This is a genomic window from Tatumella sp. UBA2305 (assembly GCF_002345795.1).
GTDB lineage: Bacteria > Pseudomonadota > Gammaproteobacteria > Enterobacterales > Enterobacteriaceae > Tatumella > Tatumella morbirosei.
In genome coordinates this window covers 57672-115342 of record NZ_DDVT01000012.1, presented here as the reverse complement: position 1 = coordinate 115342, position 57671 = coordinate 57672, and the positions used below count along the sequence as shown (strand labels likewise).

The following is a 57671-nucleotide window of genomic DNA, read 5'->3' as shown; positions in this document are numbered from 1 at the left end:
TCAACGGCGGCACTTTTTCCGTTCACCATGATCATGGCTTTAGTACTGAGTTTCATTCCTCTGTTCCTGAAAAAACAAGCCAGTTAACCGAATTTATAGCATAAAAAGGCCGGTGACCGCAGTGCAGAAATGCAGAAAAAAGAAAACCCGCCAGGGGGGCCAGGCGGGCAAATGAGGTGGATTCTGAGGTAATCAGAGAATCTTTATCCTTCGTTATAATGTGCTAATTCTAACCACTGTAATGACGGATAACTGTGATCAGATTCTAAATAGCAAAACTTAGGCCTGAACTACTGAAGTATGCGGGGCCTGAGTGGTGGCTCCGTCCGGCAGATTACGTAACAACAGGGCGTAATCAAGACAGATATCTGCAGGTACCCGCATCCAGACTTTGTGACCATCGCCCGGGGCAACCTCTGTTGGTTGATTTTTGCTGTTCAGCAACTCGTCCAGTGTGAAAGTAAGATTACCTGCAGGAGTCATGATTTCCAGACTATCATTCAGCAAAAATTTGTTTTTAACCGCGACTTCCACATAGTCGTCCCGCCGTTGACCGGTAAATTCCCCGACAAACTGTTGGCTAACTGATACAGAGTATCCTTGCTGGTAATTCTGGTAGCTGTCATGCGTATGCCGGCGTAAAAAACCTTCGGTATAACCGCGATGAGCCAGTCCTTCCAGGGTATCCAACAGCGAGGGGTCGAAGGGTTTACCTGCAGCAGTGTCGTCAATTGCTTTACGATAGACCTGCGCCGTACGGGCACAGTAATAAAACGATTTGGTGCGCCCTTCGATTTTAAGCGAATGAACGCCCATCTGGCTCAGACGTTCCACATGAGCGACAGCTCGCAGATCTTTGGAGTTCATAATGTAAGTGCCATGTTCATCTTCAAAAGCACTCATTGGCTCTTCGGGCCGCATCTTCTCGGTGATCAGGAACACTTTATCCGTGGCTGGGCCGATACCCAGAGACGGTTCAACCTGCTGTACCGGGATGGGCTTAAATTTTTCAACAATATTACCGATATTATCTTCTTTTCCTTCCTGAACCTGATAATCCCAGCGACAGGCGTTGGTGCAGGTACCCTGATTAGGGTCACGTTTATTCAGATAGCCGGAAAGCAGACAACGGCCAGAATAGGCCATGCACAGTGCGCCATGGACAAAGACTTCCAGTTCCATCTCCGGCACCTGACGGCGGATTTCTTCGATTTCTTCCAGAGATAACTCGCGTGACAAAATGACCCGACTCAGTCCCATCTGCTGCCAGAATTTCACCGTGGCCCAGTTAACGGCATTTGCCTGCACCGAGAGATGAATATCCATTTCCGGGAAGGCCTCGCGGACCAGCATAATCAGCCCGGGATCAGACATAATCAAGGCATCAGGCTGCATATCCACGACCGGTTGCAGGTCACGGATAAAGGTTTTGAGTTTGGCATTGTGCGGGGCGATATTCACGACCACATAAAACTTTTTCCCCAGGGCATGAGCCTCCTGAATACCTTGTCGCAGATTCTCATGGCTGAATTCATTATTACGTACCCGCAGACTGTAACGTGGTTGTCCGGCATAGACCGCATCGGCACCATAAGCAAAGGCATAGCGCATATTTTTCAGGGTGCCGGCAGGGGAAAGTAGTTCAGGCTTAAACATGGTCATTCTCGTTTCTGATATCAGGTCAGGACACCCGCAGGGTGTTGTCAGAGCCGAAAAATTCGACCCTACAAAAAGAAGGGGAATTGTAGAGGGGCAGTACCGGGATGTAAATCATTTCTGTTAGCAATGCGCTAGTCAGTGCAGTCGGCTTTTGTGAGTATCCCAGCGATACCCAATCCCATAAACCGCGCGAATAAAAGTTTGTTCACTGTCCATATTTTCCAGTTTGCGGCGCAGGTTTTTAATGTGGCTGTCGATAGTTCTGTCGGTCACCACCCGGTAATCGTCATACAACAGGTTCAGCAATTGTTCCCGGGTAAAGACTTTTCCGGGCTCCTGGGACAACGTTTTCAGCAATCTGAATTCTGCCGGGGTCAGTTCTATCGGCTGGTTATCCCAGCTCACCTGAAAACGCCCGGTATCAATGTCCAGACCAGGAATATCTTCAGTCTGTGCCTCATCCCGGCGTACCAGACAGCGGCGAAGAATGATTTTTACACGGGCTACCACCTCACGCGGACTAAAGGGTTTACAGACGTAGTCATCGGCACCTATTTCCAGTCCTAGCAGGCGATCGATCTCTTCACTACGGGCAGTCAGCATAATCACCGGCAGATCGGAAAACTGACGTAATTCGCGGCAAATACTCAATCCGTCTTTACCGGGCAACATCAAATCAAGGATCATCAGGTCAGGCGGTAATTCCCTGACTTGTTGAATAACTTCGTCCCCCCGTGAAACCACCCTCACCTGATAGCCGGCGGCTTCCAGATAATCTACCAGCAGTTGTGCCAGTTTGGGCTCATCTTCTACTACCATAATCCTTGCTGAAAGTTTTTCTTCAGTCATGAGTCCGGCCTGTCACTATTGAAAGGAAGTTTTACTTTGATAGTAACACCTCCTGCGGGGGAGTGCTGACAGCTAATTTCGCCCTGATGAGCATCAGTGATGGCACGGCAAATGGCCAGACCCAGCCCGGAGCCTCCACTGGCACGGTTTCTGGAGTTCTCGGCACGGTAGAATCTGTCAAAGATATGCTGCTGTTGCTCACGGGTCAGCCCGGGGGCGCTGTCAGAGAATTCCAGGTACCAGCCATTCGCTTGTGCTGACAGGGTCACCCTCAACTCTCCCGGAGCATGGGTGTAGCGCAGGCTATTCTCCAACAGGTTATGACATAACTGGTTAAGCCGGTTAAAATCGCCATAAATCGGTGCCTTCGGCGGACAGTGGCAGCTCAGGGTGATCCCTGCGGCCATGAAACGTTGCTGAAAAGCGGTGGTCACCTGGCTGAGCAGTTCACTTAAGTCGCAGTTCATCATCTGATAACGTAATGCTCCGGAATCTGACAGCGCCAGTTGATGCAGGTCATCGACCATTTTTTTCAGGATCATCACTTCACTTTGCAATGACTGCAGAGCTTCGGGGGTGACACGTCGGACCCCGTCCTGTATTGCCTCCAGCTCGCCCTGCAGTATGGCTAAAGGGGTACGCAATTCATGGGAAATATCCGCGATAAATGCGCGACGATTGGTTTCCGTTTTTTCCAGAGACTCTGCCAGTTGGTTAAAATCCCGGGCTAACTGGCCAAGTTCGTCCTGACTGGTCACTTCCACCCGGGTCGTCAGTTTTCCGGCAGCCAACTGATGCGTGCCATCCACCAGTCGTTTCACGGGAGCCAGTAAGCCTCGTGCCAGAAACCAGGTCACAATGGCAGCCAGCAGGGTGGTCAGTCCGACGATGACCCAACTGGCTCTTTTCTGCTGATGATCAAAATTGATATCGGTGCTGCGGGTCAGCTGTTCCGGGGGGGAACCTAACACCCAGCCAACAGTTTTGCCATCGGTCGTGATAATCGGGTGTTCGACGCGTTCGTACGGCAGGCTCTCCCGGGGGCCTATCAGTACCCGATAGCGGAGATCGACTATCCAGAACGGAGTTCGCCAGCCGGGGCGTGGATAGTTAGCTTGTTGCTGATTTTGTTCCAGTGAACGTAACAGGGAGTAGATTATCCGGTTGTTGTTTCTCAGGAAGGTCCAGTCGCCGTGTTGCTGATACTGCTCGGCCAGAGCATCACTAAGCAGGTTCAGCCGTTGTTCATTACTCTCGCGAATATAGTCAACAAACCCATGTTCGAAACTGATTCTGACAGCCCAGTGCATGGTGACCAGCACCAGCAGACAGGTGCCAAAGATAGTCACAAACAGTTTGCTGCCGATATTAAAGGTCCAGCGGCTTTTCATCGGCGATGACCTGTTTTCTTTAACAGACTATTGCGGCTGAGATCCTCCGGGATAAACCAAAACACGCCGATCGGTAGCCAGAGGAAAATACCGATTGCCAGCCAGAGATAGCTAAAGGTGTGGATGAGTGTTTCGGTATCCATTAACTGTTGATGGCTAAAAGCCCCCATAGCGAGGCCGGCCAGGGTAACCCCGGTACTCATCGCCAGTTGCATCACCATCGACAACAGGCTGTTACCCGAAGAGGCCAGAGTATCCGGCAACTCTTTCAGTGTCAGGGTATTCATGGTCGTGAAGCGGACAGAATTGACCCCGCCAAGAATAAACAGGACCCCGGGAAGAGCATAGATCAGATCGAATTTCATCAGCACCGGTAGCGTCAGAACAATCAGGCCAAGTAACAGGGTCGAGCTGATCAGCGCCATCCGGTAGCCTGTCTGATTCACCAGTCTGACGACGACCCGTTTGATAAGCATGCTGCCGGCAACCATCGGCAGCATCATCAGTCCTGCATGAAACGGACTTAAACCCAGCGCCAGCTGAAGAAACAGTGGCATGGTAAAGGGCAACATACCACTGCCGGTCCTGGCCACCATACTGCCAATCAGCCCGATACGAAACACGTGATTCTTAAATAAGTCCGGGTTAAACAGGGCGTTTTCACGTCGCCTGGCATACAAGGGATACAGAGCCAGACAACCAATACCGCTGCTCAGGAGCACGGCCAGCAACAAGGTATGGCTGGATGCCCACTGATGGCTTTCCAGTGCCAGGGTAAGCGCAGCCATGGCGATAGCCAGCATCAGAAATCCCGGGAAATCAAAACGACGGCCCGGCAGACTGTAGTTGGGCAGCAATTTCAGAGTAGCAATGGTACCCACAATACCTACCGGCAGGTTGATCAGAAAGATCCAATGCCAGCTGGCGTATTCAACCAGCAGTCCGCCGACGGTGGGGCCTGCCATCGGTCCGAGTTGTCCGGGCAGGGTGACAAAAGCCATTGCCGCCATATATTCGGAACGTGGCACAATTTTCATCACGGTCAGACGGCCCACCGGTACCATCATGGCGCCGCCAATCCCCTGCAGCACCCGCGATAAAATCAGTTGATCAAGGTTACCTGAAATTGCACAGCACAAGGAACCGAGAGTGAACAGCACAATGGCACTACAAAAGACATTTCTTACCCCAAAGCGGTCTGCCAGCCAGCCACTGAGCGGCAGCATTACGGCAACAGTCAATACATACGAGACAACGACCATATGCATATTCAGCGGGCTATTATTCAACGCTTTGGCCATAGAGGGCAGGGCAGTATTCACAATCGTGGTATCCAGCGACTGCATAAAAAATCCGAAAGCGACTATCCACAATTGCCAGCGAACCGAAGTGGCTGGAGGTGCGTTGTTTTTATTGGTCATAAAACAAGGTCCTGTGGCCCGGATTTACGTTTCCTGAGTTTATCCATCATCAGGAACACGACCGGGGTCGTATACAGGGTGAGTAACTGGCTGATGATAAGGCCTCCGGCAATCGAAATGCCCAGTGGTTGTCGCAGTTCGGCGCCATCCCCGTAACTCATTACCAGCGGCAGTGCACCGAATAGTGCGGCCAAAGTGGTCATCAGTATAGGACGGAACCTGAGCAGACAGGCCTGGTATATGGCTTCACGTGGAGTCAGCCTGGCTTCCCTCTCCGCGACCAGCGCGAAATCTACTAACATGATGGCATTCTTTTTTACAATGCCAATCAGCAGCAGAATCCCCAGCATAGCTATCAGGCTGAAGGGGGTATCGAAAATCCGTAATGCCACCAAAGCACCGACACCGGCGGGGGGCAGGGTCGAGAGAATAGTCACCGGATGGATATAACTCTCATACAGCATTCCTAATACAATATAGACCGCCGCAATGGCCCCGACAATTAGCCACAACTGGCTCGACTGTGACTGACGGAATAGTTTGGCATCGCCGGCAAATTCACCCCGGACACTGGCCGGCACACCCAGACGAACCATGGTGGTTTCAATCGCCGAAGAAGCCTGTGACAAAGCTATTCCATCCGCCAGATTAAAGGAGAGGGTCGCGGCTGCTGACAATCCCTGGTGGTTAACTGATATCGGGGTGTTGGCGGATTCCCAGTGGGCTATCTGTGACAGAGGAATCGATTTGCCTTCCTTATTGATCAGGTACATTTGTGACAGTGCCGTGGCATCACGGGTATAACGGGGGTCAACTTCCATCACGACCCGATACTGATTCAGCGGCCGGTAGATAGTCGATATTTGCCGCTGGCCGAACGCATCATTCAGCAGGGCATTGGCCTGCGCTACACTGATCCCCAGTTTTGCCATTGCAGCACGGTCATAGACCAGTTGCAGCTCCTCACCATTGTCTTCCTGATCTGAACTGACATCGGTGAGTTGCGGTAACTGGCGAAATGCTTTCAGGATCACCGGTGACCACTGGCGCAGTGCCTGCAGATCATCGGAAAGCAGGCTGAACTGATAGCTGGCATTGGATTCCCGACCTCCGGTACGGATATCCTGAACCGGACTCAAATAAAGCCGGGCGCCGGGTTCTTTCGACAGAGCCTTACGTAACCGGTCAATGACCTGTCTGGCGCTGACATCGCGTTCAGACAGCGGCTTAAGCGAGATATACATAGAACCGCTGTTAGTCCGCATTCCCCCCGTAAAGCCGGTCACATTATCGACTGCCGGATCGGCGCTGACAATTCGCATGAAATCTTCCAGCTTACCGCGCATTGCCTGAAATGAAATGCTCTGATCCGCGGAGATACTGCCGGAAATCCGCCCGGTATCCTGCTCTGGCAAAAAGGTTTTAGGAATAGTCACGAACAGCAGAATATTGAGCGCCAGAGTGGCCAGCAATACGCACAGTGTCAGTTTCGGATAGTGTAAAACGCGGTGTAGCGAACGGGCATATCCAGCCTGCAAAAGGTCCGTGGTCCGACGAAAAATACTCCGCCTTACCGGTGTCTGGTGACCTGTCACCCGTAACAACCTGGCGCACATCATTGGTGTCAGTGTCAGAGAAATAAATAATGAAATAACAATGGCGACCGACAGAGTCATCGCGAATTCTGAAAAGAAACGGCCAATCAGCCCCCCGAGCATCATCAGGGGTATAAAAACCGCGACCAGTGACAGACTCATCGCAATCACCGTAAACCCGACTTCCCGCATACCGGTCACTGCGGCTTTAAATGGCTTCATGCCGGCTTCGATATGTCGCGAAATATTTTCGAGTACCACAATAGCGTCATCGACCACAAATCCGGTGGCTATCGTCAGGGCCATCAACGACAGATTGTTCAGACTAAAGCCACACAGATACATAGCGGCAAAGCTCCCCACCAGCGATACCGGAACGACTACCGCCGGAATCAGGGTGGCCCTGGCCGATCCCAGGAAAAAGAATACCACCAGAATCACCAGTGCCACAGCAATTAGCAGAGACTGTTCGACTTCACTGAGAGAAGCCCGGATCGTCGGTGACCTGTCCTGAGCGATGCTTAGATGTATGGCTGTCGGGATCTCCTTCCGGAGTTCGGGAAGCCGCTCACGTATCCGGTCAACGGTCGAAATCACATTGGCGTCAGCAGTTTTTCGGACCATCATAAGGATGGCCGGTTTACCGTTACTGAGACCGGCGTTCCGGCTATCCTGAACATCATCGGTAAGGGTGGCAACATCACTCAGCCTGACCACACCACCGTCTTTATGGTGGATAATCAGGGGCCGGTACCGGGCAGCGTTATTCAGAGCATCATTGGTGGACAGTTGCCAGCGTTGATCTCCTTCATCAATGGCACCCAGAGGCCGTCTCTGATTTGCATTACTGATGGCGGTGCGTACCTGTTCGAGTGATACCCCCTGATTAAACAGTTGCTGCGGGTCAACATCGATCCGCACGGCCGGCAGCGATCCTCCGCCAATAGTGACATCACCCACCCCCTCAATCTGAGATATCGACTGCGCCAGCCGGGTAGTGGCGTAGTCATATAACTGCCCCCGTGAGTAAGTCTCTGAGGTTAGTGTCAGAATCATCACCGGTGCATCCGAAGGATTCGCTTTACGGTAAGTCGGACGTGAAGGCATGCCCGTCGGGAGCAGACTTTGTGCGGCATTCAGTGCCGCCTGAACATCACGGGCAGCACCATTGATGTCACGGTCCAGATCAAAGATCAGAATTATGCGGGTATTACTCAGTGAACTGTACGATGTCATCTCACTGATACCGGCAATCCTGCCGAGCGAACGTTCCAGCGGAGTGGCTATGGACGCAGCCATGGTTTCGGCTGAAGCTCCGGGCATACTGGCAGAGATGACTACTGCCGGAAAATCGACCTGCGGCAGCGCGGCCACCGGTAATAAGCGGAAACCCAGAATACCTGCCAGGAGTATGGCAGTCGCCACCAGCAGGGTAGCGACGGGGCGATAGATGAATACTGCCAGAAACCTCACGGTAACGACTCCGGCGACGACGGATGAGTTTGGTGGGGTTTCAGCCGACGGCTCAGCCTGTCAAACAGCAGATAAATGACGGGGGTGGTAAACAGGGTAAGAACCTGGCTGACGATCAGCCCCCCGGCCATGGCAACGCCCAGCGGCCGACGTAACTCAGCCCCCACACCAAAGCTTAGCATTAAAGGCAGAGCACCTAGCAGGGCCGCCATGGTGGTCATCAGTATCGGCCTGAAACGCAACAGGCAGGCCTGATAAATGGCTTCCTGTGGAGTGACGCCCTGTTCACGTTCTGCGGAGAGCGCGAAATCGATCATCATGATGGCATTTTTCTTGACGATACCAATCAGCAGGATAATTCCAATAATAGCGATGATATCCAGTTCATGGCCGGAGACCATCAGTGCCAGTAGCGCTCCGACACCGGCGGTAGGCAAGGTTGAGAGAATAGTGACCGGATGAATAAAACTTTCATAAAGAATACCCAACACAATGTACATCGCCACAATGGAGGCGATAACCAGCCAGACAGTACCCGAAAGCGCAGCCTGAAAGGCCAGGGTACTCCCCTGAAAGTGGGTCAACATATCTGAGGGTAAATTCAGCTGGTTTTCTATGTGGGTTATGGCATTCACCGCTTCTCCGAGAGAATAGCCTTCGGCGACGTCAAAGGATATTGTCGCTGCAGGAAACTGATCGAGATGGTTAATTGCCAGCAAAGCATGGCGCTGTTCTACCCGGGCAATTGAGGTTAGCGGTATCGTGCCGCCATCGCTATTGGTTAGCCGGATATTGCGGAGTGCCTGTAATCCCGGATCCATCCTTGTCTGTTGTGACAGCACCACGCGGTACTGGCTGGACTGGGTATAAATAGTGGAAATCAGTCTCTGACCAAAAGCGTCATACAGTGCATTATCAATATCCGCCATGGTAATCCCCAGCCTGCTGGCGGTATCGCGGTCAACGCGGATAAAGGCCTCATTCCCCTGATCCTGCCAGTTGCTGCTGACTTCACGCAGTTGTGGGGCCTGTCGTAATTCTCCCAGAAGTTTAGGTATCCACCCGGCCAGAGACTCCTGAGAAGGGGACTGCAGGGTAAACTGATAAGGCGTGCGGCTGGCTTCGGTATCGATAGTCAGATCCTGAACTGCCTGCATCCATAAACTGACACCAGGCAGACCACTGACTGATTGTTGTAACCGTTGTTCAATTTGCGGAATGCGATCATTCCGTTCTGAGAGCGGTTTCAGGGTAATCTGCAACCGTGCGTTATTCAGCGATGGGTTCGTCCCGTCGATGCCGACAAAGGCACTGACGTTGGCCACATCCGGATCTTTTTGCAGGATATCCGTCACTTCACGGGTGCGTCGGGTCATGCTGGTCCACGAGACATTTTGCGGGCCCTGAACGCTGGCGAGAATCAGCCCGTTATCCTGTTGTGGGAAAAATCCTTTCGGAATAAAAACCCAGAGTACAATGGTCAGGACCAACGTGCCGATAGCGACGCCTAAGGTTAGCCATGGGTGATTCAGCACCCGACTGAGTAAACGGCCATAACCGTCAATCACTCGCTCAAATATCCGTTCACAGGCCAGTGAAAAGCGGTTTTGTTGATGCAGCGTGCCATTTTTCAGCATACGTGCGCACATCATTGGGGTCAGGGTCAGCGAGACGACGGCGGAGATCAGGATAGAAACAGCCAGCGTGACAGCAAACTCCCTGAATAACCGGCCAACCACATCGCCCATAAACAGCAAGGGGATTAGCACGGCAATCAGGGAAATCGTCAGTGAGATAATGGTAAAACCGATTTCACCCGCACCCCGAAGCGCGGCCTGTAACGGGGGAACGCCTTTCTCGATATGTCGGGAGATATTTTCAATCACCACTATCGCATCATCCACCACAAAACCGGTGGCAATGGTCAGGGCCATCAGTGTCAGATTATTAACCGAGAATCCCAGCAGATACATCGCTGCAAAGGTGCCAATCAGCGAGAGCGGTACGGCCACTGCGGGAATGATGGTGGCCGGAATATTTCGCAGGAACAGATAAATAATCATGACCACCAGTGCAATCGCCAACAGTAATTCAAACCGGGTGTCACTGACGGAGGCGCGGATATTCATGGTCCGGTCACTGATCAGTTCCAGTTTCACTGAGGCCGGCAGGTTACTTTTTAGGGTGGGTAGCAGGGAGCGAATATTATCGGCCGTATCAATGATGTTCGCGCCAGGCTGACGCAGAACATTCAGGATAATGGCTGCCTGTCCGTTACTCCAGGCCCCCAGCCACTGGTTCTCAGCAGCCTGAGTGACTGTGGCTACATCTCCCAGCCTGACCGGAGCATTATTCCGGTAGCTGATGATTAACTGACGATAGTCTTCGGCGCTTTGCAGCTGATCATTGGCTGATAAAGTAATGGCCCGTTCAGGCCCATCAAGACTGCCCTTAGCGGTGTTAACATTACCATTATCGATAGCGGTACGAACATCCTCACTGGTAAGTCCTAATGCGGCCAGTGCCTGTGCATTGAGATCCACCCGCACCGACGGCCGTTGTCCGCCAGCGAGGGTCACCAGTCCCACACCGCTAACCTGGGAAATTTTCTGCGAAATCCGGGTTTCCACCAGATCCTGTACCCGGGTGAGTGGCAGACTCGAGGTGGTTACTGCCAGTGTCATAATTGGCGGGTCAGCCGGATTGACTTTGTTATAGACGGGGGGATTCGGTAAATCATCAGGCAGGTAGCTCATCGCGGCATTAATCGCCGCCTGAACCTCCTGTTCGGCAATATCCAGCGGCAGTGTTAGCTGAAATTGCAGAGTGATGACCGAAGCTCCGCCGGAACTGCCGGATGACATCTGTTTAAGACCCGACATTTGCCCAAACTGGCGTTCAAGTGGGGCTGTCACCGCGGATGTCATGACTTCCGGGCTGGCGCCGGGATATTGGGTCACGACCTGTATCGTTGGGTAATCCACCTCGGGTAATGCAGATACCGGCAGAAAACGGTAGCCGAGAATCCCGGCCAGTACGATAGCCACCATCAGTAAGGTGGTGGTGACCGGCCTCAGGATGAACTGGCGGGAAGGTCCGCCGGAAGAGCTGTCCGGCAGCAGGTTCATTGGTCTGTTCCTCCGGCATCGCTGTCAGCTACTGCCGCAGAGCCCTGGACGATATTCACCGCAGAGCCTTCGGTTAGCCTGTCAATACCGTCGGTGATCACTCTGTCTCCGGCACTCAGCCCGGCGGTGACGACCACCTGCTGGTTCTGCTGCAGACCTACCGACACCTGTTTTCTGCTGACGGTATTCTGCTGACTGACAATCCAGACAAAATTGCCTTCGTTATTCATCTGCAGTGCTGAGACCGGCATCAGCAGGGCATCTGTCAGAGTACTGACCCGCAGATGGAGGTTGACGAACTGATTAGGAAACAGCCGGTCATCCTGGTTGGCAAATCTTGCCTTAATCTTAAGCGTACCCGTGGTACTGTCTATCTGATTATCCAGACTGAGTAAGCTACCCTCTGCCAGTTTATGGTTGTCACTGCGATCCCAGGCCTCAGCCAGCAGCGGTTGGCCTTGCTTCATCGCGCCGACAACCTGTTCAATAGCGGCCTCGGGGACGGTAAAAATCACATCAATCGGGTGCGTTCGGGTGATAACCACAATCCCGGTGGTATCCCCGGCAGTGATGTAGTTACCCGCATCCACCTGCCTGAACCCGACACGACCAGCGATCGGCGCGGTGATCCGGCTATAGGTCAGATTGAGCTGAGCATTATCCACGGCAGCCTGGTCACTCTTTACCGTTCCTTCACTTTCACGGACCAGTGCCTGCTGGTTGTCCAGATCCTGCTGAGAGACCAGTTTGGTGGTGGCGAGTTTCTGATAGCGACGCAGATCATTGCGGCTATTGTTAAGTGTTGCCTGATCTTTGGCCAGTTGCCCCTGAGCCTGTAACAGCGCGACATTAAAGGGACGCGGATCAATTTCTGCCAGTAACTGACCGGCAGTCACGCTATCTCCTTCCCGAAAGTGTAACGCCATGAGTTGCCCGTCAACACGGCTGCGAACGGTCACAATGGCTGAGGCCGTTACTGTGCCCAGGGCGGTGATATATTGCGGCACTGTTTCCCGGCGAACCGTGGCAATCTGTACCGGAACCGCCGGGTCATGGCTGGCAGAGCTCAGGCCCAGAGCCGGACTGGCAGAAGAGGGCCTGGTGTTTTTGGCATGCCAAAAATGGATGGTGGCTAACGCCAGCACAATGACGATCAGTAAAAAAAGCACCACCGTGGACACCCGAAGTTTTGCTTTCATGCTCTGCTATGCTCTCCTGCATCTGAACCGACGTTTTTCCACACTCTGACCCAACAGTATAACCTTAAGTTCCGGCAAAAATTGGAGGAAATATGGATATCGGTACAGGGAGGCCCTGAACGGCAGTTCAGGCGGTCAGACAGGGAGAAATGACGCCCCTTAACGGGGCGCAGCGGCTAGCGGAACAGTGTTGCCGCCCAGCGGGCCAGTCCGAGAGTGACGGACCCAAAATCATCCCCGCTGGCGATTGGTGTGCCGGGTAAAACTCTGGCAATCTCATCACGCAGCAATGGTGAGCGGGCACTGCCTCCGGTGAGATATATGACTTCCGGTTTGCAGTCAGCAGTGGCCATGACGGCTGTAATTTGCTGGATCATCTTGTCGAGTGGCTGGCTGATGGCTTCATTCAATTGTCTGACGTTTAGCGTGGTTTCCAGGCCCTGGTCGAGATAATGCAACGGTATGGTGGTCATCTCACTGTCAGACAGACGTATTTTGCTCTCTTCGGCACTGCGTACTAACTGATAGCTTTGTTTGTGGCGCCAGACATTAAACAACCGACGTACCAAATCACTCTGATGTGCCTCTTTGACCATTTGTTGCAATAATTTGCCGCACTCTGTGGAATAAAACTGGCTTTGAGCATTAACGTCATTAATGGCTACCGCATTCCACCATGGCAGGGTAGGTAAACCGGTACCTTTGAGTGTGATGCCTCCCTGGCCCAGCAATGGCATCAGCGTTTTAAATGCCAGCATAATATCCAGGTCATTTCCACCAACCCGACAACCACTGTGACCCAGCAGGCTGTCCACTCTATCGACCTTATCACGCCATTGCGGTCCCATCAGCAGCAGTGAGCAGTCCGTGGTTCCTCCACCGATATCGACGACCAGTACCCGGGTTTCATCGCTGAGTGTCGCTTCGAACTCCAGTCCTGCGGCCACGGGTTCGTACTGAAATTCAACTTCGCGAAATCCGGCACGCTGTGCAGCACGTAACAGAATATTTTGAGCCTGGTGGTTCGCTTCCTCACCGCCGGTCCCCTGGAAATTGACCGGACGGCCAATCACAGTATGAGTTATCGGGGTATTCGTCTGTTGCTCGGCCTGCTGGCGAATGTGCAGCATCATCGCACACACCAGATCCTCAAAAAACGCAATTTGCTGAGATTTAAGGCCAGAGGCACCCAGAAAAGACTTGGGAGATTTTACAAACCAGGTATCTTCCGGGTCAGCAATATAGTTCTCCAGTGCCTGAAGTCCGAAACTAACGCTATCGGCAGTGACCCGAATATCTTCTTCACGATTCAGGCGTAATGCATATTGCAACAATGCCGTGTTTTCCGGGGTAGGAAACCCGACCTCGTGACAGCGGTATAGCCATTCGCTGGGCACAGTACGCAGCGGTGCTGAGATCATTGAGGGGAGCAGTGGCGAGCCTTTTTCCAGCAATAACTGGCGGAAAATGCCTTCCTGTTCTGTGGCTACAGAACAGTTCGCGGTACCGTAATCAAAACCAATAAACATGGCTGTCGCCCCCTGAACACAGAAAAAAGGGGGCGACTTTACCCTGTAAAACGACAGGCGTAAATGGTCAGCGGTTAATTTGCTGAATGGAGTTTTAGTAACTCTGTGCGGGTAAAGGGTTTTTCGATTCCGGCCAGTCTGGCCGAGAGTTTAGCCAGAAACTGTTGAGTGGTAGCGGGTTGACCATGAAACATAATCCACACCGGCAGAACCAAAAATATAGCCAGTTGCAGCACAGAAATTGCTTTCAGTTCCGTGCGACGCTGAATAAACAGATAGAGTGAACTCAGCCCCAGCCCCAGGATAGCGCCACTCACGACTTCACTCGGGGAGTGAGCATGCAATTGCAGCCGCGAGAAACCTATAGCTAACGGCAGCACATAGCCGGTGATCATTAGCAGGCGACGCCATAAGATTGGACGCTGTGCCGATATCATCCACATTAATACCGGCCAGAAAGTCGAGGACATGGTGGTATGTCCGCTGAAACCAGTGAAGTTGTAAGTTCTGCTGCCAATAAAAAAACCCAGGAACAAAATTTTTGAAATACTCACTATCATACCGGCAGTGCCGAAGGTGACTAACCAGCCAAAAGCGGTTTGCCAGCGTCCGCTTTTCCAGAAAACAAACACAGCAATCAGCACAGCGGTAGGTAGCAGCAGCATGCTGTCACCCAGGTAAGTCAAATTTTTCCAGTACATGTTTTTCCTGGTAGGGTCTGCCCGTAAAGATGGCACAGGCCAGATGATTAATCAGTAATCAGGTTTAAGAGTGGCCGCAGAGTATATAGCGTAATAGCAAAACCGGCTATGGGGGTGAGTCTGAAGATTAGTGATGCATTTTTCTGGCATCAGGGGCACGAAGTCCCTATAATCGCCGGCGTAAACCCTCTCAATTTGCCCGTACAATCTGTTAATTTTCAGAAACTACCGGCTTCAGTTTCAGGTCTCAAAAAAGTATGACTGACACGTCCCATCAGTGCGTAATCGTGGGCATTGCCGGAGCTTCGGCATCCGGTAAAAGTTTGATTGCCAGCACTCTCTACCGTGAAATTCGTGACCAGGTGGGTGACGAGCATATCGGAGTTATCCCGGAAGATTGTTATTACCGGGATCAAAGCCACCTCACCATGGAAGAGAGGATTAAAACCAATTATGACCATCCAAATGCGATGGACCATGATTTGTTACTGACTCATTTGCAGGCGATTAAAGCCGGGCATGCGATAGACCTCCCGGTTTACAGCTATTCTGAACATACACGGATGAAAGAAACGATTAAGCTGTTGCCGAAGAAAGTCATCATCCTGGAAGGCATCCTGCTACTGACGGATGCCCGGTTGCGTGAAGAAATGAGTTTCTCCATTTTCGTGGATACGCCGCTGGATATTTGTCTGATGCGCAGAATGAAGCGGGATGTGAATGAACGCGGCAGGTCAATGGATTCGGTGATGACTCAGTATCAGAAAACTGTCCGGCCCATGTTCCTGCAATTTATTGAACCCTCGAAACAATATGCCGACATCATTGTTCCTCGCGGTGGGAAAAACCGGATTGCTATCGATATACTTAAAGCAAAAATCAATCAGTTTTTTGAATAATGATGGCAGGGAAGATTCATCTTCCTCCCCCTGAGCAGAGTTATGGAGAGATCAGCATGAGATTGTGTGACCGCGATATCGAAGTCTGGCTGGACACTGGCAGGCTTGAAATTTTACCCCGTCCGCCTGTAGAACGTATCAGTGGTGCTACAGTGGATGTGCGGCTGGGTAACAAATTTCGAACCTTCCGTGGGCATACGGCTGCGTTTATTGACCTTAGCGGTCCGAAAGATGAAGTCAGCGCAGCCCTTGACCGCGTGATGAGCGACGAAATAATCCTGCCGGAAGGTGATGCCTTTTTTCTTCATCCCGGAGAACTGGCTCTGGCAGTCACCCTGGAATCAGTGACATTACCGGATGATTTAGTGGGTTGGCTGGATGGTCGTTCATCACTGGCACGGCTTGGACTGATGGTTCACGTGACCGCGCACCGCATCGATCCTGGCTGGAAAGGGCGGATAGTGCTGGAGTTCTATAATTCAGGTAAATTGCCATTAGCGCTTCGACCGGGTATGTTGATAGGAGCATTGAGTTTCGAACCTTTGTCCGGCCCGGCCCTGCGGCCCTACAACCGCAGAGAAGATGCAAAATATCGTGATCAACAGGGTGCAGTAGCCAGCAGGATCGATAAAGACTAAAAAATCACACCGGGGATGGTATGAGAAGATTGATAACCACATTGGCGATTTTACTGGTGGTCGTTGTCGCGGGAATGACGGCACTGGTTATGCTGGTGAATCCGAACCAGTTTCGCGGATATATGGCACAGGAAGTCGCTAAACGCAGTGGTTATCAGTTAAAAATCTCTGGTGATTTACGCTGGCACGTCTGGCCACGGCTGAGCATTCTGAGTGAGCAGGTCTCTCTGACCGCACCTGGCGCCACTGACCCTGCAGTAAGTGCCGAAAATATGCGACTGGACGTTGAATTATTGCCGTTACTGTCCCATCAGCTTAAGGTAAGTCAGGTTTTACTGAAGAATGCCGTCATCCGTGATCTTCCAACCACTACCCGCGAACATCAACAAGGTGAGCCTTTAGCTCCGCCAGAAAGCCCTGCTTTTGGATCCTTTGGACGTGGCTGGAGTTTTAACATTGCGCGACTCAATATTGCTGACAGTCTGTTTATCTGGCAGGACGCTCATGGTAATCAGATTAACTTCCGTGATGTCAATCTTTCCATCTATCAGCCACAATACAAGCAAGGTAGCTTTGAGTTCAGTGGCAGAGTTTCCCGTAATCAGCAAAATCTGGCACTGGATGTGAGGGGGGCTCTGGATGCGACTCAGTACCCTCATCAACTGGGGTTACAGGTTTCCCGTGCCAGCTATAAGATTTCCGGCGTTGATCTCCCAACTGATGGAATCAACGGACAGGCTTCGTTTAATGCTGTCTGGAAGCCCTCCGGCAACCAGTTCGATGTGACCGGGTTATTACTCGGGGCCAATAACAGTGATTTTTCGGGTGAACTTCACGGTCATTTACTCCCCGCACCAGCCTTGCAGTTGCGTCTGAACTCGAAGACTGCCGATTTCGACCAGTTACTGACCTCCGCCAGAGCGTCAGGCGGCCATGTAGTCCGGCCGGCGGTCAGAGCACCGGTTATCGCCGATACCGATAGCCAACCGTTACAGGAAGCCTGGCTGCGTGATGCGATGATGGATATCAGCATCCATGCGGATAGCGCGGTCTGGCGTGGCTTACAGCTCAAACAGTTACAACTAAGCGCAACCAATGCTCAGGGATTAATGACCATCAATACCCTCACCGGTGAGTTGGGTAATGGTCACTTCTCTCTGCCCGGGCAGATCGATCTGCGTTCTGAGGCTGCACAGGTGGTTTTCGCTCCGGATTTACAGAATATTCAGATTCAGCCTGCGCTGGCATTCCTGCAACTTCCACAGGCGCTTCGGGGTGAACTGACCATGAAAGGCCAGTTCAGTGGGCAAGGGTTAAGTAACCAGGATATCCTTAACCAGTGGCATGGACAGGCAGATTTGAGTGTATCTCAACTGGATACTGCCCCGTTTAATTTGCGGCAAATGGTGAGTGATGCAGTGGCAAGAACCAGCGATCGGGTGCATTCTGACAACCTAATAAAAGCCGGGGTCCCACCGCTAAAAGGTAATATCCGCCTGGTCCCGGGCAATCTGACCCTCTCTCAGTTGCAGGGCGAAAACAGTGATATGAAACTGAGTGGCCAGGGCAATATTGACTTCGCCCACCGGACGATGGATGTGACTTTCGGACTGATGATGAAGGACTGGAAAGGTGACGACAAGCTGGTTAAGTTACTCTCTGAAGAGGCGGTGCCGGTACGTTTTTATGGTCCGTGGAGCAAGCTACAATATTCGTTACCCGTGAGTCAGTTACTGAACGGTAACCTGCGTAATGAAATAAAAAAACGGATTAATCAGTGGGTCGACCATAACAGCAAACCCGGCAGGGATAAATAACCGCAATCTGAATGAGACCAGGCATATGAATCTGCGTTTTGATCATGCTGGCGGGGTATAATGTGCCTATCTTCGGATTGCGAGAATCCCCCCAAACTCTTTAGTCCCTACGGTTAAAGCTGGCATTGACCTGTTAATCAGCCAATAATCCTGACTGATTCACGGCTGCCATCAGCCCCGGCAAATAGCGGAATAGCAGACAACCACCCAATGAAATCCATGCCAGCGAGAGTGCAGTCACGACGGGATTTAAGAAGATACTGATGCAGATTAACGTGTGTTATCGCACATAATCGGGGCATTAACTTTTACTCAAGAAATGGAATGTTTATGACTAAATTAAAAGCTGTCATTCCGGTTGCCGGATTAGGTATGCACATGTTACCGGCCACCAAAGCAATTCCGAAAGAGATGTTGCCGGTAGTTGATAAGCCAATGATTCAGTATATCGTTGATGAATGTGCCACCGCTGGAATCAAAGAAATTGTGCTGGTTACCCATGCCTCGAAAAATGCGGTAGAGAACCATTTCGATACGACCTATGAACTCGAAGCATTACTGGAACAGCGTGTTAAACGTCAGTTACTCAAAGAAGTTCAGTCCATCTGTCCACCTGGTGTGACTATCATGAATGTTCGCCAGCCTCAGCCTCTGGGTCTGGGGCATGCAGTACTTTGCGCCCGGCCTATGATTGGAGATAATCCATTTGTGGTGGTTTTACCGGATATTATTCTGGACGGTTATACGGCAGATCATTTGCGCTATAACCTGGCAGCGATGATTTCCCGCTTCGAATCTACTGGTAACAGTCAGGTTTTATGCCAGCATATGCCCGCCGAAGAACTATCCGAATATTCAATTATTACCACCCGTGAACCACTGAATAGTCCTGGTGATATCAGCGAAATTGACTTATTCGTCGAAAAACCTGAAGAGGTTCCGGAGATTGAATCTGATCTGGCGGCCGCAGGCCGTTATGTACTGTCTGCCGGCATCTGGCAGGAACTGGAAAAGACTGAACCCGGAGCCTGGGGAAGAATTCAGCTGACAGACGCGATTGCCAGTCTGAAACAGAAAGAAACGGTTGAAGCGACTCTGTTAAGCGGTGTGGATTATAACTGTGGACGCAAACTGGGGTACATGCAGGCATTTGTCAGCTATGGATTACGTAATCCTTCTCAGGGCCGGGAGTTCCGTGACAGTATCAGGAAAATCATTTCTAAATAATTGAATAACCGTTATTTCAAATCATAAAAACACGGAGTCAGATATGTCAGTTTTAGTCACAGGTGGCGCAGGTTATATCGGTTCTCATACGGTGTTAGCCCTGCTGGAGCGTGGTGACGAGGTCGTAGTACTGGATAATCTTTGTAATGCTTCTGAAGAATCCCTGCGCCGTGTTGCTCAACTAGCTGCAAAACCAGCCGTTTTTGTTGAGGGAGATGTCCGTGACCGCCAGTGTCTGCAGAAATTATTTGCAGAACATTCGATCACAGAAGTGATTCATTTCGCTGCCCTGAAAGCAGTAGGCGAATCGACACGGATGCCACTGGAATATTATGATAATAATGTCTCAGGCACGGTAGTATTGTTGGAAGAGATGCGTAATGCCGGCGTTATGAACTTTATTTTTAGTTCATCGGCGACGGTTTATGGTGAAAATGCGCCGGTCCCGTATGTTGAAACGTCCCCGATTGGTGGTACTACCAGCCCTTACGGTACCTCTAAGGTAATGATCGAACAGGTCCTGCAGGATTTTTCTAAAGCAGACTCTGATTTTAATACCATTGCTCTGCGGTATTTCAATCCTGTTGGTGCGCATCCTTCAGGGGAAATTGGCGAGGATCCGGCGGGTATCCCTAACAACCTGTTGCCTTATATCGCGCAGGTCGCTATTGGCAAACTAGATCAGTTAGGGGTTTTTGGTGATGATTACGACACCCCGGATGGTACCTGCCAACGTGATTATATCCATGTGGTTGACCTGGCAGAAGGTCACCTGAAAGCCCTTGATCATCTGAAAAACACGAAGGGATATCGTGCTTACAACCTGGGTGCAGGTAAAGGTTATTCAGTGCTGGAAATGATTAAGGCGTTTGAAAAAGCCTGTGGTAAGCCGGTTCCTTATGCTATTAAACCGCGTCGCAGTGGTGATTTACCCGCCTTTTGGGCCGATCCTTCACTGGCAGAACGTGAACTGGGTTGGAAAGTTTCCCGCGGCCTGGATGAAATGATGCAGGATACCTGGAACTGGCAAAGCCAAAATCCACAAGGCTATCGTTAACCCCCGAATAACAGCTTCACTGTCGGCAGGAATTGACTGCCGGCAGTGATTCATGATGAACAATCCCGTCGGTTAATTCTGTCTCTTTCTTTAAGTGTTAAGCGTTGTTATCTGTAATTATACATGCACCGCACCTCCAGCAGCCTCCTGCTGATAATATCCCTGCACCATTCCTGAGAATAATCTGTCGTCATTGCTATTGAGTTGAACACAGCGGGGAGGATTCAGAAAATCATAGTGGCTCATTACACTGCTTACCTGATAGTTCATCACAGTTTGTTGTTTACCGACCTGAAGGATGAGAAGAAATTAGCAGACAGTGGGAGTTAAGCCAAATAAATATCTCTGGCGATGTAATATATCGCCATATGCGCTTATTCATAGACCGTTGTCTTTAACTTAAATTCTGTGTAACTATAATTTTTGATTATTATTCATCAGTAAATTTTGATGGATGTTTATTGCTGTTCGTGTTTTCATTTTCCGGTGTTTTCAAACTGGAATCAGGTGTTGCGCTTAATTTGACAATGTCGTTAAATTAATCCGGCCCTGAGTGTGCAGCCTGGTAGCAGAATGGGAAGTTGCCTGGGGTTGTTTATTATTAAACGAATAATATTAACTGGCAGATGATTTATGCGTTATGGTCGTTCCGGATTGGGTGGGGAAATGGGAAGTAAAGCAGGTTATTTAATTGAGTTACTCTATGTTATGACGGCTAAAGAATTAAAGGTTCGTTATAAAAGCAGCTTTTTGGGGTATCTTTGGTCAATAGCCAACCCGATGCTGTTTGCTTTGATTTATTACTTTATTTTTAAAATAATTATGCGTGTAAATATACAAGATTATACCTTATTCATTATTACCGGGTTGTTTCCATGGCAATGGTTTTCTACGTCATTAAATAATTCTTTATTTTCGTTTCTCTCTAATTCACAGATCATAAAAAAAACTGTATTCCCACGTTCTGTCATTCCATTAAGCAATGTAATGATGGAAGGCATACATTTTGTGTGTACCTTACCTGTAATTATTGTTTTTATGCTGATATATCAGAGGCATCCTTCAGTTATCTGGTTATATGGCGTGCCGGCAGTGATGTTAGCTCAGATTCTGTTCACATTTGGCTGTGCGCTTATTTTCTCGTCAGTTAATTTGTTTTTTCGCGATACAGAGAGATTTGTGACGCTCGGTATCATGCTAATGTTCTATTGTACTCCGATTCTCTACACGGCAGATATGATACCGGAAAAATATAGATGGTTAATCATATTCAATCCACTGGCGGATATGATTATATGCTGGCGTGATTTGTTAATGGAGAATCAGTTGAACTATCCTCTGTTGGCAAAGTTTTATCTTTTTTCGGCTGGAGTATTACTGGCAGGTGTCATAGTGTTTAATAAACTTAAATATCGTTTTGCAGAGATTTTATAATGGACGTTGTGATTAGGTTTGATAAAGTAACCAAATCCTTTCCTCTCTATCATCATATCGGGTCCGGAGTCAAAGATCTGTTACTACACCCTCGTCGTGCGTTTTCATTATTGCGAGGTAAACAATATCTGGCGATTGAGGATGTTACTTTCACAATTTACAAAGGAGAGGCAGTCGCTTTAATTGGTGCCAATGGCGCAGGTAAAAGTACTTCCCTCAGTTTACTGACAGGAGTGATAAAACCTACTGCGGGCCACATCACGGTTCAGGGGCGTATTGCTTCCATGCTGGAATTAGGCGGGGGGTTTCATCCGGAATTGACAGGTCGTGAGAATATTATCCTGAATGCTACGCTGACAGGGCTTCGCCGGAAAGAGATTCTTGAGAAAATGCCTGATATCATTGCATTCTCTGAGCTGGGAGACTTTATTGATGAACCTATCAGAGTTTATTCCAGTGGGATGATGGCCAGGTTAGGTTTTTCGGTGATTAGTCAGGTGGAGCCTGATGTTCTCATCATTGATGAAGTGCTGGCGGTAGGGGATGCTGCTTTTCAACAAAAGTGTCTGGCGACCATCAATGCTTTTAAACGCAGAGGTGTGACTATCTTATTTGTCAGTCATAATATGTCTGATGTGCGGGAGGTATGCGATAAGGTGATTTGGATTGAAGATCATCGTTTACGAGACATCGGTCACCCGGACGATATCATCTGTAAATATCATCAGTTAATGTTAGAAAAGCAGCTACAGGGTTCTGCTTAACAGTTGAATTATTTTTAAGCCTCTATGCACAAATAAGCGAGATATTACCGACTACTCTGCCGCAGGCCGAAAAACAAGAATGAAATCCATCAGTATTTTTTTGTTTGTGCCAATGTCTGCATTGTATTTATTTGATAGTGTCACGGAGTAACATATTATCCATATTTATGTATATTTTTTTAGTGAAAGTGTTTAATTTTTATGTTTTTTTAAATAGGCAGTTACTCATTATCATAGAGGGTTTGTAATCTTTTGCTGTCGGTTTTTGGTCTTTAATTTCTGTTTTGCGGGTTGGGAAATTGAACGCAGGGGTTAAGTCATTTTTTTAAATGGTATAATAAAAATAATGAGTCATGCTTTTTGATGATGATTCATTTCTCACTGTGCTATCCGGTAGTGCATAAATGAAATTAATTAAATAACCAAGACGTTCGTCATGGTGATTATATTTAAGAAGTAAAAGGTTTATGTGATTTTCATGGCTATCCTATGAGGCTTTTGTTTCAGAAATGGCGATGATATTTTAGTCGATTTCTGAGGTGCGAAATTTTGGAAAAAAATCTATTTTTCACACCTTTAAAATCTGGTCCTCCCAATAATTATGAATATTACCCAAGCGCCTGAGTGAAAGAGTTTGTGATCTTGCTTAAATCAATGATTATTCATTGTTGTTAAAGGGGTATTTGTTTTTTATCCTACTCGTAGAGCCCTGGGGCTTTCTTTGATATCATTTTGATATATATCAATCTCCGGGCTGAAAATTAAGAATATTTCCATCTCAGATGCTAGCCTTATAATTTACTGACAAGTTTATCTGTCTGATATCTTAAATAAACCTTAACATTTTTTGAAATTAAAGAGTCCGAATCTGGCAGAGAATACTCAAGGCGGTTGTGTGACAGATTCATGGTGGTTAAATGCGGGCTGGTGCCTGACAATAATAAAGAGGTCTCACAAATGTTGCTTCCCGTAATAATGGCAGGGGGTACCGGAAGCCGTTTATGGCCTCTGTCGCGAGAGTTGTATCCTAAACAATTTTTAAGTTTGCATGGCGAATCTTCGATGTTACAGGAGACGCTGCAACGACTCTCAGGGACTGATAATCTTGACCCTCTGATCATCTGTAGTGAGGAACACCGTTTTCTGGTTGCAGAGCAGTTATGCCAGATGAAAATATTCTCACATAATATCATCCTTGAACCCGTAGGACGGAATACTGCTCCGGCAATTGCTCTGGCGGCTCTGGATGTTATCACCCGCAATGAAGATCCTGTTTTACTGGTACTTGCCGCTGATCACGTCATCGAAGATACCAGCGTTTTTCATCAGGCGATTGTTTCAGCTACTTCATATGCGCAGAACGGTCAACTGGTGACTTTCGGCATTGTGCCTACAGGTCCTGAAACTGGCTATGGCTACATCCACCGGGGCGGAAGAATTTGTGATAACCCTGATGCCCCGTTCACTGTACAACGATTTGTTGAGAAACCCGATCTCGCTACCGCGCAGCAGTATCTGAGCTCAGGAGATTATTACTGGAACAGCGGCATGTTTATGTTCAGGGCCAGCCGTTATCTCCAGGAGCTTGAAAAATTCCGACCAGATATTTTGGATGCCTGTCGTAAAGCCATAGCAGGGAGTTCTGTCAGAGATAATTTTATCAGCATTGACGAACATGAGTTTACCGACTGTCCTGACGAATCGATAGATTATGCGGTCATGGAAAAAACAGATTCAGCGGTAGTTGTCCCGTTGGATGCTGGCTGGAGTGATGTTGGCTCGTGGGCGGCATTATGGGAAGTTAATAATAAAGATTCGTCAGGTAACGCTCTGAAGGGTGATACCTTTTTGTATCACACCCACAATTGTTATATCAATAGTGAAGACCAACTGGTTGCAGCCATTGGCGTTGATAACCTGGTTATTGTGAACACCAAAGATGCCGTGTTGGTCGCGCACAAAGATCAGGTTCAGGATGTCAAACGGGTTGTTGAGTACCTTAAGCAGGAGTGTCGGAGCGAGTATCGCCGGCATAGGGAAACGTACTGGCCCTGGGGTCGTTGTGACCTTGTCGTCAATACTCCGCGGTTCAATGTTAACCGAATTACCATTAAACCCGGTGAGCGATTTGACTTACAGATGCATTTTCATCGTACTGAACACTGGGTCATTTTATCAGGAACGGCAAAAGTTACGATACAAGACCGAACCCTGCTCCTGACTGAAAACCAGTCAACCTTTATTCCCATTGGGCATGAGCATACCCTGGAAAACCCCGGGAAAATCCCGGTCGAATTACTGGAGATTCAGTCAGGCTCCTACCTGGGTGACGATGATTTAATCAAAATTAAATAGCAATTTACCGAGGAAAAGGATGTCCCTCATGACAGAGTCATTACCGTGTTTTAAAACCTACGATATCCGTGGTGTTCTGGGTGAACAGCTTAATGAGGATATTGTCTACAGGATTGGCAGGGCATACGCTCAGTTTCTGCGACCTGAGTCCGTGGTGGTGGGGGGTGATAACCGGCTCAGCAGCGAAACCCTCAAGCAGGCATTGGTTAAGGGTTTGCGTGATGCGGGGACCCATGTCTTCGATATTGGTTTAAGTGGAACAGAAGAGGTCTATTTTGCCACTTTTCATCTCGGGGTAGAGGGCGGAATTCAGATTACAGCCAGCCATAATCCTATAAATTACAATGGGATGAAGCTGGTTGGTCAGGGGGCTTGTCCGATCAGTGGAGATAACGGACTGAACGACATCCGCAAAATCGCAGAACTTAATCAGTTCCCACCCACAGACGAATCTCAGCGGGGATTTTATCAGAAAATTTCTGTTTCAAAGCAATACACCGATCATTTACTCAGTTATGTCGACCTGAAAAACTTTTCACGGCCACTGACACTGGTCATTAATTCAGGTAATGGCTCTGCCGGTCATGTTATTGATGATATCGAAAAACGGTTTCAGGCAGCGCAGTTACCTATCAAAATTATTAAAGTACACCATCCACCGGACGGCACTTTTCCTCATGGCATCCCTAATCCTTTGTTGCCAGAGTATCGTCAGGATACTGCTGAAGCGGTGAGAAATCATCACGCGGATTTAGGGATTGCGTTTGACGGAGATTTCGATCGCTGCTTTATTTTTGATGAACAGGGTGAGTTTATTGAAGGCTACTATATCGTGGGGTTACTCGCAGCGTCATTTCTTAAAAAATCACCAGGTGCAAAAATTATCCATGATCCGCGTTTGACGTGGAATACGCTGGACATCGTGCGTGAAAGTGGTGGGATACCGGTAATGTCTAAGACCGGACATGCGTATATCAAACAAGCCATGCGTGATGAAAATGCAGTCTATGGCGGGGAAATGAGTGCTCATCATTACTTTCGTGATTTTGCTTATTGTGACAGTGGAATGATTCCCTGGTTGCTGGTGACAGAATTGCTGAATATTGAGAATAAATCGATTCATCAGTTAGTCGGTGAGCGTCAGCAGGCGTTTCCTTCTTCAGGTGAGATAAACAGCACTCTGACCAATGCACAGGCTGCGATCAGCCGGGTTCTGGAGCACTATTCTGCGGATGCTGTGCGGGTAGATTATATCGACGGTATAAGTGTTGAATATCCAGAGTGGCGATTTAATTTACGCAGTTCTAATACCGAACCGGTAGTCAGACTGAATGTCGAATCTAAATCTGATCCAGAGTTAATGAAAATAAAAACATCGGAGTTACTGAAGTTGTTGAGAGAGGATCACTTTTGAATACAATGCTGGCGGCAATATATCGCTATCGCGGCTTTATTATTGACAGCGTTAAACGAGATTTTCAGTCCCGTTATCAGACCAGTTTCCTGGGAGCAGCCTGGCTGATTCTTCAGCCAGTCGCCATGATTTCGGTTTATACACTGATTTTTTCAGAGTTGATGCGGGCCAGATTGTCAGGAATGGACACTCCATTTGCCTATAGTATCTACCTCTGTTCCGGAGTTCTGACATGGGGGCTGTTTACAGAAACGCTCAATAATCTGGTTAATCTGTTTCTGACGAATGCCAATATCCTGAAGAAACTCAGTTTTCCGAGAATTTGCCTGCCGATCATTATTACCATCTCGGCCTTTATCAATTTCATGATTATTTTCGGCCTGTTTACTTTGTTCCTGATTGTGACTAAAAACTTTCCCGGAATGGTCTACCTCACTATCATCCCTGTATTGTTAATTCAGACAATTTTCACGGTGGGGCTGGGGATTATTCTCGGGGTATTGAATGTTTTTGTGCGCGATGTTGGGCAATTTATCAATATCCTGCTGCAATTCTGGTTCTGGTTTACCCCTATCGTCTATATTGCTAAGACTCTTCCGGAATGGGTTACCCACTTGCTGGTCTGGAATCCGATGGCAACTATTATCGGTGCCTGTCAGAAAATCATGCTCTATCACCAGCAGCCGGACTGGATGTCATTGTTACCTGTTACGCTGATCGCACTGGTTTTGTTTTTCTTTGCATGGCGCCTGTTTAAAAAGCATTCTGCCGATATCGTGGACGAGATTTGATGATGAGTATCAGAGTTCAGAATGTCGGCAAGGCATACAAATATTATTCCTCGAAATGGAACCGTGTGCTGGAAAAATTGTTGCCCGGCAGCAAAGCCCGGCATGAGAAGAAATGGGTACTGAATAATATCAGTTTTACCATTCAGCCCGGAGAGTCAGTGGGAGTGGTGGGGGTCAACGGGGCCGGCAAGAGTACCTTACTGAAACTCCTTACGGGGACCACCCAGCCGACCCGAGGTTCGATAGAAACCGATGGCCGGGTTGCTGCGCTTCTTGAACTCGGCATGGGCTTTCATCCGGATTTTACTGGCCGTCAGAACGTTCATATGTCTGGTCTGATGATGGGGCTGAGTCGTGAAGAGATTGACCGACTGATGCCCGGGATCGAATCTTTTGCGGATATTGGTGATTATATTGAACAACCGGTACGCATCTATTCCAGTGGGATGCAAATGCGTCTGGCATTTGCAGTGGCTACAGCGTCACGTCCGGATATCCTGATTGTTGATGAAGCTTTGTCTGTAGGTGATTCCCGGTTTCAGGCCAAATGCTATGCCAGGATTGCACAGTTTAAACAGCAGGGAACCACGCTGTTGCTGGTTTCACACAGTGCCGGTGATATCGTCAAGCATTGTGACCGCGTTATTTTCCTTAAAAACGGTAATATCCATCTGGATGGGGCAGCGCGCGATGTCACCAACCATTATCTGGATGAATTATTTGGTAAAAATGATACGTTACCGGTGCCTTCACAGCATTCCCCTGGCGAAACTGACGCTGTACTCTCCTTGTCAGACACCCGGGATATTTATCACACCCGGCCTGGCTATCGACCGGAAGAATATCGGTGGGGGCAGGGCGGTGCGAAAATTATTGATTTTAATATTGTCAGCCAGCAACAAAATTATCCTTCTTCCCTGACCAGTAATGAGCAAGTCGATTTTCAGATAAAGGTGTTGTTTGAGTACGACTTCGATTCTGTCGTGCCCGGCATCCTGCTGAAAACGCTGGAAGGGTTATTCCTTTATGGTACTAACTCTTTTCTGTCGTCTGAAGGCAGGGAAAATATAGTGGTATCACGCGGGGATGTCAGAGTCTTTCAGTTCAGTTTCCCGATGAATCTAAACAGTGGTGACTATCTGCTGTCATTTGGTATCTCCGCCGGCAGACCCGAGACAGAGCTCACGCCACTTGACCGTCGCTATGACTCCGTCATTTTACATGTTGCAAAAAACATGGATTTTTGGGGGGTGGTCGATCTTAAATCCGGCTTTAAAAGTTACCAATGAACCAGAGATGATCCACAACTATGAAGAAAAAAATTGAACAATTGGTATCTGAACTTCCCGAAATTTATCAGACTATTTTTGGACATCCGCAATGGAATTCTGATGCGGCCCGCGACTGTAATCAGCGGTTGTTACTTATAAAGCAGTACTATGATCAGTTGTCGGAAGCCTTAGGCAGACCCTTACGGGTTTTGGATTTAGGTTGTGCCCAGGGTTTTTTCAGCCTCAGCCTGGCAGGCTACGGCGCGACGGTAAAAGGAATCGATTTTCAACAGCAAAATATCGATGCCTGTCAGGCGCTGGCTGAAGAAAATCCAGCGTTTGATATCTCTTTTGAGAACGGCAGAGTTGAAGATGTCGTCAGCTGTCTGGAAAAAGATCAGTATGATCTGGTCATAGGTTTAAGTGTCTTCCATCATATTGTTCATCTCCACGGCGCTGAACAGGTCAAAGCATGGTTATCCCATCTGGCAGATTGCACGCAGATTGTCATTCTTGAACTGGCGCTGCAACAGGAACCGCTATACTGGGGCGTTTCTCAGCCAACGGATCCCCGGGAACTGATCAATAACTGTGCTTTTTATTATCAGACGGGGAGTTTCAACACCCATCTCTCTGATATTTATCGTCCGATGTATCTGGTCAGTAACCATTGGATAATGCTGCCAGGTTTCTGCCGGAAATTCGGTGACTGGACTGATCAGCCCTACCGCGGTGCGGGCCTGGCTCATAAAAAAAGTCGCCGCTATTATTATGGTGACGATTTTATCTGCAAATTATTTGCTCATGGCCCGGTAGAAGTAGAGTTAACGGTTGATGAACGTGAGCGCAACAGTAAAGAGATTGCGGACGAAGCCGCTTTTCTTTCTAAGCCACCTGCAGGATTTCCGGTACCAGAATTGCTGGCCAACGGGAGTGACAGCGACATTAGCTGGCTGGTCATGGAAAAATTACCTGGCCGACTGCTCAGTGACCTGCTGGCCGACGGACAACCAGTAGATGCCGGGAAGCTGCTGTCGGATATACTGGAACAACTGGTTAATCTGGAAAAAGAGCATCTGTATCATGATGATATCAGAACCTGGAATATCCTGGTCGATGAAAATAGTCAGGCCAGACTCATCGATTTTGGCTCAATAAGTTCTGTTCGCAGGGACTGCAGCTGGCCGGACAATTTGTTTCTGTCATTTTTTATATTTGTGAACGAAATTTTTGGTCTGAACGGCAATTTTCTCGGATTCTGGCGTTCAGCACCCTCGCACCCTTTCCGGTTAAATTCCCCCTGGTCCGGCTGGTTGTATGCTTTCTGGCAACATCCGGTGGATCAATGGTCTTATCATCTGCTGAAACAACTATTTGACAACAGAGACAGCTTACCGGAACCGGACCGCAGCCTGACGGCCACTGAGTTATGGGGCACCGCCCAGGAAACGGTACTGCTGGAAATGCAGACCAGGGTCCGTCAGTTAACTGAGCAGAGAGCAGAACATGAACCGGGTGCAGAAGATCCAAATCTGCGCTTAATCCGCCTCGAAGCGGCATTTGATGATTTAGCACTGCAACATAAGCAGTTGGCGGAACAGACTCTGGCAGTGGAACACGCGGCAGAACTCGCTGCTGAACCGGTACACACTGAAGTGCCAGCAGATGTGGCAGAGTTGCTATTGCAGCTTGAGCAAAGTCGCCGTGAGCTGAACCGGTATCAGCAGGAGAATCAACAGTTACAGCAGGAAATAGAGAAGATTCATCGCAGTCGCTCCTGGAAACTGACCCGCCCTTATCGCTATGCAGGATTACAGGTGATTTTGCTTAAGCAATACGGTGTAAAACAGCGTTGTAAGCATCTGGCGAAAAGAGTACTGAGTCTGGCAATCTGTTTTTTCAGACGCCATCCGGCACTTAAACAGCAGGTGGTAAAACTGTTGTATAAGACCGGTTTGTACCATAAAGCCTTCAAACTTTACCAGCGGATGAGTCCGTTGCATCAGGCAAACATCCAGGCGGAATCGCAAAGCCAGTCGGAAACAGAAAAGCAGATAGCAAACCCTGATTTGTTGCCATCGGAAGTTAATGATCTTTTTCACAGGTTAACAAAAAGAAAATAAGGGGATGGCCTTGCATATTTTGATCGACGTACAGGGATATCAGTCGGAAAGTAAATCCCGGGGTATCGGCCGTAGTACTCTGGCAATGAGTCGTGCCATTATTAAAAATGCCGGTGAACACCGGGTCAGCATCCTGATTAATGGTATGTATCCGGTTGACAGTATCATCAGTGTTAAACTGGCATATCAGGATATTTTGCCTGAAGAAGAGATGTTTGTTTTTTCTGCGGCGACGCCCACGGACTACTGCAACATTGATAATCATCCCCGCGTGCAGGCAGCCGAAGCAGCAAGGGACATTGCGATAGCGAATATCTCCCCGGATATTGTCTACGTCATCAGTTTCTTTGAAGGGCATGGTGATAACTATACAGTTTCGGTGCCCGGCGATGCAGTGCCCTGGAAAACGGTCTGCGTCTGTCATGATCTGATCCCGCTGCTGAATAAAGAACGCTATCTGGGCGATCCGAATTTCCGGGAATTCTACATGGGCAAGCTGGAGGCTTATCAACGCTCTGACGCTATCTTTGCCATTTCAGAATCCGCAGCCAACGAAATTTTGGAATATACCACTATTCCGCGAGAGAAGATCGTTAATATCTCTTCAGCGGTGGGCGAGGAATTCACCGTTAATCGCTATTCAGAGTCCGATGTTGCCGAACTGAAAAATAAATTCGGACTGCCGGAAAAATATATTCTGACCCTGGCTATGATTGAACCACGTAAGAATGTCGAAGCGCTAATCCATGCTTACAGTCAGTTACCCAAAGGTCTGCAACAACAGTATCCCCTGGTGTTAGCGTATAAAGTCAGCCCGGAAGATCTTGAGCGGATTATGTTACTGGCAGAAAGCTATGGTTTATCGCGTTCACAGTTGATCTTCACAGGTTTTCTTAGCGATAACGATCTGATTGCTTTTTATAACCTGTGCACTCTGTTTGTTTTCCCGTCGTTGCATGAGGGGTTCGGTCTTCCTCCGCTGGAAGCGATGAGTTGTGGGGCTGCAACACTGTGTTCCAATGTCACCAGCCTGCCTGAGGTGGTCGGCTGGAATGAGGCAATGTTTGATCCGCGCAATACGGAAGAGATTTGCCGAGTGATGCAACGTGCGCTGACTGATAACACGTTTTTCAGAGAGCTGAAGCAACATGCAGTGACTCAGGCGGCGAAGTTTTCCTGGGATAATACTGCCAGACGGGCGCTGGAGGGATTTTTGCGGCTGACTGAGGTCCCGGTTAACCAACCCTTGTCTTTTGAGGCTATCGCTGAACAACGTTTCCACACTTTACAGCAGATGACAGGACTTTCAGAAGCCGACTATCTGCTGCTGGCCTGGGCTGTGGCAGGTAACTGTTTTAAAAACCACCGGCGTAAACTGCTGTTGGATATCTCTGTGTTGGTGAAACATGATGCTAAAACGGGCATCCAGCGGGTATCACGTAGCATCCTGAGTGAGTTACTCAGGTCGGGTGTCGACGACTATCTCGTAACTGCAGTCTATTACACGCCGGGAGAATGCTATCGCTATGCTAACCATTACCTGGATACACATTTTGGCGGAAGCCGTGGTGAGGATTCCCCGGTACTGTTCACCAAAGGCGATATTTTGCTGGCAACGGATTTAACCGCTCACCTGTTCCCGGAAATTAATCCACAGATCGGCAGGTTACGCAAAGCCGGAGCTGCCGCCTGTTTTGTGGTGCATGACATTCTTCCGCTCAGACGGCCTGAGTGGAGTATTGAGGGGGTTCAGCGGGAATTTCCTGTCTGGTTATCCTCGCTGGTCGCCCATGCAGACCGGTTAATCTGTGTGTCGGCCAGTGTGGCAGCTGATGTTCGTTTGTGGGTCTCAGAGAATAAACTCCGGGTTAAGCCAAATCCATTGCTAAAAATCAGTCATTTCCACCTGGGAGCGGATATCGAGTCAAGCGTACCCAGTCTTGGGATGCCGGCAGATGCCGGTGAGCTACTCAGCAAAATGGCCGAACAACCTTCATTTATGATGGTCGGGACGCTGGAACCACGTAAAGGCCATGCGCAGGTACTGGCGGCATTTGAAGCTCTGTGGTCCGAAGGTAAGGACTACAATTTGTTTATCGTCGGCAAACAGGGCTGGAATGTCGATGATTTAAGTGAACGGATGCGTAACCATCCACGGCTGGAAAAACAACTTTTCTGGTTGCATGATATCAGCGATGAGTTCCTTTCCGAACTCTATCATCACTCCAGTGCATTACTGTTCGCTTCACTCGGCGAAGGATTTGGTCTGCCATTAATTGAAGCAGCGCAAAAGAAACTGCCGGTCATCATACGCGATATTCCGGTTTTCCGTGAAATCGCCGGCGACCATGCCTGCTATTTTTCCGGGGAATCCCCCCGGGAATTAAAGCAGGTGCTGGAGCAATGGCTGGTTGCGTTTGAGAAAGGGGAACATCTCAAATCAGAGAATATGCACTGGCTGACATGGAAGCAAAGTGCCGAATTTCTGCTTGAAAATCTGCCGCTTCACCGGCAGAAAAGCTCCCGGTAACGCCAGAAGGAAAGCATCATCCCAGGGAGGGATTATCAAACTTATGAAAATAATATTCTCTACCGAATCGATTAAATACCCGCTGACAGGCATTGGTCGTTATGCCTGGGAACTGGCAACACGTCTACGCGATTCCCCCGAAGTTGACAGCATACGCTATTTTCACGGCACATGTTTTATCCGTGATTTGCCTGAAATTGTTCCCGGTCAGGATAATAAGTCATCGCGACACCTGCCGTTGGTCGCCTGGGCCCGAAGTAATCCACTGGCTATAGAAACCTGGCGCTTCCTGCATCCCCGACGACAGGCCAGGGCGTTGCGCAATACTGAAGATGCTGTCTATCATGGCCCGAATTTTTACCTGCCGCACAACATCGGCCGAAGTGTCGCTACCTTCCATGATATTTCTATTTTTACCTGTCCCTGGTTTCATCCTAAAGATCGGGTCAGGTTTATGGAAAAGTCCCTCAGGGAAAGTCTGAACACCGCCAGTTTATTACTCACTGTTTCAGATTTCTCGCGTGACGAAATTATTAAAACCTGTGGTTATCCGGGGGACAGAATTATCGTGACACCACTGGCCTGTAATCAGGATTATTACCCCCGCAGTGAAGCAGAATGCCTGCCGGTATTAACTAAGTATCAGCTACCCTGGCAGCGATTTGGGTTGTATATCGGCACGATGGAGCCACGAAAAAATATCAAAGGTATTTTGCAGGCCTATGAACGTTTACCGGCAGATCTGCGTAGACAGTATCCGATGATTTTCAGCGGTTACCGGGGCTGGGAAGATTCTGAGGTATGGACGTTGGTTGACAGAGGAACCCGTGAAGGATGGATTCATTATTTAGGTTATGTTCCGGAACAGGATTTGCCATTTCTTTATTCTGCCGCGGCTACTTTTATCTACCCTTCACATTACGAAGGTTTTGGGTTGCCGGTGCTGGAAGCGATGTCTTGTGGAACGCCGGTGGTGACCTCCTCAACCACGTCGTTACCTGAAGTGGCTGGTGATGCTGCTCTGATGAGCCACCCAAAGGATGTCGTGATGTTAAGTCAGCTTATTCAACGCAGTTTTATGGATACAAAGTGGCGGGGAGAGGCAACCCGTGCCGGTTTGTCCAGGGCCAGAAATTTTTCATGGCAACGCTGCACTGAACAGACTATCGCTGCTTACCAGTTAATCTGAGGGGGGGAGTTGAGAATTTTACATGTTTACAAAACATACTACCCGGACTCTTATGGCGGCATTGAACAGGTGATTTATCAGCTGTGTCACGGATGTGTTAAAAGAGGTATTGAATCAGATGTCTTTACCTTTAGTCAGCAGACCCCTGCGGGTCAGAAATTGTGGGATGACCATAAAGTTATTTATAACAGAACCAGATTAGAAATTGCCTCCACCCCGTTTTCTTTGCAGGCGTTTGCTGAATTCAACAAGATAAAAAATGATTACGACATTATAAATTATCATTTTCCCTTTCCGTTTATGGATGTTATGCATCTGACTGGTCGTCCGGATGCAAAAACGGTGGTCACTTATCATTCTGATATTATCAAGCAAAAGACTTTACTATGGTTTTATCAACCTGTTCAGGACCGGTTTCTGAAAAGCGTGGACAGTATTATTGCTTCATCTCCTAACTATCTGGCAACCAGTACGATTTTGCAGCGATTTAAAGATAAAACCAGCATTATTCCGTTTGGATTAAAACCGGCGCGGATATCGGCAAACAACGATCGTCGGAACTATTGGCGACAGAAAATTGGTGGCCGGTTTTTTTTATTCGTCGGAGCATTTCGCTACTATAAAGGGCTGAATATTCTGCTCGAAGCTGCTGCCCGCAGCGGGTTACCGGTGGTGATTGCAGGAGGTGGACCAATGAAAGCAGACCTCGAGCAACAAGCGAAGTCGTCAAACGCCAGTAATATTTGCTTTGCCGGGATGGTGAATGATGAAGATAAAAATATTCTTTATGAACTGTGTTACGGAGTCGTTTTCCCATCGCATCTGCGGTCCGAAGCTTTTGGCGTTAGCCTGCTGGAAGGTGCTCAGTTCGGCCGTCCGTTGATTTCCTGTGAAATAGGGACGGGAACATCGTATATCAATATTCATCACGAAACCGGGCTGGTGATTGCCCCGGGAGACAGTCACGCACTGGCTGAGGCTATGAAGAACTTATGGGATAACCCTGAGACGGCTCGTCGTTATGGCGAAAATGCCGGCAAATGGTTTGCGGAAAGCTTCACTTCAGCAAAAATGATTGATCACTATATCGACCATTATCAGCAGTTGCTCAGTCAAAGGTCAAATCAGGCTTTTTAGGGTAAGTACCATTACCTTTTGCTATGTTTCCGGAATGTTGCATATCTGTAAGTTGTCGTTATGTGCGTTTCCATCACCAGGCATTACGCCTGGTGTCACGTCTTTCGTTACACTGTGATTATCATGAGTCACTGGGTAGTTAATGTTGTTAAAGCCAGAGGAAATCAGCCATCGCGATGATCATCGCAGTAGTTTATCGGACAGGCGGGTCGGATTGATACCGGCTAATTTTCCTGCTGCAGTAAAAGCAATGCATTTATGCCTCCTCTTTACTCATAGTAAGAGTTACTATAGATTCATTGTTAATGATTATAATTATGATTAACTTGCGTAGTGTAGGTCCCTGACAGGAGTAGATAATGTCCAAGCAACAGATCGGCGTAGTAGGTATGGCAGTTATGGGTCGTAACCTGGCTCTGAATATCGAAAGCCGCGGTTATACTGTGTCTATTTTTAACCGTTCACGTGAAAAAACGGATGAAGTAATTGCTGAAAATTCGGGCAAAAAACTGGCACCTTACTACAGTGTCGAAGAGTTTGTTGAGTCCCTGGAAAAACCACGCCGTATCCTGTTAATGGTACAGGCCGGTGAAGCAACAGATAAGACTATCGCTTCTCTGACTCCTCATCTGGATAAAGGCGATATTCTTATTGATGGCGGTAACACCTTCTATAAAGATACCATTCGTCGTAATAAAGAGCTTTCTGACCAGGGCTTTAACTTCATTGGTACCGGTGTTTCCGGCGGTGAAGAAGGCGCTCTGAAAGGTCCTTCAATCATGCCTGGTGGCCAGAAAGAAGCTTATGAGCTGGTCGCACCGATTCTTGATAAAATTGCTGCGCGTGCCGAAGGTGAAGCTTGCGTTGCATACATTGGTCCGAACGGTGCTGGTCACTATGTAAAAATGGTGCACAATGGTATCGAATATGGCGATATGCAGCTGATTGCTGAAGCTTATTCTCTGCTGAAAGGTGCATTAGACCTGAGCAATGAACAACTGGCTGAAACCTTCAGCGAGTGGAACACCGGCGAGCTGAACAGCTACCTGATTGACATCACTAAAGATATCTTCACTAAGAAAGATGAAGCGGGTAATTACCTGGTCGATGTGATTCTTGATGAAGCAGCGAACAAAGGTACCGGTAAATGGACCAGCCAGAGCTCTCTGGACCTGGGTGAACCATTATCACTGATCACCGAGTCAGTGTTTGCCCGTTACCTGTCATCTTTGAAAACTCAGCGTGTTGCGGCGTCTAAAGTCCTGTCTGGCCCGAAAGCGAAAACTGTTGAGGGTGACAAAGCTGAATTCGTTGAGAAAGTACGTCGTGCACTGTATCTGGGAAAAATTGTTTCCTACGCTCAGGGCTTCTCTCAGCTGCGTGCTGCGTCAGAACAGTATGAATGGGATCTGCATTACGGTGAGATTGCGAAAATCTTCCGTGCGGGTTGTATTATCCGTGCTCAGTTCCTGCAGAAAATCACCGATGCTTATGCAGAAAATGCTGACATCGCTAACCTGCTGCTGGCACCATACTTTAAAAATATCGCTGATGAATACCAGCAGGCACTGCGCGACGTAGTGGCTTACGCGGTACAGAATGGTATTCCTACTCCGACATTCTCAGCGGCGATTGCTTACTATGACAGCTACCGTTCAGCCGTGCTGCCTGCCAACCTGATTCAGGCACAGCGTGACTACTTCGGTGCGCACACTTACAAGCGTATCGACAAAGATGGCGTGTTCCACACTGAGTGGTTAGATTAATCATTTGACCCACACCGGCAGCCCCCGGGCTGCCATTAAAAAAGCCTGAAGATTTCTTCAGGCTTTTTTTATCGCGATGATACTCAGGGAACCAGTAACGGGCCTTCGCGCAGCGCTTCTCCTCCTGCCAGTCTGACTACCAGCAGCCCGGGAGTAGCGTATCTGACCCAGTGTCGGGCATAAAGTAATCCATCCTGCTGACCGAACAGGGGGGTCAACTGGTCACTGACGGGGTCAAGAATCTCGGCAACCACTTCACCGGCGCGGATCCATTCCCCTGGCTCACGGGTATAGATAATGACTCCGGCATGCGGTGCTGTCAGATATTCACAGCCAGCCAGGGGGGCAGCCAGCGGAGCCGGTATCGCTGGAAGGGGCGGTGCCTCACCAGAGATATATCCCCAGGCTGTCAGGCTGTTAATAATCGCCTGCGCATCATTACGAGCCTGAGCGTGGCTGACATCACGCGCTCCGCGTAACTCCAGAGTGACCGGTTTGAGTGCTTCAGGCAGTGGAAAGCGATCCGCAAACTGTCGATGCAGGTTATACCAGGGTTCAGCACAGGCTTCATCGAAGGGTTCTCCGCCAGATATATCGGCTATCAGAGCGGTCCGGCAACCCAGATAATGCCCCAGTACAGAAATCTGTGGCCAGGCCTGCGGGGTGGTATACAAATGTGAAACGGCTTCCCAGTCGCAGTGCATATCAATCATGATATCGGCTTTACAGGCCATGCGCATCAGGATGGCGCGCTGTGACTGTAACTCACCTTCAGGAACATACTGGTCAAAATAATTGTCGATGGCGCGACGAATGACACGTTTATTTTCTGCGACATCGGGCCCAAGATTGGGCCCTGCCAGCTTAGACAGTTGCTGACCGATCGCCGGAAACTGGCGGTTAAAATCCTGTCCGCTGTGACTTTCAAACCGGCCCAGTGGCTGACCTTGTAACTGTTGTGAAAAACCGATCGGATTGGCGATGGGGACCAGCGTTATCCTGGCGCGTAACCGCCCGCTGTTCTCCAGCGTACTGAGGGCATGTTTCAGATACCAGGCGACAGCAACGCCTGGCAGTTCATCGCTATGTAACGCTGCCTGAATATAGATTTGCTGATCGTGGTCATCGCCATACTCATAGCTGTCGATCTGCCGTTGAGTACCAAAGGCGGATCCCTGTATCGGGTAACTTTTGTGTTGCATAGGCACTGGTCCTGCAGGCACAACTTGCCGGTGAGCAGCTAAGTTGTGGATTAGTGGAGCCGGAGAACATGCCGGAAAGATTCAACCTTTCCGGCAGAGGGCAGGTTACTTCACTGAAATATCGGTAGTGAAGTATTTTTTCTGCAGTTTGTCGAAAGTGCCGTCGGCTTTAATTTTTGCGTAAGCGTTGTTGAGTGCATTAAGCAGCTCGGTATCGCCTTTGCGCAGACCAATAGCGGTACCCGGTCCAATGATAGGGTCCTGAACCGCAGGACCGGTCAGGGCAAAGTCCTTACCTGCAGGCTGTTTCAGGAAGCCGATACCTGCCTGAGCACCGTCGGTAAATTCTGCATCCAGTCGTCCGGCGACCAGGTCGTTTTCAACCTGGGACTGATCGCTGTAAGCGACAACATTCACACCATAGGGCTGCCATTTAGCACGGGCATAACGTTCCTGAATGGTTCCCTGCTCAACACCGACCGATTTACCTTTCAGAGACTCCGCGGTTGGCAGCAGACCTGAACCTTTGCGCGCGACCAGCATCACCGGCGTATTGTAAACAGGAACAGTAAAGTCGATCTGTTTCAGGCGTTCTTCAGTGACCCCCATATCTGATAAAATCGCATCAAATCTACGCGCTTTAAGGGCAGGGATCATGCCATCAAATTCGTTTGTCACCCAGACACACTTGACGTTCATTGCCTGGCAAAGTGCATTGCCCAGATCGATATCGAAGCCAACCAGCTTACCGTCGTTAGTTTTAGATTCGAACGGAGGATAAGTCGGGTCAACGGCAAAGCGAACCTGGGTCAGAGCAGCCTGGCTGAGCAACGGTGCACCGGCCAGCAGTGCGGTTAAAGCAGTCAAACGAAGCTTTCTGGTAAACGTCATAATATGTGAAATCCTGATAGTTTTGGTGATGTTAATGTTTATCACTCCCTGTGCCGGGAGTTTGATTTATTTTAAAAGCCAAATGACACGGTGGGGGTGAGCCCTGCCGGCAGACTGATAACCTGCCAGTCAGGGTAATCTAACATATTTACACAGTGCTGACACAACAGCACTGTGACAATCTGCATCTGTCAGGGGGACTCGTTTAACGTTGCGCCATGGCTGGCTATCACCTGCTGATACCAGAAATAGCTTTGCTTACAAATTCGTTGTCCGCTGCCGTTACCGTAGTCATCTAAATCCACATAAATCAGGCCGTAGCGTTTCTCCATCTGGGAAGAAGAGCAACTGACAATATCTATCGGGGACCACAGGTAGTACCCGAGCACCGGTACGCCATCTCTAATCGCCTGTTGAACAGCCAGTAAGTGCGCTTTAAGGAAGGCTATCCGGTAATCGTCCTTTATCTGTCCCTGCTCAATGGTATCGAAACATCCAATCCCATTCTCAGTGATCATGACAGGTTTCTGCCAACGCCCCCAGTATTCGTTTAATACCGTACGAAGTCCGGTAGGATCAACTGCCCAGCCCCAGGGATTTTCTGCCAGCAAGGGATTGGCCCGGCAATTTTTGACCTCAGAGGCGCCAATATGACGATCGGAGATGGTCGTATAGTAGTAGGAAAATGACATGAAATCGGCGGTATGCGATAAGGCCTGCTGATCCTCTGCTGTGATTTCAATAGCGATATTCCGGTCAGAGAAATAACGCAGAGCATAACCCGGGTATTTGCCCCGCAGTAATATATCGGCGAAGTAATACTCCATCTGATTACGTTGCAGAGTCGCCAGTACATCTTGCGGATCTGTGGTGGCTGGATAGGCATAATCGCAATACAGCATCATACCTACCTGTAGTGCGGGGTTCAGTGCCGTGGCAAACTGTTTGATTTTTGCCGAAGCGACCATTTCGTGATGTACCGCCTGATATTTCGCCTGGCGGAGGTCGGTGACGGTATCCTCAGGAATACCCAGATGATTAAATGACTCATAACGAATAAGGTTTATCTGATTCACAGGGATCCAGTACTTCACCTGATACTGATAGCGTTGCAGGCAGACAGTGGCAAAACGGACAAAGAAGTCAATCACCCGACGATCAGACCAGCCATTGTATTCCAGTGCCAGTGTTAATGGCATCTCGTAATGTGACAATGTAATCATGGGTTGCATACCGCAATCACAAATGGCTGAAATAAGTCGGTCATACCACGCCAGCGCCTCGGGGTTGGGTTCCGTTTCATCCCCGCGCGGAAAGACTCTGGCCCAACTGATAGAGGTTCTGAAAGTCTTCAGCCCCATATCGGCCATCAGCTGCAAATCTTTCAGGTAATGATGATAAAAGTTGATGGCGTTTCTTTTTGGAAAAATACTCTCTGTATCAGCCATTAACTCGCGGATAGTGGCAGTATCCATCTCTTTATTCGAGAGAGAGCGCAAGGGACTGTCAGGACAAAAACGGTTGATATCTGCAACACTCCAACCTTTCCCACCTTCCTGCCATGCACCTTCTGCCTGGTTTGCGGCAATTGCGCCACCCCATAAAAAATCTTGTGGGAAAATGTTTGAATTATTCATCTGTATTAACTCCCTGAAGGGGGGGGACGTCCTTATTGCGGTAACCGAACAAGGTCACCATCAGTGCCGCACAGGCCAGGGTGACCAGTACCGCCACCAGATAGATACCCATTGGACTGAAGGCCGGGATGCCAGGCACACTGGCAAAGGTATAGGCCACCATTCGAACCTGGAAATAGCCATTAATGGCACCGCCGATTGCGCTGGCGATGGCAACATAAAGGAACAAGCGGCGGTAGGGGAGCATTACCCCGTAGATAATCGGCTCGGTAACACCGCTGATCAGTGCGGGTAACAGGGCACTGCTGAGTAACACCCGTAATTTTGCCGGTGGGCGGCATAAGAGTACACCCACTGAGACACCCATCTGCGCAAAGGCAGACATTCCCCCGATGGCATAGACAGGATCACCGCCCTGGGCGAGGTTTGCCAGAATCACCGGAACCAGACCCCAGTGCAGCCCCATCAGGACGATAAAAGTGTATCCGGCTCCAAGCAGCAGCCCGCATAACAGGCCATTGGTTGTTTGTAACAGACTTATCCCTGACGCCAGTTGTTCGCCGACAGCAATGCCGAACGGGCCAAAAATCAGCAGTGTTGCGGGGATAATAATGACAAGCGAACATAACGGAACCACGACCAACTGCAAAAACAGAGGTACGATGCGTAACAACAGTTTTTCGAGCCAGTAGAAGGCACTGATGGCAATAAATACCGGAAACACGCTGGCGGCATAATTTGCCGGTACTAACGGGATAGCCATGAAGGAACTGCCGGGCTGAGCGATCAGCGTACTGAGAGAGGGGTCCAATAATGCAGCGCCAATCATCAGCCCGATGTAAGGATTTGCTCCCAGTCTTTTGGCCAGCGAACATCCCAGTAAAGCGGGTAAAAAAAAGAACGGTGCATTGGCAATTGCCGCCAGTATCTGACAGGTGTTCCCTGAAGCAAGCTGTGGACTGAATCTCTCAACCAACGTCAGTATGACTTTCAGCATACCACCGCCAGCCATCAGCCCCAACAGTGGCAGAAAACTCCCGGAAATAATGTCGAATACAGAGACTTTCCCTTGTGGGACCGGTTTTTCATTCTGCTCATCGTTTGCCGGGCAGGTGGACTGTTGTTGCAGTGCCAGAAATACCGGTTTTACCTGGTGACCAATAATCACCTGGTACTGCCCGCTCACGGTGACCGTACCCAGTACTCCGTCAATACTACGCATCGCCTTATCATCGCATTTTTCCGGACAGGCTAACCGGATCCGTAAACGCGTCGCACAATGTGTTATATGAAGTATATTGGCAGCACCGCCAAGTTCAGTGAGGATTTGTTCGGCCAGCAGATTGACAGACATCTGACTATCCTTATGTCAGCTCATCGGTGCAGCTACGCTAGAACATCGGTCTGTTGCAGGCAATGGAATTCATTTTCAGGTTTTAGAAAATGAATATTGAGAAATTCATGTCGCAGGCAGTGAGCTTTGTCAGGACATTCGCTCCACATCGTTGATAATACGGAACACCGTGCTGGTCATTACCTGGCAGGAAAAGTAGTTGGAACTGAAAAAGTCGGGGATGATTGTCAAATCAATAACAAAACTGAAAACATCAGGCAGTGCGGGACCGGGATTTGCAGTAAAACAAACCGATATTTTTTCGGACAATGCAGTGAACAGCTCCGGATGTTGGCGTAACCATTGTCCGGTTAAATCGATCAAAATCAGGGTGTCGCATACCGCCATAAATTTTGCCAGCAGGCTGCTGTCACTCTGGCGGTGCAACTGATAGACCCTGCGGCGGTCATTCGCGAGAGCTTCGCGCAACAGATTTGATGGCATAAAACTGTAGTCGGTAGAAAGGATCAATAAGTGGCGGCTGTCTCTGAGTGCGACAGCAATCTCCCGGCACAGCGCGAGCGGCATATGCTGATGGATTTTCTGCAGCATATCAATTTCCCGTGCGGCGGGGTCGACAGAAGAGACTGACAACTCCGGGGAAGGGGTGAAAAAGGGCTGCAAATCCTGTTTCAATGTCTGAAACCGTGAATACCCCAGGATTTTACAGAACCGCGTCACACTGGCTGGAGTGGTATTCGCCAGCAGGGCTATCTCTTCGATATAGATGGCCGGGAATTCACGTATCTTCTGTAACATCACCAGCGCAATATTTACATTCACCGATTTTTTACGGCAATAAAACAAATATTCGGACAGCTTAATATACACCGGACTGTGGTAATAATTCATTGTTCTCTCCCTGACAACTCTCTGCAGGAGGGTACGCTATTTTGAATACCTGTTTGGCGAGCTGTACCGGAAAATTAGTATTCCGGAGAGATAAAAGAACAGAACATCGCGGGAAAGCAGACCGGCCAGACTTTTCTGGCATGCAAGTCCGCCAAAGAAGAGTGAATAGTAGAACTGCACCCGATCACCGGGTGCAGAGTGAGTGGTATCAGGATTATCCCTTCTGATGCCGCTCGCGCAGGTTATTGATGACGGTACTGAAATCCAAATCCTGATCCTGTAACAGTACCAGCAGGTGATAAATCAGGTCAGACGCTTCGTTTTTCAGTTCAAAACGGTCATTCACTGTGGCTGCCAGAGCCGTTTCGACACCCTCCTCACCAACTTTTTGGGCAATACGCTTGGTACCCCGGGCGTACAGACTGGCGGTATAAGAGCTGTCCGGGTCGGCAGATTTCCGTGAAGCCAGCAGTTGTTCCAGCTGATAGAGGAAACCCCAGTCACTGGTGGCCGGAGAAAAACAGCTGGAGGTACCGGTATGGCAGGTTGGACCGGCCGGAATCGCCAGGATCAGCAAACTGTCGTTATCGCAGTCGGCGGTAATGCTGTCCACCTGCAAAAAATGCCCGGAAGTTTCACCTTTGGTCCACAGGCGATTTTTGGTGCGTGACCAGAAGGTCACATGACCGGTCTGCTGAGTGACTTCCAGAGCTTCAACATTCATATACCCCAGCATCAGTACTTCGCCAGAGATTTTATGCTGGATAATCGCAGGGATCATCCCGTCGGTTTTTTCCCAGTCCAGCCGGGTCAGTTGTTCAGCGCTTAACACGTACGGATCTCCACATTATGGGTACGCAAAAATTCTTTGAGCTCTGCGATATTAATCAGTTGTTTATGGAATACCGAAGCCGCCAGTGCGCCATCAATATTGGTATCGCGGAAGGCATCCAGGAAGTGCTGCATGGTTCCGGCACCGCCTGAAGCAATCAGCGGCACATGGCAGCATTCACGGATCAGTTTCAGTTGCTGTATATCATAGCCATTACGTACGCCATCCTGATTCATCATATTCAGAACGATTTCACCGGCGCCACGTTTTTGAACTTCGGTCACCCAGTCAGCGGTTTGCCACTGGGTGACACGGGTCCGGGATTCGTCACCGGTGTACTGGTTAACGTGATACAGACCGGTCTGTTCGTCAAACCAGGTATCAATCCCTACCACAATACACTGTACGCCAAAGCGATCGGCCAGGCGGCTGATCAGGTCGGGATCGGCCAGTGCCGGGGAGTTAACAGAGATTTTATCTGCGCCGAACGTCAGAATGCGGGCAGCATCTTCAGGCGTCTTGATGCCTCCGGCGACACAGAAGGGGATATCAATAACTTCGGCAACCCGTGAAACCCAGCTTTTATCAACCACACGGCCATCAGAGGAGGCGGTGATATCGTAGAAAACCAGCTCATCGGCACCTTCTTCGGCATAGCGTTTTGCCAGTGGAACAATATCACCAATAATTTCGTGATTGCGGAATTGCACGCCTTTAACTACCTGCCCGTCACGAACATCCAGACAGGGTATTATCCGTTTTGCCAGCATGAAATAGCCTCCGTCACTGTAAATTTACCTTCCAGTAAAGCCCGCCCAACGATAACGCCCTGAACGCCCGTGTTGCGCAGTGCGGCAATATCTGCCAGTGAGCCAATGCCTCCGGAAGACTGGAAGTCTATCTGTGGGTAACGGGCGGTAATTTCCTGATACAGAGCCACATTGGATCCGGCCAGAGTGCCGTCACGTGAAATATCGGTACAAAGCACATGTTTCAGTCCGACCGACTGATAATCTTCAATCACCTGCTCCAGGGTGACCCCACCGGCTTCCTGCCAGCCGCTAATAGCGACTTCTTTCCGTTGGTTCTCGTCAATACGGACATCCAGTGCCAGGACAATAGCATCGGCACCAAACTCACGGAACCATTGTTTCACCTCCTCAGGCTCGCGGATAGCCGTTGAACCGACCACCACCCGTGTGGCACCTGCTTCCAGTAGCGAGGCGACATCGGTACGGCTACGAATACCGCCTCCTACCTGAACCGGCACACTGACTCCTGCCAGTAATTTTTTTAACAGCGGAATCTGCCGGGCCGCAGGGTCTTTAGCCCCGGTTAAATCAACCAGATGCAATACTTCGGCCCCTTCCTGCTGATAAGCCTGTAAACGTGGCAGGGGATCACTGCCGTAATCACGTTGTTGTGCATAATCGCCCTGGTGAAGACGGACTACCTTACCTTCAATTAAATCAAGTGCGGGGATAATCATTACATCTCCAGGAAATTTTTAATCAACTGTGCACCGGCTTTGCCGGAGCGTTCCGGGTGAAACTGGACACCGTAAAAGTTGTCCTGCTGAACCGCGGCTGAGAATGGCTGGCCATAGTCACACTGGGCGATAGTGCCGCTAAACACCGGCATCGCGTAGCTGTGGACAAAGTAAAAATAGCTGTCTGCTGGGATGTTGCGGAATAACGGATGGCCAGCATGGGCAGTCAGTTGGTTCCAGCCCATATGGGGTAATGGTAATTCGCCGGTTTTCATCAGCGAAACTTCTTCATCTATCAGCCCGAGAGTATCAATGCCATTATTTTCCTGGCTGTGGCGTGCCAGCAATTGCATCCCCAGGCAGATACCCAGCACGGGCTGGGTACAGTTCTTAATCAGCTCCACCAGTTCCCGCTCCTGTAACTGGTCCATCGCTGCCTGTGCAGTGCCCACCCCCGGTAAAAACAGTTTATCAGCATTCAGAACCACATTTTTTTCACGGCTGACAACCGGTTGATAGCCCAGGCGCTCTACCGCCCACTTTACCGATGAAAGGTTGGCACAGCCGGTGTCCAGGATGACGATACTCATTACAGTACCCCTTTTGAACTCGGTAAAGTATTGCCGTTGACCTGAATCGCCTGGCGCAGAGTACGGCCAAAAGCTTTAAACAGGCTTTCTACACGGTGGTGATCGTTATGGCCCTTGGTTTTCAGGTGCAGGGTGCAGGCCATACTGTAGGAGAGTGAACGGAAGAAATGTTCAACCATTTCGGTACTCAGATCACCGACCCGCTGAAACGTAAACGCCGCTTTATATACCAGATAAGGGCGCCCGGAGATATCCAGAGCGCAACGGGCCTGGCATTCATCCATGGGCAGAACAAAGCCGAAACGACCAATTCCGCGTTTGTCACCCAGTGCTTTCAGCAGTGCTTCGCCCAGCGCCAGCCCGGTATCTTCTACGGTGTGGTGATCATCGATATACAGATCGCCCTTCACATCAATGTTCATCCGGAAACCACCATGGGTGGCTATCTGATCCAGCATATGGTCAAAGAAACCTACACCGGTGCTGATTTTGCTGCCACCTTCGCGGTCCAGCCACACCTCGGCCATCACCTGGGTTTCTTTGGTATTGCGTTGTACCAGCGCATGACGATCCCGCCGGGTCAGCCGGTCGGCAATTTGTGGCCACAGGTTGTCACCTTCGCCGTAACGAATGCCCTGAATCCCCATATTTTCTGCCAGGGTGATATCTGTCTGACGGTCACCAATCACATAACTATGCTGTTTATCCAGCACACCTTCGGCCAGCCAGGGTTCTACCATCCGGGTATGAGGTTTGCGACAGTCACAGTTATCTTCCGGCTTATGCGGACAAATCAGGACTTCGCTGAAGTTCACGCCCTGTGAGCTGAATACCTGCATCATCAGGTTGTGCGGACCCTCAAAGTCAGCCAGGGGAAAACTGTCGGTCCCCAGACCGTCCTGGTTGGTGATCATCACCAACTCGTAGCCGGATTCCTGCAGGCGCAGCAGCGCAGGGATAACCCCGGGTTCAAAAGCGAGTTTGTCCATCCGGTCGACCTGGAAATCGACAGGGGGTTCGGAGATGAGTGTTCCGTCACGATCAATAAAAAGAGTTTTCTGGCTCATGCTTGCTCCGCAGAATCGCTTAAAGAGTGCAGGGCATTCATCAGGGTTTCGCATTCCTGACGCGTACCGATAGAAATTCGTAAACAGCCGTTCAGGCCGGGGTTTTTGCTCTGATCACGTAAAATGATGCCCTGATCCCACAAGGCACGGAATACGGTAGTTTGGGTAAAACGGACCAGCAGATAGTTTGCCGAGCTGGGATATACCTGCTCAACCAGCGGGCACTGTTCCAGTTGCTGCTGTAACCAGCCGCGGGTCTGATTGAGTGTTTTAACATTTTCACGCATCAATGCCAGACCTTGTTCACTCAGTGCCTGGGCGGCGATATCGGCGACCGGTGCCGACAGCGGGTAAGGCGCAATCACTTTAAGCAGCAGGCTGATGACTTCAGGGTTAGCCAGGGTGAAACCGCAGCGTAAACCCGCCAGCGCAAAGGCTTTAGACAGGGTACGCAGAATCACCAGCTGCGGATAATCACGCAGCCAGCTGGCCAGTGAGGCTTCCGGGCAAAAATCGATATAGGCTTCGTCTGCGACGACCAGCGCTTTGCCGGCGGTCAGGTCCAGCAGTTCACGAATCAACTGTGGTTCGACAAGATTGCCGGTTGGATTATTCGGGCTACACAGATACACCAGTTTTACACCGTCCAGTTGTGCGGCGATGGCCGCGACATCCGGTTGCCAGTTTTCCAGAGCGGGTACTGTCAGATATTCGACACCGATAGTTTCGGCACTGACACTGTACATGCCATAAGTTGGCGGGCAGAACAGAATCTTATCTTTGCCCGGTTCACAAAAAGCCCGGATTAGCAGCTCGATGCCTTCATCGGCCCCCCGGCTGACCAGCACCTGGTCACTGTTCAGGCCACTGTAAGCCGCATAACGTTCAATGACCTCTGTCGGCTGACACTCAGGATAACGGTTAAGCGTCTGGCGGGTCAGTTCAAAGGGTACGGCTACCGGATACTCGTTAGCATTCAGCCACACATCCCCTTTACCCCCCAGTCGTCTGGCGGACTGATAAGGGGTCAGGGCTTTGACGTTGTCACGGGCCAGTTGTTCAACAGACTTGCTCATAGATTATCCTCCAGGGCTTTCACACGAAGCGTGACGGCATTTTTGTGGGCATCAAGCCGTTCAGCGGCAGCCAGAATTTCGATCGCCGGGGCCAGTGCGGCAAAGCCTGACGGTGACAGCTCCTGGATTGTCATGCGTTTTTGAAAATCGGCCAGTCCAAGACTGGAGTAGGTAGAAGTATATCCGTATGTTGGCAGTACGTGATTGGTCCCGGACGCATAATCACCGGCAGATTCCGGCGACCAGTCGCCGAGGAAGACCGAACCGGCACTGGTGATTTGCTCTACCCATTCCCGTGGTTCACGGGTCTGAATAATCAGATGTTCAGGCCCGTAGCGGTTGGAAATGGTAATACACTCAGCGAGATCTTTTGCCACAATCAGCCGGCTGGCGGATAACGCCTGACGGGCCGTTTCTGCACGTGGCAGTTCTGCCAGTTGACGGTGGATTTCTTCCGCCACTTTTTCTGCCACTGAACGGGAAGGGGTCAGCAGGATGACCTGGGAGTCCGGACCGTGTTCCGCCTGAGACAACAGATCGGAGGCGACAAATGCCGGAGTCGCACCCTCGTCGGCAATCACCAGGACTTCTGAAGGGCCTGCCGGCATATCAATGGCTGCACCGTCCAGCCGTTGGCTGACCTGGCGTTTAGCCTCGGTGACCCAGGCGTTCCCCGGTCCGAAAATTTTATCCACTTTGGGCACGGAGTCGGAGCCAAAGGCCATGGCAGCGATGGCCTGAGCGCCACCGACCTGGAATACTTCACTGATACCACATAATCTGGCGGCAAACAGGATTTCATCAGCAATCGGAGGGGGTGAGCAGAGTACTACTTTACCGCAACCCGCAATGCGTGCCGGAGTTGCCAGCATCAGTACTGTAGAGAACAACGGGGCAGAACCGCCGGGGATATAAAGCCCGACAGACTGTACCGGCCGTGTGACCTGCTGGCAGCGTACGCCCGGCTGAGTTTCGATATCCACTCCGGGAAATACCTGGGCCTGATGGAATGCTTCTATATTACTGACCGCCGTTTTCATGGCAGCTTTCAGTGAATCACTGACCCGTGCCACTGCTGCCGTGATTTCCTGCTCACTGACAGCAAAAGTTTCAGGACTCACTTTATCAAATTTAGCACTGAAGTTGCGCAGCGCCGTATCCCCATGCTCACGCACCTGTTCCAGCACATCCCGCACGGTCTGCGAGATGGTACCTGATGAAGCCAGCGCAGGACGTTTCAGCAACGCCTGATGTTGTTCCGCACTGCACTGTTGCCAGTCGATAATAGTGTCAAAGCTGCTCATCGTTTACTCCATCATTTTTTCGATTGGCAGAACGAGGATTGAACTGGCACCCAGCGATTTCAGTTTCTCCATGGTTTCCCAGAACAGAGTCTCACTGCTGACCATGTGCATGGCGACACGGGCCTGATCACCTGCCAGAGGCAACAGGGTAGGACGTTCGGCTCCGGGTAACAGGCTGATGACTTCTTCCAGACGATCGGTTGGCGCATGCAGCATGATATATTTCGATTCGCGCGCTTTAATCACCCCCTGAATACGGGTCAGTAACTTGTCAATCAGATACTGTTTCTCAGAGGGCATTTCACCGTCGCGTTGGATTAATACTGCTTTGGAACGATAAATGACGTCCACTTCACGCAGCCCGTTAGCTTCCAGGGTCGCTCCCGTAGAGACCAGGTCGCAGATACCATCAGCCAGTCCGGCACGCGGGGCCACTTCCACTGAACCGTTCAGCAGGCAGGATTTAAAGGCGATATCTTTACTGTCGAAGTAGCGTTTCAGGAGGTGAGGATAAGAGGTGGCAACACGTTTGTTATTCAGACATTCCGGACCGGTGTACTCGGCATCGACCGGCATAGCCAGTGATAACCGACAGCCACCGAAATCCAGGCGGCGCAGGGTAGTATAACGCGGGTCTTCGCCCTGGGCCCGACGGGACAACAACTCTTCTTCCAGGACATTTTCACCAATAATCCCCAGGTCAACCACACCATCCATCACCAGGCCCGGGATATCATCATCACGTACCCGCAGGATATCAATTGGCATATTCTCGGCAAACGCAATCAGGCGCTGCTGTTGCAGGTTAATTTTAATACCACAACGGGTCAGCAGTTCGCGGGAGTCATCACTCAGGCGACCTGATTTTTGCATGGCAATGCGGATACGTTTGTTATCTAACATCTGTCCAGTCCTCTGTTTACTGTTCCTGCACGGAATTTATAATTGTTAAATTTCTGTCCATAAAAAAACCCCCGGAAGATCTCTTCCGGGGGTTTAATATTGCGCTCAAACCACTGGAAGATCTTTTCGTCTCCCAGCACACATCGCCTGAAAGACTAGTCAGGGTGATGGTGATGATGATGGTTAGATTGAACGCGAATCATAAATTTTTCCGACGATTTAAAGGGTCATTTGTCTGGCATTTAAGCTAACTAAAATAATGCAGACTGGCAACACTTTTTTATAATGATAAGCAGAATTGCTGGCAAAAATTTGTACTGGCCTGAAAACTGCCAGAGGAATACCATCGTTCAGCAGAGAGTTTGGCGTTGCAGGATAATATTAAGGCGAAATCTGTATGAAAAAAGTAGCAATCGTGGGGCTGGGCTGGCTGGGAATGCCGTTGGCACGACAACTGGCAGGCCGGGGCTGGCAGGTGACCGGCACTAAAACCACCGCAGATGGAGTGCAGGCTGCCCGTGCTGTCGGCATTAATGCCTGCCTGCTGAAGCTGACCCCTGAACCGGAATGTGATGCCGATGATTTAGCCGACTTACTGGAAGCTGATGCCTTGGTTGTGACTTTGCCGGCCAGCCGGAGTGCTGAAAGCAGCGAACAATATGTTTATGCTGTGCAGAATATTGTCGACAGTGCGCTGGCACACAAAGTGAAACAGGTCATATTCACCAGCTCGACATCCGTTTATGGGGATGCCAGTGGTGAGGTTGACGAAAATAGCCCGCTGCGTCCGGTTACTCCTGCGGGTCAGTCACTGGTCCGGCTTGAGCAGTGGCTGCACGATTTACCAGGCACTCAGGTAGATATTCTGCGTCTGGCAGGATTGGTCGGACCTGCGCGCCATCCCGGACGGTTTCTGGCCGGCAAGCAGGGTCTGACTAACGGACAGCACGGAGTGAATCTGGTGCACCTGGACGACGTAATTTCGGCGATAGTGTTACTGCTGGAACAGCCAGCACAGGGTGGCACTTACAACCTGTGTGCTGCCGGGCATCCGCCACGTGATCAGTTCTATCCGCAACTGGCCCGGCAGGCAGGATGGCAGGCCCCGCAGTTTGATCCGCGGTTTTCTTCGACTGAAGGGAAAGTGGTACTGGCAGAGCAAATTTGTCGGCAAAGGGGTTTTCGGTACCGCTGGTCAGACCCGTTTCAGATGCCACTGGAATAGGCGTTGTCCGCAAAAATCCCGGGCAAATACGATAATTTCTTGTGTTAGCGGTCTGTTTTGGGCAAAATGCGCGTCTGCAAATTTGAAAATAACCGACGCCTTTCCTGGCATCGGTTATTTTTTTTGCATTAACGTTTTATGGCTTACTCCTTATGGGGCCGGATTTATTCCGGAGAGATATACACAAAAAAACACTCACCGAAGGTGAGTCTGAGGAAAAATTGATGGGGTTGTTATCCACTTTACCAGTTGCCTCTGGTAGCCGCTTTCGTGACGATTACGGCGCGACATGCTTTGGCAAATCTGCTATTCACTTCACTTTTCGCCGCGCGCGGAAATTCCCTGTGGAGCAATCCGCACAGATTGTTACTGTAGGGGGGCACCATCATGCAAAATAATACTTCTCCAGCACCACAGCGTGCCAATCTTAAAAAAACTCTAACGCTGCTTCCGGTGGTTATGATTGGTCTGGCTTACATGCAGCCAATGACCCTGTTTGATACATTCGGGATTGTCTCGGGGCTGACCGGTGGTCATGTCGCGACGGCCTATGCCTTTGCCTTAATCGCAATTCTTTTCACCGCACTGAGCTATGGTAAGCTGGTTCGTCGCTTCCCGTCGGCAGGTTCGGCGTATACTTACGCACAAAAATCCATTAGCCCTCATGTCGGATTTATGGTCGGCTGGTCATCATTGCTGGACTATCTGTTCATGCCAATGATTAACATCCTGCTGGCAAAAAGCTATTTTGAGTCACTGGTGCCGGGGATTCCTTCATGGATCTTTGTGGTATTGCTGGTGGTGTTTATGACTGTGACCAACCTGAAAGGGATTAAAACCGTCGCTAACTTCAACAGCATTATCGTGATCCTGCAGATTGCGGTGATGGTGTTTATTGTCGGGTTAGTTATCTACGGGGTCAGCCACGGGGTAGGTGCGGGTACGCTGGCGAGCAGCAAACCGTTCTGGTCTTCAGATGCGCAGGTGGTGCCGATGATTACCGGGGCAACGATCTTGTGCTTCTCATTCCTCGGCTTCGACGGTATCAGTTCTCTGTCTGAGGAAACCAAAGATGCTGAACGTACTATTCCGAAAGCTATTTTCCTGACTGCGCTGATCGGTGGGTTGCTGTTTATTGCAGTGTCTTACTTCCTGCAACTGTACTTCCCGGACATTTCGCGGTTTAAAGATCCTGACTCCTCGCAGCCGGAAATTATGCTGTATGTTGCCGGGAAAACGTTCCAGTTTGGTATTCTGATCTTCTCCTGTGTGACCGTACTGGCCTCAGGTATGGCTGCCCACGCAGGTGTATCACGTCTGATGTATGTGATGGGACGTGATGGTGTCTTCCCGCAGCGTTTCTTTGGTTATATTTCGCCAAAATGGTCTACCCCGACACTGAACGTGTTGCTGGTAGGGGCGATTGCGTTGTTAGCGATTAACTTTGACCTGGTTACCGCCACCGCGCTGATTAACTTTGGTGCCCTGGTCGCGTTTACCTTTGTTAACCTGTCGGTAATTTCACAGTTCTGGATTCGCGAGAAACGGAATAAAACGCTGAAAGACCACTTCAGCTTCCTGATCCTGCCTTTGCTGGGAGCGATTACCGTCGGTGCGCTGTGGGTTAACCTGGAAGAGAGTTCGATGGTTCTGGGTCTGATCTGGGCGGCGATTGGTATTATCTATCTGGCCGTGGTCACCCGCAGTTTCCGCTTGCCGGTACCGCAGTACAGTGAAGACGGATTATAATCCTCTCCGTGTTCAAAGATAAAAACCCTGCCGGTGGTCACCGGCAGGGTTTTTTTTCGTCTGCTTGTTATGCTTGTTAGCTCAGTAACGACTCTGCGTAACGATACAGCGATTTCAGCAGTGATTGTCTGTGTTCATCTTCCGGATAGAGTGTCGCCAGTTGTTGCAATTCCTCAATATATTGCTCAACCCGGGAGGTGGAAAGCATTTCACGGCGATGTTCCAGCCAGCGTTGCTGCTCACTGTCATCGAGGGTGCCTGGAAAATTACGGGCACGGTAGCGGAATAACAGGATATTTATCCGCGGATCGTGATAGGTCAAATCCAGGGCCGGCAGATTGCGTGGCTCAGTAGTACGGATAATATTCATCGCATGTTTATCCGCCTCACCGAAGAACCCGTCATACAGCTGTGCATCCACATCGTCACTGGCAGGGAATTCGCGGCGGGTGGCGAACACGGCAACCACTTTTTCGCGAATTTCGCTGTGACGGCGTAATAATGCGAGGTTATCCAGACAATGCTGGCGGTCAATCGCCAGTCGCTCAGCATCCTCCGGTCGTAGTGTGCTGGCGGGGGCCAACACCGGACACTTATTGATATGCACCAGTTTTAAAGGTATTACCGGCAACGATCCTCGTTGCTCACGGGTGCTGTACAGACGTTCGCGCAGCGTATCGGCGGTTTCATCCAGTAATGGCCTGATATCACCGGCCAGATCCACGGTGATCAGCGCATTTTTGTTGTCCGGATGCCAGGCGAGCGGCACTATCCAGCTGGTATTTCCTCTGGCGGCACCAAACATTCCCGATACATGAACCAGCGGTTTCATCTGTGGGATATCAATCAGTGTCTGGAGTTTGTTTTTATTGCGATGCCGGAACAGAAAGTCAAACAGCTTCGGCTGCTTTTGCCTGACCAGCCTGGCCATAGCAATGGTGGCATACACATCCGACATGGCATCATGAGCTTGTTCATGGCTGACATTATTGGCGGCAGTCAGGTGTTCCAACCGGAAGGAGGGGAAACCTTCTTCGTTTTCCGGCCAGTTAATGCCCTCAGGACGCAGGGCATAACAGGCCCGCATCACATCCAGCAGGTCCCAGCGGGAGTTACCGTCCTGCCAGCTCCAGCCATAAGGGTCGTAGAAGTTGCGGTAAAAAATATTACGCGTGACTTCATCATCGAAACGGACATTATTGTAACCCACCACGCAGGTCGCGGGTTCAGAGAACAGCGTGTGGATGCGCCGTGCAAATTCGGCTTCGCTGACCCCCTGAGCCTGCGCATGCTGTGGAGTAATTCCGGTGATCATGACTGCTTCCGGCTGAGGAAGATAATCGTCGGCTGGCCGGCAGTAAAAAACCTCGGGTTCACCAATAATATTAAATTCAGCGTCAGTGCGGATGCCGGCAAATTGAGCCGGACGGTCCAGTGCCGGATGCTTACCAAAGGTTTCATAATCATGGAAGAGGAAGGTAGGTGTGACTGCATCATTATTTTTCATCCAAAACCTTCCTGTTCTTTCCTGTTAATTTATTTAATATCAAAATCTTATTGGCTTTATTGCTCAATGATTACCCTTTTTCTCCCAGGGGATTGCTCCATTATACAGTTTGCGCCATAGGATAAAACTTCAGTGATGCAGGAAGGGCGGGGCGTTAAAGCCCCTTAACGTCATACGCCCCCCCCGGGAGGAAATTCACTCGTCAGCAGAGTCATTAAGCCCGGGAAGGTTGGATTAATCCCGGTAAGTATGACGAAGTATGGACAACGGCGGTAGCACTGGAACAACATTTACAACAGCCCTCTATTCAGGCTTTTTTTAGCATTACGTTTTGACGGGTTGGCTGAAGATTTGCAGGTAACCTTTTTGAAAATGAACAGTGATTATCAGTAAGCGTTGAGCAGGGCGACGGTATCAGCACCGGGCCCTGTGTCCGGATGACTGTGAGAAAATGATTCATTTAAACGGATAACATGACAAAACTCCTTGCCATAAATTTGTTCCCGTCGGGCACTGAGTGCGGAAAATCTTCCTGTGGTTATCTGCGCCTGCAGTATATTGTTTTATAACCGACTTTTTTACAGCAGATCGCGCCACTTTCCTTGTTACATTTACTCACAATTGAGAGATGCCAGACGGGTAAAAATACCGTAAAAAAGCGGCTAAAACCTGACGATCCACCCTATTTACTGAGGAATTTAGTTTGAAAAGGCGTCTGCTTATTACTTTACCGGGTATGATTTTACTGACATCAACGGCCTTTGCCGATGACACCCTGCCTTTTTCCACGACGCCGCCAACGCTTGATGCTGCTTCCTGGGTGTTAATGGACGCGACAACCGGACAGGTTTTGACTTCCAACAACCCGGATGAGCGCCGTAATCCGGCCAGTCTGACTAAACTGGTCACCGGCTATGTGGTGGATCGCGCTATTAACGATAAACGAATTACCCCCGATGATATCGTTACCGTCGGGCAGGATGCCTGGGGGGCAGGTAACCCGGTATTTAAGGGTTCTTCACTGATGTTTCTGAAACCTGGTGATAAAATCTCAGTACGCGATTTGAGCCGTGGGGTTATCGTTGATTCAGGAAATGATGCCTGTGTCGCGCTGGCGGATTATGTTGCCGGAGGTCAGCAGAATTTTGTTAAGCTGATGAATCAGGTAGTCGCGGATCTGCATCTGAAAAATACCCATTTTGAGACGGTGCACGGGCTGGATGCTCCGGGACAGTACAGTACCGCCCGGGATCTGGGGATTGTCGCGATGGCGATTATCCACGGAGAACCTGAGTTCTACCATATGTACAGTCAGAAGACGATGACATGGAATGGTATTACCCAAAATAACCGTGTGGGCCTGCTGTGGGATAACAGCCTGCACGTGGATGGTATGAAAACCGGTCATACCGAGACCGCCGGGTTTAATATTATCGCCACCAATATTATTGGTCAGCATCGCCTGATCGCCGTCGTGATGGGGGCGAAAAGTGCAAAAGATCGTGAAGACTGCGCCAGAAAACTGCTGATCTGGGGACAGAATAATTTTGATACCGTCCAGTTGTTCCATGCGGGCAAAGCCATTGGCACTGAAAATGTCTGGTACGGTAATCCGCACTCAGTCAATGTCGGTTCAGCCAAAGATGTCTATTTATCGCTGCCACGTGGTGAAATCAGCCAGGTAAAAGCGAAGTATGTTATCGATAAAAAAGAGCTGGATGCGCCGTTAGCTGCAGATGAGCAGGTCGGGGAAATCCAGGTGATGGACAAAGATAAGCAGATTGCCAGCTATCCTCTGGTCGCTCTGCAGGAAGTGAAACAGGGTGGCATCGTCACTCGTATCACCGACTACATTAAGAAAAAACTGTAACCGTTCTGTATATCAACGGCCCGCACAATAACGGGCCGTTAACCAGGTGGCGGGAAGGGGGGAAACCTCAGTAAACTGTTCCCGGTAAGCCAGGGTTAATCCGCATCGACCCTTTCTTCAGGGGCGGTGATGGAAGGTGCTATGCCTCCGGTTTTGATTGTCACTATTGTTCTGCATAACCTTTGACCCGGTGAATCCCTTAATATCCCGTATTACTGTGATGATTTGCCACAGATCTTTTGCCACGAATATGTAAAAATACGCCTTCAGTTAATGACCGGAAACTCAGAGTGCGTCCCGACAAGCCGATATCCAAACCCGAATTTTGGTTGTACCGCCATTACAAGACCGTTCATGGCCTTCGTATTGCCATCTCTTTTGTACTAACTTTTTTACTGGTCAGGTTATTTCAGATTCCTGAAGGAAGTTGGCCATTAATTACCCTGGTGGTGGTGATGGGACCCGTGTCATCCTGGGGAACGGTATTTCCGCGTGCGGTGCAGCGTATTATCGGCACCATTGCCGGTTCAGTTTCCGGGTTAATTGCCCTTAAAATTGAACTGGTTTCTCTGCCGGCGATGTTGGTGTGGTGTGCCATAGTGATGTTTGTCTGTGGTTATCTGACACTGGGTAAACGCCCCTATATGGCACTGTTGATTGGCATTACCCTGGGGGTCGTAGTGGGGGCGCCGGCGGGCGATTTCCTGACGGCATTATGGCGTGGGGG

General features: G+C 49.7%; 45 protein-coding genes and 1 other annotated feature (2 of these 46 cut by a window edge). Of the genes, 20 read left to right on the top strand and 25 right to left on the bottom strand.

The annotated features are described in order from the left end of the window. From yegS to B3Z23_RS05510, 10 genes are all read right to left on the bottom strand, one after another. Positions 1-56: the 5' portion of a lipid kinase YegS gene (gene yegS, locus B3Z23_RS05555; RefSeq protein WP_294902789.1), read on the bottom strand. Its footprint begins 868 nt before the window's first position; 56 of the gene's 924 nt are visible here — the first part of the coding sequence; its start codon is at positions 54-56; its stop codon lies off the left edge, out of view. A gap of 223 nt (positions 57-279) precedes the next feature. Further along, entirely contained in the window at positions 280-1656 is a 1377-nt protein-coding gene (gene yegQ, locus B3Z23_RS05550; RefSeq protein ID WP_294902859.1) for a tRNA 5-hydroxyuridine modification protein YegQ, read from the bottom strand. Between the two features lie 138 nt (positions 1657-1794). Further along, positions 1795-2508 carry a two-component system response regulator BaeR gene (baeR, locus tag B3Z23_RS05545; RefSeq protein ID WP_294902787.1) on the bottom strand — a complete coding sequence of 238 codons (714 nt, stop codon included), beginning with the start codon at positions 2506-2508 and terminating at the stop codon, positions 1795-1797. Further along, on the bottom strand, positions 2505-3899 hold the full coding sequence (gene baeS / locus B3Z23_RS05540) for a two-component system sensor histidine kinase BaeS (RefSeq protein ID WP_294902785.1): 1395 nt from the start codon (positions 3897-3899) through the stop codon (positions 2505-2507). The genes baeR and baeS overlap by 4 nt, the downstream gene beginning before the upstream one ends. Further along, entirely contained in the window at positions 3896-5320 is a 1425-nt protein-coding gene (gene mdtD, locus B3Z23_RS05535; protein WP_294902783.1) for a multidrug transporter subunit MdtD, read from the bottom strand. Before mdtD ends, baeS begins: the two co-directional genes overlap by 4 nt. Further along, positions 5317-8388, bottom strand: a complete 3072-nt coding sequence (gene mdtC, locus B3Z23_RS05530) for a multidrug efflux RND transporter permease subunit MdtC (RefSeq protein ID WP_294902781.1) — start codon at positions 8386-8388, stop codon at positions 5317-5319. The genes mdtD and mdtC overlap by 4 nt, the downstream gene beginning before the upstream one ends. Next, positions 8385-11516, bottom strand: a complete 3132-nt coding sequence (locus B3Z23_RS05525; RefSeq protein WP_294902779.1) for an MdtB/MuxB family multidrug efflux RND transporter permease subunit — start codon at positions 11514-11516, stop codon at positions 8385-8387. Before B3Z23_RS05525 ends, mdtC begins: the two co-directional genes overlap by 4 nt. Next, positions 11513-12715 (bottom strand): MdtA/MuxA family multidrug efflux RND transporter periplasmic adaptor subunit, encoded by a 1203-nt coding sequence (locus B3Z23_RS05520; RefSeq protein ID WP_294902777.1) that lies wholly within the window; start codon positions 12713-12715, stop codon positions 11513-11515. The genes B3Z23_RS05525 and B3Z23_RS05520 overlap by 4 nt, the downstream gene beginning before the upstream one ends. 176 nt (positions 12716-12891) lie before the next feature. Beyond that, complete coding sequence (yegD, locus tag B3Z23_RS05515) at positions 12892-14244, bottom strand: molecular chaperone (protein WP_294902775.1); 1353 nt, start codon at positions 14242-14244, stop codon at positions 12892-12894. A 74-nt stretch (positions 14245-14318) separates the two neighbouring features. Next, positions 14319-14945 (bottom strand): phosphatase PAP2 family protein, encoded by a 627-nt coding sequence (locus B3Z23_RS05510; protein ID WP_294902773.1) that lies wholly within the window; start codon positions 14943-14945, stop codon positions 14319-14321. 257 nt (positions 14946-15202) lie between these two features. On the opposite strand from B3Z23_RS05510, the gene udk reads away from it, so the two are divergent. From udk to gndA, 16 genes are all read left to right on the top strand, one after another. Then, entirely contained in the window at positions 15203-15844 is a 642-nt protein-coding gene (gene udk / locus B3Z23_RS05505; RefSeq protein ID WP_294902771.1) for a uridine kinase, read from the top strand. 56 nt (positions 15845-15900) lie between these two features. After that, positions 15901-16482, top strand: a complete 582-nt coding sequence (gene dcd / locus B3Z23_RS05500; RefSeq protein WP_294902769.1) for a dCTP deaminase — start codon at positions 15901-15903, stop codon at positions 16480-16482. A gap of 20 nt (positions 16483-16502) precedes the next feature. Further along, positions 16503-18299, top strand: a complete 1797-nt coding sequence (asmA, locus tag B3Z23_RS05495) for an outer membrane assembly protein AsmA (RefSeq protein ID WP_294902767.1) — start codon at positions 16503-16505, stop codon at positions 18297-18299. Positions 18300-18629: 330 nt separating this feature from the next. Beyond that, positions 18630-19526: a UTP--glucose-1-phosphate uridylyltransferase GalF gene (gene galF, locus B3Z23_RS05490; RefSeq protein WP_294902765.1), complete on the top strand. Its 897-nt coding sequence runs from the start codon at positions 18630-18632 to the stop codon at positions 19524-19526. Between the two features lie 43 nt (positions 19527-19569). Continuing rightward, complete coding sequence (gene galE, locus B3Z23_RS05485) at positions 19570-20583, top strand: UDP-glucose 4-epimerase GalE (protein ID WP_294902763.1); 1014 nt, start codon at positions 19570-19572, stop codon at positions 20581-20583. A 666-nt stretch (positions 20584-21249) separates the two neighbouring features. Next, the gene (locus tag B3Z23_RS05480; RefSeq protein WP_294902857.1) at positions 21250-22017 is read left to right on the top strand and encodes an ABC transporter permease; all 768 of its coding nucleotides are present in this window, start codon (positions 21250-21252) and stop codon (positions 22015-22017) included. Further along, the gene (locus tag B3Z23_RS05475) at positions 22017-22781 is read left to right on the top strand and encodes an ABC transporter ATP-binding protein (protein ID WP_294902761.1); all 765 of its coding nucleotides are present in this window, start codon (positions 22017-22019) and stop codon (positions 22779-22781) included. The genes B3Z23_RS05480 and B3Z23_RS05475 overlap by 1 nt, the downstream gene beginning before the upstream one ends. A 957-nt stretch (positions 22782-23738) precedes the next feature. Further along, a complete protein-coding gene (locus tag B3Z23_RS05470; RefSeq protein WP_294902760.1) occupies positions 23739-25136 on the top strand; it encodes a mannose-1-phosphate guanylyltransferase/mannose-6-phosphate isomerase in 1398 nt (465 codons plus the stop codon). A 28-nt stretch (positions 25137-25164) separates the two neighbouring features. After that, on the top strand, positions 25165-26550 hold the full coding sequence (locus B3Z23_RS05465; RefSeq protein ID WP_294902758.1) for a phosphomannomutase CpsG: 1386 nt from the start codon (positions 25165-25167) through the stop codon (positions 26548-26550). Between the two features lie 5 nt (positions 26551-26555). Continuing rightward, a complete protein-coding gene (locus B3Z23_RS05460; protein ID WP_294902855.1) occupies positions 26556-27341 on the top strand; it encodes an ABC transporter permease in 786 nt (261 codons plus the stop codon). A 2-nt stretch (positions 27342-27343) separates the two neighbouring features. Next, the gene (locus B3Z23_RS05455; RefSeq protein WP_294902853.1) at positions 27344-28630 is read left to right on the top strand and encodes an ABC transporter ATP-binding protein; all 1287 of its coding nucleotides are present in this window, start codon (positions 27344-27346) and stop codon (positions 28628-28630) included. A 20-nt stretch (positions 28631-28650) separates the two neighbouring features. Then, positions 28651-30735 (top strand): methyltransferase domain-containing protein, encoded by a 2085-nt coding sequence (locus B3Z23_RS05450; protein WP_294902756.1) that lies wholly within the window; start codon positions 28651-28653, stop codon positions 30733-30735. A 10-nt stretch (positions 30736-30745) separates the two neighbouring features. After that, a complete protein-coding gene (locus B3Z23_RS05445; protein WP_294902754.1) occupies positions 30746-33265 on the top strand; it encodes a glycosyltransferase family 4 protein in 2520 nt (839 codons plus the stop codon). 43 nt (positions 33266-33308) lie between these two features. Continuing rightward, the gene (locus tag B3Z23_RS05440) at positions 33309-34454 is read left to right on the top strand and encodes a glycosyltransferase family 4 protein (RefSeq protein ID WP_294902752.1); all 1146 of its coding nucleotides are present in this window, start codon (positions 33309-33311) and stop codon (positions 34452-34454) included. Between the two features lie 9 nt (positions 34455-34463). Then, a complete protein-coding gene (locus B3Z23_RS05435) occupies positions 34464-35591 on the top strand; it encodes a glycosyltransferase family 4 protein (RefSeq protein WP_294902750.1) in 1128 nt (375 codons plus the stop codon). 359 nt (positions 35592-35950) lie between these two features. Further along, positions 35951-37357 (top strand): NADP-dependent phosphogluconate dehydrogenase, encoded by a 1407-nt coding sequence (gene gndA, locus B3Z23_RS05430; RefSeq protein WP_294902748.1) that lies wholly within the window; start codon positions 35951-35953, stop codon positions 37355-37357. 83 nt (positions 37358-37440) lie between these two features. Here gndA and B3Z23_RS05425 read toward each other — a convergent pair whose 3' ends face one another. The 14 genes from B3Z23_RS05425 to hisL all read right to left on the bottom strand — a co-directional run bounded on the left by B3Z23_RS05425 (position 37441) and on the right by hisL (position 50796). After that, positions 37441-38559, bottom strand: coding sequence for a M14 family zinc carboxypeptidase (locus B3Z23_RS05425; RefSeq protein ID WP_294902746.1), 1119 nt, complete (start codon positions 38557-38559; stop codon positions 37441-37443). A 105-nt stretch (positions 38560-38664) separates the two neighbouring features. Then, positions 38665-39450, bottom strand: coding sequence for an ABC transporter substrate-binding protein (locus B3Z23_RS05420; protein ID WP_414716462.1), 786 nt, complete (start codon positions 39448-39450; stop codon positions 38665-38667). Positions 39451-39641: 191 nt separating this feature from the next. Further along, positions 39642-41087 carry a glycoside hydrolase family 1 protein gene (locus tag B3Z23_RS05415; protein WP_294902744.1) on the bottom strand — a complete coding sequence of 482 codons (1446 nt, stop codon included), beginning with the start codon at positions 41085-41087 and terminating at the stop codon, positions 39642-39644. Next, positions 41080-42441, bottom strand: a complete 1362-nt coding sequence (locus B3Z23_RS05410; RefSeq protein ID WP_294902742.1) for a PTS transporter subunit EIIC — start codon at positions 42439-42441, stop codon at positions 41080-41082. Before B3Z23_RS05410 ends, B3Z23_RS05415 begins: the two co-directional genes overlap by 8 nt. A 129-nt stretch (positions 42442-42570) precedes the next feature. Beyond that, positions 42571-43332: a MurR/RpiR family transcriptional regulator gene (locus B3Z23_RS05405; RefSeq protein WP_294902740.1), complete on the bottom strand. Its 762-nt coding sequence runs from the start codon at positions 43330-43332 to the stop codon at positions 42571-42573. 214 nt (positions 43333-43546) lie between these two features. Next, on the bottom strand, positions 43547-44164 hold the full coding sequence (gene hisIE / locus B3Z23_RS05400; RefSeq protein WP_294902738.1) for a bifunctional phosphoribosyl-AMP cyclohydrolase/phosphoribosyl-ATP diphosphatase HisIE: 618 nt from the start codon (positions 44162-44164) through the stop codon (positions 43547-43549). Next, positions 44158-44934: an imidazole glycerol phosphate synthase subunit HisF gene (hisF, locus tag B3Z23_RS05395; protein ID WP_294902736.1), complete on the bottom strand. Its 777-nt coding sequence runs from the start codon at positions 44932-44934 to the stop codon at positions 44158-44160. The genes hisIE and hisF overlap by 7 nt, the downstream gene beginning before the upstream one ends. After that, on the bottom strand, positions 44916-45653 hold the full coding sequence (gene hisA / locus B3Z23_RS05390) for a 1-(5-phosphoribosyl)-5-[(5-phosphoribosylamino)methylideneamino]imidazole-4-carboxamide isomerase (protein ID WP_294902734.1): 738 nt from the start codon (positions 45651-45653) through the stop codon (positions 44916-44918). Before hisA ends, hisF begins: the two co-directional genes overlap by 19 nt. Continuing rightward, positions 45653-46243 carry an imidazole glycerol phosphate synthase subunit HisH gene (hisH, locus tag B3Z23_RS05385; RefSeq protein WP_294902732.1) on the bottom strand — a complete coding sequence of 197 codons (591 nt, stop codon included), beginning with the start codon at positions 46241-46243 and terminating at the stop codon, positions 45653-45655. The genes hisA and hisH overlap by 1 nt, the downstream gene beginning before the upstream one ends. Next, positions 46243-47310 (bottom strand): bifunctional histidinol-phosphatase/imidazoleglycerol-phosphate dehydratase HisB, encoded by a 1068-nt coding sequence (gene hisB, locus B3Z23_RS05380; protein ID WP_294902730.1) that lies wholly within the window; start codon positions 47308-47310, stop codon positions 46243-46245. Before hisB ends, hisH begins: the two co-directional genes overlap by 1 nt. Then, on the bottom strand, positions 47307-48386 hold the full coding sequence (gene hisC, locus B3Z23_RS05375; RefSeq protein WP_294902728.1) for a histidinol-phosphate transaminase: 1080 nt from the start codon (positions 48384-48386) through the stop codon (positions 47307-47309). The genes hisB and hisC overlap by 4 nt, the downstream gene beginning before the upstream one ends. Beyond that, positions 48383-49690: a histidinol dehydrogenase gene (gene hisD / locus B3Z23_RS05370; protein WP_294902726.1), complete on the bottom strand. Its 1308-nt coding sequence runs from the start codon at positions 49688-49690 to the stop codon at positions 48383-48385. Before hisD ends, hisC begins: the two co-directional genes overlap by 4 nt. A 3-nt stretch (positions 49691-49693) precedes the next feature. Continuing rightward, the gene (gene hisG, locus B3Z23_RS05365) at positions 49694-50593 is read right to left on the bottom strand and encodes an ATP phosphoribosyltransferase (RefSeq protein WP_294902724.1); all 900 of its coding nucleotides are present in this window, start codon (positions 50591-50593) and stop codon (positions 49694-49696) included. Between the two features lie 59 nt (positions 50594-50652). Beyond that, positions 50653-50773, bottom strand: a sequence feature (His leader region). Next, complete coding sequence (hisL, locus tag B3Z23_RS05360) at positions 50749-50796, bottom strand: his operon leader peptide (protein WP_156994614.1); 48 nt, start codon at positions 50794-50796, stop codon at positions 50749-50751. It overlaps the preceding feature by 25 nt. Positions 50797-50990: 194 nt before the next feature. On the opposite strand from hisL, the gene B3Z23_RS05355 reads away from it, so the two are divergent. Then, positions 50991-51818 carry an SDR family oxidoreductase gene (locus tag B3Z23_RS05355; protein WP_294902722.1) on the top strand — a complete coding sequence of 276 codons (828 nt, stop codon included), beginning with the start codon at positions 50991-50993 and terminating at the stop codon, positions 51816-51818. Between the two features lie 387 nt (positions 51819-52205). Continuing rightward, positions 52206-53567 (top strand): APC family permease, encoded by a 1362-nt coding sequence (locus B3Z23_RS05350; protein ID WP_294902720.1) that lies wholly within the window; start codon positions 52206-52208, stop codon positions 53565-53567. Between the two features lie 76 nt (positions 53568-53643). Here B3Z23_RS05350 and sbcB read toward each other — a convergent pair whose 3' ends face one another. After that, a complete protein-coding gene (gene sbcB / locus B3Z23_RS05345) occupies positions 53644-55074 on the bottom strand; it encodes an exodeoxyribonuclease I (protein WP_294902718.1) in 1431 nt (476 codons plus the stop codon). Positions 55075-55777: 703 nt separating this feature from the next. Here sbcB and dacD point away from each other — a divergent pair. After that, positions 55778-56944, top strand: a complete 1167-nt coding sequence (gene dacD / locus B3Z23_RS05340; protein ID WP_294902716.1) for a serine-type D-Ala-D-Ala carboxypeptidase DacD — start codon at positions 55778-55780, stop codon at positions 56942-56944. A gap of 290 nt (positions 56945-57234) precedes the next feature. Beyond that, positions 57235-57671: the 5' end (the start) of an FUSC family protein gene (locus B3Z23_RS05335; protein WP_294902714.1), read on the top strand. 622 nt of this gene lie beyond the right edge of the window; only the first 437 of its 1059 coding nucleotides appear in the window; its start codon is at positions 57235-57237; its stop codon lies off the right edge, out of view.

Bases quoted from the DNA above. Each gene is read 5' to 3' on its own strand.
- B3Z23_RS05450 (WP_294902756.1), top strand. From the start codon at position 28,651: ATGAAGAAAAAAATTGAACAATTGGTATCTGAACTTCCCGAAATTTAT.
- udk (WP_294902771.1), top strand. From the start codon at position 15,203: ATGACTGACACGTCCCATCAGTGCGTAATCGTGGGCATTGCCGGAGCT.
- hisC (WP_294902728.1), bottom strand. From the start codon at position 48,386: ATGAGCAAGTCTGTTGAACAACTGGCCCGTGACAACGTCAAAGCCCTG.
- gndA (WP_294902748.1), top strand. From the start codon at position 35,951: ATGTCCAAGCAACAGATCGGCGTAGTAGGTATGGCAGTTATGGGTCGT.
- hisF (WP_294902736.1), bottom strand. From the start codon at position 44,934: ATGCTGGCAAAACGGATAATACCCTGTCTGGATGTTCGTGACGGGCAG.
- B3Z23_RS05510 (WP_294902773.1), bottom strand. From the start codon at position 14,945: ATGTACTGGAAAAATTTGACTTACCTGGGTGACAGCATGCTGCTGCTA.
- B3Z23_RS05425 (WP_294902746.1), bottom strand. From the start codon at position 38,559: ATGCAACACAAAAGTTACCCGATACAGGGATCCGCCTTTGGTACTCAA.
- hisA (WP_294902734.1), bottom strand. From the start codon at position 45,653: ATGATTATCCCCGCACTTGATTTAATTGAAGGTAAGGTAGTCCGTCTT.
- hisB (WP_294902730.1), bottom strand. From the start codon at position 47,310: ATGAGCCAGAAAACTCTTTTTATTGATCGTGACGGAACACTCATCTCC.
- sbcB (WP_294902718.1), bottom strand. From the start codon at position 55,074: ATGAAAAATAATGATGCAGTCACACCTACCTTCCTCTTCCATGATTAT.
- B3Z23_RS05470 (WP_294902760.1), top strand. From the start codon at position 23,739: ATGTTGCTTCCCGTAATAATGGCAGGGGGTACCGGAAGCCGTTTATGG.
- B3Z23_RS05405 (WP_294902740.1), bottom strand. From the start codon at position 43,332: ATGAATTATTACCACAGTCCGGTGTATATTAAGCTGTCCGAATATTTG.
- B3Z23_RS05355 (WP_294902722.1), top strand. From the start codon at position 50,991: ATGAAAAAAGTAGCAATCGTGGGGCTGGGCTGGCTGGGAATGCCGTTG.
- galF (WP_294902765.1), top strand. From the start codon at position 18,630: ATGACTAAATTAAAAGCTGTCATTCCGGTTGCCGGATTAGGTATGCAC.
- asmA (WP_294902767.1), top strand. From the start codon at position 16,503: ATGAGAAGATTGATAACCACATTGGCGATTTTACTGGTGGTCGTTGTC.
- B3Z23_RS05480 (WP_294902857.1), top strand. From the start codon at position 21,250: ATGGGAAGTAAAGCAGGTTATTTAATTGAGTTACTCTATGTTATGACG.
- B3Z23_RS05460 (WP_294902855.1), top strand. From the start codon at position 26,556: ATGCTGGCGGCAATATATCGCTATCGCGGCTTTATTATTGACAGCGTT.
- B3Z23_RS05440 (WP_294902752.1), top strand. From the start codon at position 33,309: ATGAAAATAATATTCTCTACCGAATCGATTAAATACCCGCTGACAGGC.
- B3Z23_RS05455 (WP_294902853.1), top strand. From the start codon at position 27,344: ATGAGTATCAGAGTTCAGAATGTCGGCAAGGCATACAAATATTATTCC.
- B3Z23_RS05475 (WP_294902761.1), top strand. From the start codon at position 22,017: ATGGACGTTGTGATTAGGTTTGATAAAGTAACCAAATCCTTTCCTCTC.
- B3Z23_RS05465 (WP_294902758.1), top strand. From the start codon at position 25,165: ATGACAGAGTCATTACCGTGTTTTAAAACCTACGATATCCGTGGTGTT.
- baeR (WP_294902787.1), bottom strand. From the start codon at position 2,508: ATGACTGAAGAAAAACTTTCAGCAAGGATTATGGTAGTAGAAGATGAG.
- B3Z23_RS05350 (WP_294902720.1), top strand. From the start codon at position 52,206: ATGCAAAATAATACTTCTCCAGCACCACAGCGTGCCAATCTTAAAAAA.
- hisG (WP_294902724.1), bottom strand. From the start codon at position 50,593: ATGTTAGATAACAAACGTATCCGCATTGCCATGCAAAAATCAGGTCGC.
- hisD (WP_294902726.1), bottom strand. From the start codon at position 49,690: ATGAGCAGCTTTGACACTATTATCGACTGGCAACAGTGCAGTGCGGAA.
- B3Z23_RS05415 (WP_294902744.1), bottom strand. From the start codon at position 41,087: ATGAATAATTCAAACATTTTCCCACAAGATTTTTTATGGGGTGGCGCA.
- dcd (WP_294902769.1), top strand. From the start codon at position 15,901: ATGAGATTGTGTGACCGCGATATCGAAGTCTGGCTGGACACTGGCAGG.
- yegD (WP_294902775.1), bottom strand. From the start codon at position 14,244: ATGTTTATTGGTTTTGATTACGGTACCGCGAACTGTTCTGTAGCCACA.
- yegQ (WP_294902859.1), bottom strand. From the start codon at position 1,656: ATGTTTAAGCCTGAACTACTTTCCCCTGCCGGCACCCTGAAAAATATG.
- B3Z23_RS05525 (WP_294902779.1), bottom strand. From the start codon at position 11,516: ATGAACCTGCTGCCGGACAGCTCTTCCGGCGGACCTTCCCGCCAGTTC.
- mdtD (WP_294902783.1), bottom strand. From the start codon at position 5,320: ATGACCAATAAAAACAACGCACCTCCAGCCACTTCGGTTCGCTGGCAA.
- B3Z23_RS05420 (WP_414716462.1), bottom strand. From the start codon at position 39,450: ATGACGTTTACCAGAAAGCTTCGTTTGACTGCTTTAACCGCACTGCTG.
- hisH (WP_294902732.1), bottom strand. From the start codon at position 46,243: ATGAGTATCGTCATCCTGGACACCGGCTGTGCCAACCTTTCATCGGTA.
- B3Z23_RS05410 (WP_294902742.1), bottom strand. From the start codon at position 42,441: ATGTCTGTCAATCTGCTGGCCGAACAAATCCTCACTGAACTTGGCGGT.
- baeS (WP_294902785.1), bottom strand. From the start codon at position 3,899: ATGAAAAGCCGCTGGACCTTTAATATCGGCAGCAAACTGTTTGTGACT.
- B3Z23_RS05520 (WP_294902777.1), bottom strand. From the start codon at position 12,715: ATGAAAGCAAAACTTCGGGTGTCCACGGTGGTGCTTTTTTTACTGATC.
- galE (WP_294902763.1), top strand. From the start codon at position 19,570: ATGTCAGTTTTAGTCACAGGTGGCGCAGGTTATATCGGTTCTCATACG.